Raw genomic sequence first — 57,671 nt, 5'->3', positions numbered from 1 at the left:
GTCCAATGCCTAAAACTGCTACAGTGTCACCCATTTGAATATCAGCTAATTCTGCACCATGAACACCGGTAGTCATCATGTCTGTCATCATTAAGGCAGCTTCATATGAAATTCCATCTGGAAGTAACGCCAGGTTCATATCTGCATGATTTACATGGAAATATTCCCCGAAAACTCCGTCTTTTATATTAGTAAATTGATAACCCGCAAGCATTCCACCACTGTGTGGATGAAGGTTTTTCTGAATCTCCATGGTATTCCAGTCTGGTGTAATTGCAGGTACAATAACCTTGTCGCCAGGTTTAAAATCTCTTACATCTTTACCAACTTCAACAATTTCTCCAACAGCTTCATGACCAAGGATTACATTGTATCTTTCACCAACGCCGCCTTCCCAAACAGTATGAACATCTGATGTGCAAGGTGCTAAAGCTAGCGGTGTTATAATTGCATCTAATGGACCGCATTGGGGCCTTTGTTTTTCTATCCATCCAGCATCTCCAATTCTCTTCATTGCAAAACCCTTCATAACTAGCGATTCCTTTTTCATTGCTACTACATTCATGTAAATACCTCCTTGTATGCTATGTTTAGCAAACCTAAACTTTTAAAATTTTTTATGCTTGCTGTATAAGGGTTTAAAGTTTTCCTTGTGCTTTACTATAGTGTTGATTTTAATATTTACATCTCTTGATGGGTGTTTTTTACTTAGGATAAGGTTCCTGTCAACAGCTGGGTTAGTCATTGGATTAGTCATTTTTATACCCTCCTTTAGATTTCTTTTTGTGAAACATTTAACTTTAAAACACTTAACTAGTTGTGAAATATTTAACTAGCAAAAACCGTGCCACAAAAAAATTGCTATGATAGGTTTGGTTTTATTTGAGTTGTTTTAAAAATCAATCAGAAAAAGTTCAATTTATTGAACATGACGTCCAAAAAAATGGACGTTCTTTGTTTGCTGCCAATTAAAGAGATGCATTTCGAAAAGCCATTCAAATTATTTGAGCTCATGTGCACCAGGATTCCTGGTGATTTTTTATTTTATTATTTATTATTATTGTATTTATAACCTTTTGGCACGGGACTTGCTTATTAGTAGGCTAACAACTCTATTTGGAGCCGTCTGTCGTGGACCAATGAGTTTGTTAATACTCTACTTATATAAGGGGAACATGCCCCCTATTTTTTTTGTCCAATTTTAGCTAAAAATTTACCTTTACATGGAACTTTTAACAGACTAATGCGTCTAATATATTTGGAGGTTTTTCTTGCTTGTATTAAGGAACTTACCTATAATATTAGATGTGAGAGATAAAACCTGAGGGAACTAGGAACTAGATAGAAGGATATATGTTCTAGATATAGTAATATAGGCAGGAAGAGGATAAAAAATGACTCTACAAAGGGAAGCCTCGCTAGGAACAAAAATTGCTAAAGCTGCCGGTATTGTTTTACTAATGAACCTTCTAAGTCGAGTATTGGGATTTGTTCGGGATGCAGTTATTGCAAGGGAATTTGGTGCTAGTGGGGCTACAGATGCATATTTAGTTGCTTACACCCTGCCCTATGCTTTACAGGCTGTATTAGGCATGGCTTTTATATCTGTAATAGTGCCAATTATTACGGCATATCTTATAAAAGAAGATAGATCTGAGGCCTGGAGGGCTACAAGCATACTGTTTAACTGGACGGTTGTTATCCTCATGGGAATAACAATACTTGGGATAATCCTTGCCCCCTGGTTAATTAAATTGTTGGCTCCTGGCTTTTCCCAGGAAACATTTGACTTGACAGTTAGTCTTACAAGAATTATTTTTCCTTCTATTATATTTATGGGAGCAGGGATGCTCATAACGGGTGTTTTAAATGCAAGTGGGGTGTTTGGCATACCTGCCTTTGCTCCAGCCCTTGCAAACATAATAGTTATAGTATCTGTGCTAATCTTCGCTGGACAGTACAGGGTCCATGGACTAGCAGTAGGAACCCTGGCTGCTTTTATAGGCTTTCTGATTATACAGCTTCCATATTTAAAAAAATTAGGCTTTGAGTGGAAATGGGACTGGGACAAAGCCCATCCGGCAGTAAAAAAAGCTGGAGCTACTATTTTTCCCATAACTTTAGCAATAGCAATTAATCAGATATATCTTGCTGTGAACAGAATATTTGCATCTGGCTTGGAACCAGGAAGCATCACCGCCCTTGACTTTGCTTATAGATTAATGGCCCTGCCCCTGGGCATATTTGTTGCTGCAATAGCTACAGCTATATTTCCAGCCTTTTCACAGTATGCAGCAAACAATGACAAAGAAGGGCTGGCAAAATCACTTGTGACGGGTATGGCGTTGGTTTCTCTTGTAGCCATTCCTTCTGCTGCAGGCTTGATGGTTATTAGAGAGCCTTTAATTCAAATTGTATTTGAGCGAGGGGCCTTTGATGCTTATGCTACTGAAAGAACAGCTATTGCATTGTGGTACTTTTCCCTAGGACTTTGGGCCGTTGGTGCCAATACAGTTGTCACCAGGGCTTATTATGCGCTAAACATGGTTAAGGTTCCATTAATATTGGGACTGTTTTGTGCCATGCTAAACGTATTATTTAGTATAGCTTTGCTTCCAGCTTTTGGCCATGGAGGACTTGCACTAGCTAACTCTTTATCTGCTGTTATTAATATAATTCTCCTGCTGGTTGTTTTTCGTAACTATTTACCTAGTATGGATTTTGCCCAGTTGATTATACCCCTGGCAAAGGCTACTGCTGCTGCAGCTGTAATGGCTGTTATCTTAACAGCTGCAATGCCTTACACAAGGGAAGCTTTAAATATTACTGGCTTTTTTGGTCTAGTAATACAGCTTGCTATCATGGTTGGGATGGGATGTATAATTTACACAGTCATGCTTTTTGTCTTTAAAACCAAAGAACTAGACCTGATTAGAAGGATGCTCAAGAGGGCATAAATACCATGTGAGTTTAAGATTACAAGAAGGAATGGAAAAAAATTTGTAGAATCCTAAAAGGAAGTGATGTTATGCTTGATATTAAAGAAATACAAGAAATAATTCCCCATCGTTACCCCTTTTTGCTTGTGGACAGAATTATAGAGTTAGAAGAGGGCAAGAGGGCTGTTGGAATTAAAAATGTTTCAGTAAATGAGGCCCATTTTCAGGGACATTTCCCAAATCATCCTGTAATGCCAGGCGTACTTATAATAGAAGCTTTAGCACAGGTGGGGGCTGTTGCTGTTCTGAAACTGCCACAATATGCAGGCAAAATAGCATTTTTTGCAGGTATAGACAAGGTTCGTTTTAGAAAACAGGTGGTTCCTGGTGACCAGCTGCGTCTAGAAGTGGAGCTTGTGAAAATAAAGGGCCCTGTTGGCAAAGGTGTTGGAAAAGCCTATGTGGGAGAAGAACTAGCTGCCGAGGGAGAACTAACCTTTATGATTGGTTCTTAAAGCAGAAAGCAGAAAATGTCAAAAATATTGATTGAAAAAATTAACAATTTTTAGTACACTATTAGTATTGCGTAAGCAACATAGTGGGGGAGGAAGAACGAATGTATCAGGTGTTATTGCCTGTTGTTATAGCTTTTTTGGTGGCATTTATCTCAACACCAATTGTAATTAGACTGGCTAGAAAATGGGGTGCCATGGATGCACCCTGTGATAGAAAGGTACACACATGTTCAATGCCAAGGATGGGTGGGCTGGCAATATATGCAGGTTTTATGGCAGCGGTCCTTATGACCCAAACTATAGATGGCAAGCTTGTTGGAATTTTACTTGGTTGTACAATAATTGTTTTGCTTGGTATTGTAGATGATATAAAGGGCTTATCACCAAAGGTTAAGCTGGCGGGTCAAACCCTGGCGGCCCTGGTGGTTGTATTGTTTGGGGTTAAGGTTAGTATTCTTACAAATCCCTTTGCAGAAGTTCTTTTTTTAGAAAATTTCAAGCTGGCAATTCCCTTTACAGTCCTCTGGATTGTTGGGGTTACAAATGCTGTTAATTTGATTGATGGCCTGGACGGCTTAGCTGCAGGGACCTCTGGTATTGCTGCAGTTACTATTGGCGTGGTGGCGTTGTTAGAAGGACATTTTGCTGCAGCTGTCCTTGCAATAATTCTTGCTGGTTCTGTTTTTGGGTTTTTGCCCTTTAACTTTAACCCAGCCAAAATATTTATGGGTGATACAGGGTCCATGTTTTTAGGCTTTACTCTTTCAGTTCTGGCAGTGGTTGGATTAACCAAGAGTGCAACTATAATCTCCGTTTTCATACCAGTTGTAATTTTAGGGATTCCCATATTTGATACCATGTATGCTATCATAAGAAGGTTCTTAAATGGAACACCGATTTTTCAAGCAGATAAGGAACATCTGCACCACCAATTGCTAAACATGGGATTAACGCATAAACAAACAGTTTTAATAATTTACGTAGTCAATCTTTGCTTGGGAAGTAGTGCTGTGCTCATGTCATTAATGGCGCCTCCTCAGGCAGTTGTTATACTTATTGGATTAACAGTTATAATGCTTTTAGGAATGAATCATCTTAGCTTCGCTGCCTTTTCAAGAAGACAAAAGGCAAAGCATTTTGGGGGCTAAAGGGGGACGGGCATAAATATATTGTCCATATATGATGTGGTCCTGTTTGAGTTGAGTATTGAAATACTATACATGTATTACTAAACCTTTTATATATTGGAGGACAAGCCTGTGAGATTTTTTAAGCTTTGGGTTGGAATTGCCATGGTAGCTGCCCTGGTTTTAGGTATCACTTTAGGAAACTTTGTAGTTGCAGGGGGCTTTATGCCTGGATCATCACAAGACCCCCTTGTTAGTGAAAGCTACATAGTTCAAACAGTAGAAGAAAAGACTGCAGCGTTAGAATTTCAAATTTTTGAGCTGGAAAAGCAAATTACAAGTTTAACCAGTACTGTTGCAGCTCTGGAAGCTCAGCTTGGAAGGACAAGCACCGGCTCCTCATCAGCAAGCCAATCAGGTCAATCTAATCAAACAAAACAAACTAACCAGTCAAATCAAACAAGCCCAACAAATCAAACCAGCCAATCAAGTCAGACAGGAAGCCCCTCAACGGGCACTTCAAATACTAACCAGAATAATAACAGCTCAGGCACTACTCCAAGCAGCGGCACTGCCAGGGTGATGGAAGTTGCTGCAGCGGCTGGTGTAAATGTTCGCAGCGGTCCTAGTACCAGCTTTGCTATCATAGCGAGCCTGGGAAATGGCACCAAGGTTAGTGTTGTTTCTGAATCATCCGGCTGGTATGAAATAATTATTGAAGGTAATAAAACAGGTTGGGTCCATGGTGATTTTGTTAAATAAGCACCTGGTTTAATTTCCAGGTGCTTTTTTTGCATTGATTTGCATTGAAGTGCATTGAAACGCATTGCCTTGAGCCAAGTGTAAGAAGCCCATTTTTTGGCTGATAGGGGGGTTTTACAAAAGCTTTATTGGGGCCTATAATAGTAGTAGGGAATGTGAATGTTTTAACAATCAATTTGCATAAAATAAAATAATTTATTTGTTTTACATTATTAAATCTAAATTTTGGGGGTGATTTAAATGCCAGGTATTATTAAAAGGTCTTTGCGCTCAGAAAGGGAGAGGCTTATGAGGACTATAGAGGAAGCCCAGGGATATTCAGTACCGAACTATACCTCGCTTTTTGAGTATGCTGCAACTGTCAAATCAAAAGAACAGCTTAAGAAAATAAAAATTACTTAAATATTTCATTCCTAATTTTGGCTGCGGCTTCCTGCTGCAGTCATTTTTCTTTACACTATCACAAAAATTTAATTAAAAAAAATTTTAGGCAGGAATTTTTTGTTAATTGAAGAAAAAGTTATAATAAATAAGTCCTAACTTGATAAACTATATAGTGTAGTATTTTGAGTGTCTTTTTCACAATTTAAGGAGGTTTTACAATGAACACAATTAAATTCGGTACGGATGGCTGGAGAGCCATTATGGCAAGGGAATTTACTTTTGACAACCTTAGGCTGGTTGTACAGGCAGTAGCAAATTACATAAGTGAAACTGGTAAAAATGGTAAACTGGTTATTGGCTATGATCAAAGGTTTTTATCTGACAAGTTTGCATTAGAAGCAGCCGAGGTATTAGCGGGCAATGACATACCGGTTTTACTGATAGACAAACCCGCCCCTACCCCAACTACAGCATATGCAATAAAAAAATATGGCGCAATCGGGGCATTAATGATTACTGCCAGCCATAATCCGCCAGAATATAACGGCATTAAATTTATCCCTGAATATGCAGGTCCCGCTACTCCTGAAATTACCGATAGTATAGAAAGGCACCTTAATACATTAACCCTTGATATGGTTAGGATTAAACCCATAAAAACTGCAGATTCTGAAGGACTGATAGAATACATTAGTCCTCTGGATGACTATTTAAATCACCTGTACAGCTTAATAAATTGGGAATATATTAACAAAACACCTGTAAAGGTAGTAGTTGATTCTATGTTTGGTGCCGGAACGGGTTATTTAGATAATTTTCTATGTGACAGTCATTGTCACGTGAATCCCATTCATGGCTGCAGAGATCCCCTTTTTGGCGGAGGTATGCCAGAACCCATGGGTTCAAGCCTTAATGAGCTAGTTCATAAGGTTAAGGAGACAGGTTCTATTCTTGGATTGGCATTAGATGGAGATGCTGATAGGTTTGGGGCCATTGATAGAGATGGAACCTACTTCAGTCCAAATCAAATACTAGCCCTTCTATTACACCATTTAATTGAAAATAGAGGCTGGCTGGGCCCTGTTGCAAGAACTGTGGCCACAACCCACCTCTTAGATAGGATATGTGAACATTACGGCCAGGACATATATGAAACTCCAGTAGGCTTTAAATATATTGGGAAGATCCTTTTAGAGAAGGACTGCATCCTGGGTGGTGAAGAAAGCGGTGGTTTAAGCATTAGGGGGCATATACCAGAAAAGGATGGAATTCTAGCCTGTCTGTTAATAATTGAAATGGTAGCACAGTCCGGCAAATCCCTTGGGGAGCTTATGGAGGACTTATACCAAAAATATGGCAAACTCGTAAGTGAGCGCCTGGATATTGAAGTTCCAGCCGAAAACATGCCTGGCATGTTAGCTGCAGTCAGGGATTATTCACCTGCCAAGATAAATGGTCAGTTAGTTGTGGAAAAACTAACAGTTGATGGGATAAAGCTAAAGATGGCAAATGGATCCTGGATGCTTATACGCCCTTCTGGTACAGAGCCCTTATTTAGGCTTTATGCAGAGGCAGAGAGTGAGGATGAATTAAGGAAAATACAACAATTTGTTCGGGAGGATCTAGATTTTTAAGCAGGATAGTTTTAACACGTATGGCTGCACAGCTGCGAAGAGAAGCCTTTTGTATTGGTGAAATACAAAAGGCTTCTCTTATAAGATCTATCAGGAAGTATAAGTTTCACTTGATATACGCCTTTAGTTCCTCGTCAGACATTTCTCTATAGCAGCGAGCACATATTTCACCATTTTGTGTACAAACAGGTGCCAGTTCTAAATCATCCTGGAGCTTTAAAGAAGCCCCACAGCGAATACATTCATCGGCCGGCATATAGCATCATCCTTTCAAATAAAAATCTCAATTACAGTAATTCCATATTTTTAAAACAAATATACAGGAAAACTCAGAATAAACTGTGTAACCTTTCCCTCTATAGCTGCATATGATAACAGTGTAGGGGGAGGTGACAGTAGTGGGAATATATATTTTCTTGGTTGTTATTATAGGGTTGCTTTCTTTTATTTCAACCCTATACATAAAAAATGCCACCTTGAGGGAATATGAATCCACCCTTGTGCTAAGGACTTACAATTGTGCAGAAATCTGTGAAGGGGTATTAAGAGATGTGGTGAATATTATGAAAAGGCAGGCTGCTCATGAATTAATTGTGTTAGATAAGGGATCTGATGACGGAACCTATGAAATCTTAAAAAAATTAGCAGCTAAGTATACTTTCCCAGTGCTGCAGATAAATGATGAGCAGGAGCCCAAAGAAATCATAGAGATGTACAGTGAGGCGTTGGGTGCGTCAGGGGGCTATCAGCTGCTGGTTATGGATAAAGATACAGAATATTTTACTGCCAGGAGCCAGATTAATAGAATATGACATGTATCTACATATAATACTAGATTTCACTGAAGGAAAGGTAGTATTGAGTAAAGAAATATATGCCAGGGGGGATTATCATGGGAATGCGGTACATGCTCTATATAGCCTGGAATAAAGATAAATACATAGTTAACCTGTCGCATGACCCGGTGTTAGACCTGAACTTTCATATGGATGTTTGGGGCTGTCAGCAATTGTGGATTCTTACTCCTCCCCTGCTTCTTGGACAAGCCTATTTTATTTTAAATTCTGCTGCTGTCCACGAAGAAATAAAAGGCACTAAATTCAGCGGAAGAGATTCATCAATTAAAGGCATTGCCAGATACCTGGCAGGAAAGATACCCTTCACATTATCTCATGGAAACCAGTTAAAGGAAAAATATGATTTGGTGCAGCATTGGCTTGTCAGGTTAGGTCTAGGTGAGCTTGATGAACCACAACTAATAACATGCTCTAATGCCCATGTGAACAGGGTTAAGATACTGGAGAAAAGGCAGGAAGCCAATGCAATACTGCCATGCCTTGAAGGAAGGTATGTTTTAGCTGATGAAGCTGAGGCCCTGCTTAATTACAGTAAGATCAACATTGAAAACCCCCTGGAAGATTTGCTCCAGATTTTGTCTCTGCAGCATAAAGCAGAGGTTTTTCCAGGTGTAGGGCAGGGGAAAAAGAGGCAGTTAAAATGCTTTCGGTGCGGCAGCAGCGAGAATCTCAAACAGTCTTATTGTTTAGAGTGTGGTTCAAATGATTGCTGGTATTGCGAAGACTGTATTTCCATGGGAGAATCAAGAGAATGTATGCAATTATATGGTTTTCCCCACTACAGCAAACCCATTCCCAAGCAGGTTGAAATACACTTTGACTTTGAACTTACTCCGGCCCAAAAGGATGCAGCAGTTAATGTGTGGAAATTCGCCAAGAGCAGTGAATTGAATAAATGTCTGGTTTGGGCAGCTTGTGGAGCAGGAAAAACAGAGGTTTCTTTTCCATGTATTGCAGATGCATTAAAAAGGGGCTGCAAGGTATTATTTGCAGTGCCAAGAAAAGACACCATAATAGATATTGAAAAAAGAGTAAGAAAGTGCTTTAGTGGGGTAGAAATAGCAGCATTGTATGGGGGAAGTGGCGAAAGGTTTAAAAGGGCGGATTTGATTTTAGCCACAACTCATCAGGTATTAAGGTTTTATGAAGCATTTCATTTGGTTATTTTAGATGAGGTAGATGCCTTTCCATATCATGGCAGCACCATGCTGTATAATGCTTTAAACCGTGCCTTACATCCCAGAGGGAAAATCATCTATATGACTGCAACACCACCGCCATATCTGCTGAAAATGGACAGAAGCACCATTGAAATTGTCACAATACCTGCCAGACATCATGGTTACCCCCTGCCTGTGCCTGAAATTATTATAGACAAGTCCCTTCAGTTAAAAGATAATGATCTGGTTATTCCAGAAAAGGTGTTGGGTTTCCTTCATGAAAGTATAGAAGGAGAATTTTCCCAGGTGCTTATCTTTGTACCTACAATTTTTTTGTCTGAAAGGGTTGGGGAAATACTTAAAAAAGCCTTCGAACTCCCCCCTTTTAATAACTTTGGGGGAAATTGGGTTGATTATACCCATTCTCAGGATCCTGAAAGGGACAAAAAACGAGAGGGCTTTCTAAAGGGTGAGTTCCCTGTTCTGGTTACAACAACCCTTATGGAAAGAGGTATTAATGTACCAAAGGTAAATGTCATTGTATTATTTGCAGAAAATCAATATATTTTTGATACGGCAACCCTGGTACAAATGGCAGGCAGGGCAGGTCGAATGACAGATAATCCGTCAGGCAAGGTGTGGTTTATTGGTTCCCAGACAACTCCCTTTATGAAGCAGGCCATATCCTGGATTAAAAGCATTAATAAGGAGGCAGCGGATAAAGGTTATTTGAAAAGACTGCCTAATACAGGGAGGCTGAGAGTAAAGAATGTTAAATGAGCTAACAAAGAGTTTAAAACATATTATCTATACAAAAGAAAATAAGTGCTGCTTTTGTAATAATTCCCTTACCTTATATGAAAATATTTTTTGCAATAAATGCTTATATGGGATAAGCTCATGGAATAATAATTATATTACCTGTAAAATATGCGGCAAGTTCATTAAGGGCCAAATAATATGTAATGACTGTGGGAAATCAAGGCCGCCTTTTATAATGGCAAAAGCTGTTGGTGCTTATGAAGGGATAATAAAGGAGACACTTCAAAGGTTTAAATATCAGGGGTTACAAAGCCTGGCTGGACCAATGGGGAGACTTATGGCCCTGGAGGCTTTAAAGTATAAGGAGTTTATGCAGTGCAGCTTGATTACCTTTGTCCCTTTAAGCACCGAGCGATTAAGAGAAAGGGGATATAATCAATCACAGCTGTTAGCTCACGAATTAAGTCGTTATATTAGGCTTCCTGTTGGAGATCTTTTGAAAAAGACTATTGATACCGAGCCAATGGCTAAGCTGACAAAAGAGGAGCGGCTTAAAAACCTTGCCCATGTCTTTAGAGCCAAAAAACAGGTAAACCTCCAGAGGGTAATCCTTGTAGATGATGTTTATACTACCGGCAGCACTGTATCATTATGTTGTCGTGAATTACTGAAAGGAGGCATAAAAGAGGTTTATGTGCTAACATTTGCAACAGGTTGTGACATTATGTAATAAATATGCATACTTTCAGACCTGTGCAAAGGACATTTTTTCTTTTTCCCCAGCCAGAACCATTGGAGTATAGGTTATTAACAACTTTATCCACATTATCCACAGGTTAATTAACCATATTCGTCCATTAACAATAAAGTTCGACATGGATTGCTAATGATTGCAAGGATTTAAGGAAATTGTAGAAATATATTCATGAGCGCTAATGTATATTTATACATAGAAATCAAAAGCCTCTGAACCAAGTCTTCTTTATCGACAATTACTGCCAGATAAAGGCATATTATTGAAGAAAGTATGGAAAAATAGTTTAAAAGAAGGATTTTTTTACCTGAGAATTGAATATATAAAAAAAGAAATGAAAGGAGCGGATGTTATGAATATTAATGTCAGGGGCAAAAATGTTCAGGTTACTCCAGCTTTAAAGGATCACGTTGATAGAAGAATTGGAAAGTTGGGGCGATTTTTTGACACCGATCAGGAAGCCCAAGTAACACTTACAGTAGAAAAAGATAGACATAAGGTTGAGGTTACCATGCCGCTCAATGGATATCTCCTAAGGGGTGAAGAAGAAACTGGAGATATGTACGCATCCATCGATATGGTTATTGACAAGTTAGAAAAACAAGTAGAAAAATACAAAACCCGTGTTTCTCGAAAGATAAGAGATGCCAGTATTAGAGAAATGCCGCCATTAAGTGAGATAGCTGAAGAAGAAGAACCCCAGCTGGTTAGAACTAAAAGATTTGCTCTAAAGCCCATGCCAGTTGAAGAAGCGATTATGCAGATGAATTTGATAGGACACAGTTTTTTCGTTTTTTCAAATGCTGATACAGAGGAAGTAAATGTGGTCTACAAAAGAAAAGACGGAAACTATGGTTTGATAGAACCTGAATTTTAAAGCTTCGGAGAGGGGAAACCCTCTCTTTCTAATTATTGGCACCATTGCCTTGAACATAAGTTGAAATAAATGGAATTGAATGATAAACTATTAGAATACAGTAAACCTTTGAGGGGTGCATATATATATGTTGGGTTTCATAAAAAATCTTTTGGATGATAATAGTAAGCAAATAAAGAAAATGCAGAAAACTGTAGACATAATTAACCATTTAGAAACAGACATTAAAAAGCTTGGTGACTCTGAGCTTAGAAGCAAGACGGAAGAATTTAAGTCCAGAATTGATAATGGTGAAGGCCTGGATACCATACTTCCTGAAGCCTTTGCAGTAGTCAGAGAAGCCTCCTGGCGCGTCTTGAAAATGAGACATTTTGATGTTCAGCTAATGGGCGGCATTGTGCTGCACCAGGGTAAAATCTCTGAAATGAAAACCGGTGAAGGTAAAACACTAGTAGCTACCCTGCCGGCATACCTTAATGCCCTTACTGATAAAGGTGTCCATGTTGTTACAGTCAATGATTACCTGGCCAGGCGTGATAGTGAGTGGATGGGTGAGGTATATAAATTCCTTGGGTTAAGTGTTGGATTAATAGTACATGGGTTAGATGCTCAACAGCGAAGAGCTGCATATAACTCTGATATAACCTATGGTACTAATAATGAATTTGGTTTTGACTACCTTAGAGATAACATGGCCATTAGTATAGACCACCTTGTGCAGAGAGAACTTAATTACGCAATTGTTGACGAGGTTGATAGTATTCTAATTGATGAGGCCAGAACCCCCCTTATTATATCAGGGCAGGCTGATAAGCCAACCCAGCTTTACTATACAATTGCAAGGCTTATTCCGAGGCTTAAGAAGACCGAGGATTATATAGTAGATGAAAAGGCCAGGGTTGTAACCCTTACTGAGGAGGGTACGGAGCGTGTAGAGCAAATGCTGGGGATAGAAAACCTTGCTGATAATATGGAGGTTAGTCACCATGTAAACCAGGGCCTGAGAGCCCATGCCCTCATGAAAAGAGACAGGGATTATGTTGTCAAGGAAGGTCAGGTTGTTATTGTAGATGAATTTACAGGCCGCCTTATGTTTGGAAGAAGGTATAGTGAAGGACTGCATCAGGCAATTGAGGCAAAGGAAGGGGTTAAAATAGAAAACGAATCCCAGACCCTGGCATCTATTACCTTCCAGAACTATTTCAGGATGTACAACAAGCTTGCAGGCATGACAGGTACTGCGGCAACTGAAGAGCCGGAATTTGTAAAGATATACAAGTTGAGCGTGGTTGAAATTCCAACTAACAAACCCATGATTCGTGAAGATAATTCTGACAAGATTTACAGAACCGAAATGGGTAAGTTTGAAGCTGTTGTTGAGGAAATTGTTGAGAGAAATGCCAAGGGACAGCCTGTCCTGGTGGGTACCATATCCATTGAAAAATCAGAGCTAATATCCCAAATGCTTTCTAGAAAAGGAGTTGCCCATGAGGTTTTAAATGCCAAGCATCATGAGAGAGAGGCAGAAATAATAGCCAATGCAGGGCAGAAAAAGGCTGTTACCATAGCTACCAATATGGCCGGCAGGGGTACTGACATTGTACTGGGTGATGGTGTAAAGGACCTTGGAGGTCTTCATATTATAGGTACGGAAAGACACGAGAGCCGCAGAATTGACAACCAGCTCAGAGGTAGAGCTGGTCGTCAGGGAGACCCAGGTTCAAGCAGGTTCTATGTATCCATGGAAGATGATTTAATGAGACTCTTTGGTTCTGACAGCCTGGGCGGCATCATGGATAAATTAGGCATGGATGACAGCACACCCATTGATCACCCACTAATTTCAAAATCCATAGAGAATGCCCAGAAAAAGGTGGAGAGCAGAAACTTTGATATTCGTAAACACGTGCTGGAATATGATGATGTGTTAAATCACCAGAGAGAAGTCATCTACTCTGAAAGATTAAAGGCTCTTAAGGGGGAAAAGGTTCACGAGACAATCCTTGGCATGATTGAAAGTGTAGTGGATAAAACAATAGACATGTACGCTGCCGGCAGTCCCTATCCTGAGGAATGGGATCTAAAGAGCCTAATTGACTACTCTGAGCAGCTGTTCCTTGTAAACAACAAGCTGACTGCTGAAGAACTTGCCAGGCTGGAAAAGGATGAATTAAGAGAGATGTTCCAAGAGCTGGCCCTTGAAAACTATAAAAAGAGAGAAGAAGAAATTGGCCCGGAATTGTTTAAGGATATTGAGAAGTATGTGCTGTTAAAGGTGGTGGATCAGAAATGGATGGATCACCTGGATTCAATGGACCAGCTGAGGCAGGGAATAGGCTTGAGGGCCTATGGCCAGCAGGATCCCCTTGTGGCCTATAGAAAAGAAGGGCACTTCATGTTCACACAAATGGTTGATAGTATTGAAGATGATGTGGTGCGCTACATTTACAGAATAAACGTGGTCAAGCAATCTGAACAGCCCAGGCAGGTTTCAGAGAATAAATACGCTGAGGATACAGTTCAAAAGCCTGTAAGAGTTGAAAAAAAGATTAGCAGAAATGATCCATGCCCATGCGGCAGCGGCAAAAAGTACAAAAAGTGCTGCGGACAGTAAAGGCGGGAGTCGGAAGTCGGAAGTCGGAAGTCGGAAAATATAAAGTTGGAAAGTTGGAAAACTTCAAAACAGGGGGTTAATTTATGCTAGCAGAGATAAGATGGAGAATGAATAAGGTGGTAAAGGATTTTGATGAATTGAGGGCTTCTCTTTGACCTGGAAAGTAAAAGAATATCTGTCCAAAAGCTTGAAGCAATGATTAACCAGCCGGGCTTTTGGGATGATCAGCAAAAAGCCCAGGAAATCATGAAGCAGTTAAATGGACTTAAAGCTAAGATACACCAGATTCAGGAGATGGAGACATACCTTGAAGAAGTGGAGATAATGTGCCAGCTTAGTGAAGAGGAGAATGATACCGATCTCTTAAAAGAAATAGAAGCTAAGCTTGTTAGCATTGAAGATGAGGTAGAAAAGCTGCAAATAGAGGTTTTATTAAGTGAGCCTTACGATAAGAATAATGCAATTATATCACTTCACCCAGGAGCTGGGGGTACTGAATCCCAGGATTGGGCTGAGATGCTCTATAGAATGTATATGCGTTGGGCAGAGAAAAAGGGCTTTGTTATTGAGGTGCTGGATTTTCTTCCTGGCGATGAAGCAGGTATAAAAAGTGTCACATTTAGTGTGGCTGGGGATAATGCTTATGGTTATCTCAAATCTGAAAAAGGGGTTCACCGCCTGGTAAGAATATCTCCCTTTGATGCTTCCGGCAGAAGGCATACTTCCTTTGCTTCGGTGGATGTGATTCCTGAGGTTTCAGATGAGGAGGAACTAAAGATAGATCCTGTTGAATTAAAGGTTGACACCTATCGAGCAGGGGGCGCCGGCGGACAACATGTAAATAAAACAGATTCGGCAGTTAGGATAACCCATCTGCCTACCGGCATTGTTGTGCAGTGTCAAAATGAAAGGTCCCAACATGCAAACAGGCTGGCGGCTATGAAGATTCTAACTGCAAAGCTGTTTGAATTAAAGCAAAGGCAAAAGGAAGAGGAACTGGTAAAAATAAGAGGAGAACAGCAGGATATAGGCTGGGGCAGTCAAATCCGGTCATATGTGTTCCACCCCTATAGTATGATAAAGGATCATAGAACCGATGTTGAGGTTGGCAATGTAGAAAAGGTTATGAATGGAGATTTAGATATTTTCATATCTGCCTACCTTCATGGTCTGGGGAGCCAAAAATAGACTGCTAACCTAAAGTAACGAATGGGGGAGTCGTTAATGAAGAGGTTGTTTTCTATCATCCTTATTTTAGGACTGCTCATGGCACTTGCCCAGATGATTTTGCCAGGCAAATTAGCAGCAGCCATGGAAAAGGCTCTTCAAGAGCAGTGGGAAATGCAGGATGTCCAGGTGAAAATATATGCATTTCCAGCCATAAAAATATTAACAGGCAGAATAGACAGGGCAGAAATCTTTGTGGGGTCGGCAGTTTTTGGCATGGTTCCTGTAAATGACCTTTATATAGAGTTAAAGGAAGTAAGAATTGATGTAGTAAGTGCACTGCAAAGGGATATTAATTATGAAATGCAGAGGGCTGGTACTGTTAAATTTAAAATAACAGAACAGGGACTGAATGACTATCTTAAGGATAACCCCATAAGTGGGCTTGGTAATGTAACAATAGAATTAAGTGAAGACATCTCAACTGTTAAAAGCCAGGTAACTGTGTTGGGCAGTAAAGTAGACCTTGCCCTCCTAGGAAGGTTTACCCTTAAAAATGGCAGCCTTGCTTTTTTGCCTGAGGATTTTAGGATAGATAAGCATTCCCTGGGTGACTTGTTTAGGGATAGATTTAAAGCTGGAACGAACCTTGAAATAACAATAGGAACCCTGCCCTATGATACTGAGCTCCACAGCCTGGAAACAGGGGAAAATATTATTACCTTTTACGGGACTATTGGCTCTCGCACAGCCCGACCATAAGATGTCTAGAGCAAAGAGAGGATATATTATTAAATGTTGATCAGAAGAAGGTACAAGCATTTAAAAAGATACAGACAGGTGGCTAATATTCTAGCCAGGCATGGATTTGGATATCTGTTGGATAGGCTCAATCTAACAGATATTTTGCCATACCATCAACGACTCAAGCAGGATTCTGATGAACACAAGGATGCAGAAAAAACCAGGGGAGAGAGGTTGAGGCAGGCCCTTACGGAATTAGGAACAACCTTCATCAAATTTGGGCAAATATTAAGCACAAGATCTGATCTCCTGCCAAAGGATATTATCATAGAACTGCAAAAACTCCAGGACAGAATACCTCCCATATCCTTTGAAAGGGTCAGGGAACAAGTGGAAGGGGAGCTTGGAGCACCTCTTGAAGAGATTTTTGAATGCTTCCATGAGGAACCAATAGCAGGAGCTTCAATTGGACAAGTTCATAGGGCGTGCTTGAAGGATGGCAAGGAATGCGTGGTCAAGGTCAGGCGGCCTGAGGTAGAGGCTGTTGTTCAGGTTGATTTGGAAATATTGTTTGATCTTGCCAGGCTTGCTGAGAGTCGCTCTGCCCTTAGCAGACACTATCATCTTGTTGAAATTGTAGAGGAATTTGCCTGGGGGCTTAAACGGGAGCTAGATTATTCAGTTGAGGGTCGTAATGCCGAACGATTATGGAATAACTTTGCCCAGGATGAAGACATAAAGGTGCCAAAGGTATACTGGGATTACAGCAGCACTCAGGTGCTGACACTAGAATATGTAGAGGGCACCAAGCTGAGTAATCTCCAGGAGCTTGACAACAAAGGTTATGACAAAAGAATTATAGCTGAGAAGCTCTCAAGGGCTGTCTTGAAGCAGGTATTACTTGATGGATTTTTCCATGCAGATCCTCACCCAGGAAATATTTTTGTCCAGAAGGGTAATAAGATTTGTTTTATGGATTTTGGTTTAATGGGCTACCTCTCTGAGGAAAGAAAGAAGCAGGTTATCAAGCTTGTGTTAGCCCTGGTGAGAAAAGACAGCAATAAAATAGTAAAGGCCATTCTGGAAATGGGCGTTGTCAGTAAAACCACAGATATAGATAAGCTGAAAAGGGACATGGACATGCTGATAAGCCTGTACTATACTGTGCCTCTCAGCAAAATTAACATTGGAGAGGTAATTGGAGAGGTTTTAGAACTGGCCTTTGCCCACAGGGTAAAAATTCCTACAGAAATGACCTTAATGGCAAAAACGCTTATTGTCTTAGAAGGGGTTCTTAAAGACCTGGAGCCAACAATCAGTATCATTGAGATTGCTGAACCCTTTGCAGCAAAGCTAATAGCACACAAGTATGATCCCAGAAACCTCACCAGAGAGCTATCCAATAGCTTCCAGGAATATTTTGAACTTGTGTCTGGCATGCCCCAAAAGGCTGATCGCTTACTGGATAAGGCCCTGGGGGACGATATGTCTTTTAAGCTGCAAATCCAAAACCTCAATGTAATCTTTGCATATCTAGATAAAATAGCAAATAAATTATCCTTTAGTATAGTACTATTATCCTTTAGTCTTGTCATGGCAGGTCTTATCATAGCTTCCTCCATTGGCAGGGGCGGTAGTGATTTTTTCTGGCAGATTCCCGTTTTAGAAATAGCTTTTGTTTCCTCTTTTATTTTATTTACCTGGTTAATAGTCTCAATTATCCGGTCGGGAAGATTTTGATATTAGTAATTCTTATGTAAGCATGGGATAAATATATCCTGCCTTACAGATAATAAGGTCAAAAGCACATAAAAGGGTGATTGACCTTGAGGTATGAAATCAACAATAATTGTATTGCCTGCGGCAGCTGTGCTGTTGTTTGCGGGCATAATGCCATTGATACAGGTTATAGCCACAGCCAAATAAAAGATATTTCAGGAAAGCAGGAGTTTGGCGACCCTTTTATAATCAACAATAACTGCACAGGATGTGGAGCATGTCTAGCAGTTTGCTGGCCTGGTGCAATTGAAGAAGTAAGGGTAAATCAAATCACATGAAAAAACATAGTTAATATTGTTAATTTAGCAATACTATAGTACTAATACTATACATAGGGGGGACATGTACATATGTGGGTGAAGGTAGCCGAGGAAAGCTTGCTACAGGAAAAGGTGCCCTATCGGGTGAAGGTGGAGGACAAACCAATTATAGTTATTAAGATGGGAGAAGAGCTTTATGCTTTATTAAATTTATGCCCCCATCTTGGTTGTGCGATGCATAAGGGGGAATTGGAGGGATATTTAATTAAATGTCCCTGTCATGATTGGCTGTTTGATATTAGAACGGGGGAATTTACCGCTGCTCCGGAAATTAGACTTCCTATTTATGAGACTAAGGTAGAACAAGGAATAGTATATATTAATATAAAGGGAGAGTGAAAAAATGAAGGTGTTTTTATATGCTCTAAGTACCTGCTTTTACTGTCAAAGAACAAAAAAGTGGTTTAAGGAAAATAATGTGGATTTTGACTTTGTTGATGTGGACCTGCAGGAGGGAGAAGAAAAACAAAAGCTGGTTGATGAAGTCCTGGCCCTAACAGGAGATGCCAAGTTTCCTGTGGTGAAAATAGGTGACAAGCATGTGGTTGGCTATAATGAAGAGAAATTTAAAGAGCTTTTATCTTAAAGGGGTATTAACATGAGCACAAGCAACAGGAAAGAAAAATTTCGCAAGTGGTACGGGGAAGTAGTTGATAAGCTGGGATACAGGTTTTCCAAGGATGAAGAGCTGGTGGAATTCCTTCTTGAACAGGAGGTTCAAATTGAAAAAAAATATGGAAGTCCCTACTGCCCATGTCAGGCAATAGTAGGGGACAGGGAAAGGGACATGAAGATTGTTTGTCCCTGTATTCCCTTTCATAGAGAACAGTTTGATAAAATGAGGCGCTGCTGGTGCGGACTGTTCATTCACAAGGATGTTCCAGAGCGTGAAGAGAGCAGCCTGCAGCAAATTCCATAGACAAAAGCTTTTAGCAGTTAAGGACCATGTTAAATAGTTAAATCAACTATTTAACATGGTCCTTTATTTCACCGCTACCTGCCTTATGAACAACAATTTCTCACCTTTTGTAATTTATGTTAAGGTTGGTGGAATAATAAGGTCATAATATGTCTAAGAGAGGGTTATTATGTCTTCTAAATGGGTACGTTTCGTGATAGAATATCTTGGGATATTTGTAGGAGTAGTATTAACAGCCCTTGCCCTGGTATTATTCCTGGTGCCAAACAAGATTGCTGCCGGAGGAGTTAGCGGCCTGGCAACAGTTGTTTTTCATACCCTTGGCTTTCCTGTTGGTCTGACCATGCTGACAATTAATATTCCCTTGTTTATTTTTAGCGTTAAGGAGCTAGGTGTAAGGTTTGGAATAAAGACCTTATTCGGAACCTTAACCATGGCCATGGTGATAGATTATCTAGAACCAGTTGTCACACCTTTAACTACAGACCCCTTCCTGGCCGCCCTTTATGGAGGTATTCTTGCCGGAATTGGAATTGGTATAGTTTTTAAATTTGGAGGCACCACTGGAGGCACAGACCTGGGTGCCCAGCTGTTAAAAAGATTTACCGGCATGAGCTCTGGTCAGGGGCTTTTGATAATTGATGCTTTTGTCATTACCACAGCGGCAATTTTTTTTAATGTGGAATTGGCCCTTTTTGCCCTTATATCACTCTTTGCCACTGCCAAGTTTATTGATTTAGTTCAGGAGGGTTTTCATTATGCCAGGGCTGCCATTATTATCTCTAACACGCCAGATAAGGTAACCAGGGGTATTTTTGATAATCTAAATAGAGGAGTAACGATTCTGAAGGGACAAGGGGCTTACAGCGGCAGGGAAAGGGATGTTCTCCTTGTTGTAATCAGTCAAGCCGAGGTGACAAGGCTGAAGGTACTGGTACATGACATAGACCATGATGCATTTATAATCATAACTCACGTCCATGAAGCCCTTGGTGAAGGCTTTAAAAGCCTCTCCAACCAGGGGGACGGTTCTTCTGGCTAGTGGCTAGCAGTCAATGAACAGTATTATAGATGCGCAGCCACATCAGTTGCAAAACTTCCTCTGGCTTTTTTAGACAAGTCAGGTGCATCTTTATTTATAAATAATAACCAGGAGGTAGTATGCAGATGGATATTAATGAAAAAAAGTATTTAGAAGAAAAGGCAAACAGGATCAGGCAGCATATTATTAATATGATAGGAGAAGCAGGTTCAGGTCATCCAGGCGGCTCTCTATCGGCTGCAGATATTCTAACGGTTTTATATTATAAGAAGCTGAAGGTGGACCCTGCTGATCCTAAAAACCCATCTAGAGACAGGTTTATTCTTTCCAAGGGACATGCTGCACCAGTGCTTTATGCTGCTCTAGCAGAAAAAGGCTTCTTTCCAATTGAAGAGTTAATGACCTTAAGGAAGATTAACAGCAATCTGCAGGGACATCCCCATATGAAAACTGTTCCTGGAGTAGAGATGTCAACAGGTTCCCTGGGGCAGGGCTTTTCGATAGCAGTTGGACTGGCCCTGGGAGCCGCCATGGATCAGGCTGATTATAGGGTTTATGCCATGGTGGGAGATGGGGAGATACAGGAGGGTATTGTTTGGGAGGCGGCAATGCTGGCGTCACATTACAAATTGGATAACCTTACTGCTGTCCTGGATTATAATGGTCTCCAGATTGACGGAAAAATTGAAGATGTTATGTCGCCAGAGCCGCTGGCTGACAAGTGGAGAGCTTTTGGCTGGAATGTATTGGAGATTGACGGGCATAATCTGGAGGAAATTGACAAGGCTTTTGATGAAGCTGCTTCGTTTAAAGGGCAGCCTACCATGATAATTGCCAGGACCGTCAAGGGCAAGGGTGTGTCATATATGGAGGATTGTGCAGATTGGCATGGGAAAGCATGTAATATAGATGAGAGAAATAAGGCTCTTGCTGAACTAGCCGGCAGCTAAGCATGCAGCTGCCATTTAATAATTTGCCACAGGGAGGATTTTATATGCAAAAAATAGCCACTAGGGATGCCTATGGAAAAACACTAGTTAAGCTGGGAAAAAAGTATGACAATATTGTCGTTTTAGATGCAGATCTTTCCAAATCTACAAAGACTGCTGTTTTTAAAGAAGAGTTTCCAGATAGATTTGTTAATGTGGGAATAGCAGAGCAAAATCTTGCATGTGTAGCCGGTGGGCTAGCACTGGCAGGCAAGGTTCCCTTTGCAAGCAGCTTTGCAATGTTTGCTACAGGTAGAGCCTTTGAAATGATAAGGAACTCAATATGTTATCCAGAGCTCAATGTAAAAATTGCTGCGACCCATGCGGGAATTACAGTGGGTGAGGATGGTGCTTCCCATCAAGCAAATGAAGATGTTGCTATTATGAGGGCTATTCCCAATATGACTGTCTTGGTGCCTGCTGATGCTGTGGAAACTGAACAAATTATAGAAGCTGCTTATCATTATCATGGGCCGGTATACATACGTCTTGGAAGATCAGGGGTTCCCGTATTATATGATGAAAGCTATACCTATAAAATAGGTAAGGCCAGTAAACTAAGAGAAGGTAAGGATGCTTCAATAATTGCCATGGGAATAATGGTGAGCAAGGCCTTGGAGGCTGCAGAAAAGCTGGCAGAAGAAGGTGTTCAGGCTTCTGTATACAATATGTCAACAATAAAGCCTATAGATGCGGCTGCCATTGAGGAGGCAGCCCAATCAGGCTGTGTTGTAACTGCTGAAGAACATAATATCATTGGAGGCCTTGGAAGTGCAGTTGCAGAGGTGCTGGGGGAAAGATGTCCGGTTCCTTTAGAAAGGGTAGGAATCATGGATACCTTTGGAGAGTCAGGAAAGCCAGATGAGCTGCTGAAAAAGTATGGCCTTACTTCAGAGGATATTGCCAGCGCAGTTATAAGGGCACTGGACAGAAAAACATCCTGCCATAAAAGATAAAAGAAAAGCCAAAGAAACCATAGTGTATAGTACAGCGTACATCAAACAGTAAAAATTGCCAGATGAAACAAGGAAAGCTGCCTACGATTTATTAGCAGCTTTTTTTAATTGCATCACAAATATACTCTTCTCATAGTATTGGCAAATTGGGACAAATCTTTAAGCTGTTTTTGAAGAACCGCATAGACAATTTCCGGCTGGATTTTAATATAGTCATGGACAATTACATTGCGAAATTGGGCCATTTTCATCATCCGCTGACCAAAATCTTTATCAAAAATACCCTCTTCAATTAAAACCTGGAACGTATCCTGATTACTTTTAGGCTCCCTGTATCCTTCATAAGATATTATATGATTAGCTATATCCAGGCAAGCCTCAATAGCTATGTGCAAAGTCCTTTCCACATAGCGCCTCACCACTTTATCTGATAAAAACGTTTCCCAATTCAGCTCCTTCCTGGCAGTTTCTAAATCAGTGTAATATTCTGACAGGGAGGACAACTTTCGAATTATTATTTCCCTTTCGATCATATATTAAAGGCCCCTTTCCAAGCGTTTTAAGGCATGGTTATGATATAGATCATAAAATGGTTTCCTGTCAAAATAGGATTTGCGCCGTGTAACTTCAAATGAAACCCTGTAATGGATGTCTTTATCAAGGATAATTTCTTTATTTAACATGACCTGATGTACAAAGTATAAGTCAGCTTCACTTAAATCTACAATATCAACTTTTTTATTTAATACGTTTTCCAGATCTATGGCAAACTCTAATTTCTTTTCAAACCGCTCCTGTAATGAAATTTTATCTGAAAATAACAACGCTAAATCAACATCACTATTTTTATTGTTTTTGCCTTTTACAATGGAACCAAAAAGATATACTGTTAAAACCTCTTTAACGGGTGTGAAATAATCATTAATTTTGGCAGTTATAGTTTCTTTTTCCATCCTTAATCACTTCCAGTTTAATTTTTCTTAGCTACTTTCTTTCCATTTATTTTTTCAGTAAGGTTTTTACTTAACTTAACATGATTATACTTTAATTGCCTTTTTTTAGCAATGAATCTAAATGTTTAAATAGGAATGTTACAATTTCTTACAAACCTTTTTCTACCTGAAGGAATTAAGGTTTTTTTGTCGAAATAGGCTAGATATATGGTAAAAAAATAGCAAATTATTACGAATCATAAAATAGACGCACTAGGAGTGGTAACATTGATACAGTTTTGTAGTGTGACCAAGGTATATGATAATGGCACCACCGCCCTTAACAATATTAACTTGAAGGTAGAAAAGGGAGACTTCCTATTTCTTGTAGGACCAAGCGGGGCAGGCAAGTCCACTTTATTGAGCCTTTTATTTAGAGAAGAGATACCTTCTAAAGGACAAATATTTATCGCAGGAAAAAATATTGTGAGAATAAAAAGACGTGAGCTTCCCTATGTGCGCAGAAACATGGGAATTGTTTTCCAGGATTTTAGATTGCTTCCAGATAGAACGGTTTTTGAAAATGTAGCCTTTACTTTGGAAGTTCTTCAATACAGCAAAAGAGATATTATGAGATTGGTCCCACCTGTACTTGAACAGGTAGGTATTTCACATAGAGCTAAAAACTTTCCAAGACAGCTTTCTGGGGGAGAGCAGCAGCGAACTGCAATTGCCAGAGCTATCATTAACAATCCTCCAATTCTTGTGGCAGATGAGCCAACGGGCAACCTTGATCCTAAAACTTCCATAGAAATAATGAAAATACTGGAAGATATAAACTATCGTGGTACAACCATGCTTGTTGCTACCCATGATAAGGATATAGTGAATTCCATGCATAAAAGAGTTGTAGCTCTTGAGAATGGTAAGCTGGCTAGAGATGAAAGAGAAGGGAGCTACGCCTAATGAGACCCAGGACAATAATTTACTTCTTTAAGCAGGCCGGAAAGTCCCTGTTTCGACATGGGTGGATGGGTGCAGCTTCGGTTTTAACAACGGCTATAGCCCTGCTTATATTTGGTGTTTTTGCTTTAGTAATGATGAATATTAATCTGATCTCCGGTCATGTTGAGTCAACTCTGGAGATTGTTGTTTGGCTTGAAAGTGACGCAGATAAGGAAACTGCAGAAAATGTGGGTACTTATTTGCAAAATCTCAGTCAAGTAACCCAGGTGAGATACGTTCCCAAGGAGGAGGGCCTGGAACAATTAAGCAGGGAGTTTGGTGGAAGTTATGACCTTCTCTGGACTCTTGGAGGGGAAAATCCATTGCCGGACTTTTACGTAGTCAAGGTTAGCAACCCTGAGCTTGTAAAGGCAGTAGCCCAGAGGATTGCCGGTCTTCCCCCTGTGGAAAAGGTAGATTATGGACAGGATTATCTGGACAAGGTTCTATCACTGCTATACTGGGTAAGAATGGTAGGTCTGGGATTGACCTCCCTATTAGCTGCTGCGGCAATTTTCTTAATTGGTAATACTGTTAGGCTCACTGTTTATGCCCGATCCAATGAGATTACAATTATGAAATATATAGGTGCTACGAACTGGTTTGTGCGCTGGCCCTTTTTGCTCGAGGGCATGTTTTTGGGTGCAATAGGTGCAGGTATTGCAGCAGCTTCAGTATATTTTGGTTACAATGTTTTGGTGGAGCATATTACCCCTGCTATAAGCTTTATACCCTTAATCCAGGACAAGGAACTGCTGCTAAATATAGCAGGATTGCTGGTGATTATTGGAACCCTCCTTGGAGGCATGGCGAGCTATTTGTCCCTGGGAAGATATCTGCGATTTTAAATATCAAACTACTAAAGCATTACAATAACATTACCACGTGGGTAATGTACTTATAGATTAATTACACACTTAAACTATTACAGAAAGAGGGGTGAAGAATTGAAAAAAATTGTAGCAGCTGTATTAATTGTTCTATTTGTGGTAGCTTCTCTTGGCACTGCCTCTGCGGACGAGCTTGATCAGCTTAGGAAAGAGCAGGATGTCATTCAAAGGCAGATGGAAGAAGAAAGAAGATCCCTGCAGTCAGCACAGAGACAGTTTAACTCCCTGTCAGATCAGGTTAGGCACCTGGAAAATGAGCTTTCCAAGGTGGAAAGAGAACTTGCTACCTTAAATAGAAATGTTAAAAATGCAGAGGATCTAGTCAAAGAGGCAGAAGCAGAATTAATTGAAATTGAAAATGAACTCCAGGAAAGGGTAGATTTATTTAAGGAACGCCTCAGGCAAATCTACCAAAGGGGTGACGTCAATTTCTTTGAGGTTTTAACCCAATCAAGCAGCATAACTGATTTTTTAGTTAGATTTGAGCTGCTTAAAAAAATAGCAGAGCAAGATATGAACATGGTGGAGGAAATTGATAGACAGCGTTTAATTGCCGAGGAAAAAAAGGAAGAGCTTGAAAAGAAAAGAGACCATGTGGTTCTACTGAAAAAACAAAGCGAAGCCAAGCTTGCACAACTAGAAACCCAGAAAAAAGAGCAGCAGGACTTTTTAGCACAGGTTCGCCAGGAAAAGTCAGTTATTGAAAGGGCCCTGGCTGAGCTTGAGGAGGACTCAAATAAGCTGGCTGCAGAAATACGTAGAATCCAATTGAGCCGCAGCAGAAGTGGGTTAAGTGCTCCAACAGGTAAATTTGCCTGGCCGACTCCTGGTTATAACAGGATTACCTCAGATTATGGCATGAGGGTGCATCCAATACTAAGAACCCAGAGAATGCATACAGGTATTGATATTTCGGCACCAATGGGAAGCCCTGCAGTAGCAGGTGAGGTTGGTGAGGTAATCTATACAGGTTGGTTTGGGGGCTATGGCTGGACAGTGGTTGTTGACCATGGAGGCGGAGTATCATCAATGTATCCACACCTTTCCAGAATCACTGTTAAGGAGGGTGACATAGTTGCCAGAGGCCAGGAGGTTGGTAAAATCGGAACTAGCGGCTTAAGTACAGGACCCCACATGCATTTTGAGGTTAGAGAAAATGGCGATCCCGTCAACCCATGGCCTTACTTGAGATAAACAATAATTTTCATTACATATTTCCATGTGAATATGTGTAAAAATACTATATAGACTAAAGCAGTATCTTAGCTTACAATTAGGATGCTGCTTTCTTATTATGTATAATATTTATCCCTTATCAACATACCATAGAATATGGTACTCTATAGATGTTTTAGAAAGTCAGTTTACTTTTGAAACTATTATACAAGGCGGTGGGAATATGAGTAATTCAGTTGCAAAAAAAATAATGTATGGTGTACTAATATTTTTAATAGTTATTTCAGTATTGATATCCACTAGTGTTGTATATCTCCTAGCTACTAATCACGGCAACCTGGGACAGGTAATTACAGTATTTACCTTGATAAAATCCCAGTCAATACAAGATATTAGCACTAGAGAGTTGATTGAGGGAAGTGTAAGTGGAATGGTTGAGGCCCTTAAGGACCCTTATTCGGTTTACCTGGATAAAACCACCTATGACACCCTCCAGGAGAGAATGCGTGGAACTTATGGTGGTGTAGGATTATTAATTACAAAGGATGCTGAGGGAAGGCTGGTTGTTGTATCTCCCTTTCGAGGAACTCCAGCCCATAGGGCAGGGGTGGCAGCAGGAGATTTCATAACAAAAATAAATGATGAAAATACAGCTGACATGGAACTGGAAACTGCTGCTTCCCTGATGCAGGGTGAGCCAGGAACAGAGGTAACAATCACCATTTATAGAGAAGGCCGTGACCCTAGAGATGTAACCATTATTAGAGAAATTATTACTATACCTTCTGTTGATGGTGAAATACTTGCTGAAGAGCCCGATATAGCTTATATCAACCTATCAATGTTTAATGAAAACACAGGTGAGGAGCTCCAGAGACACATGGATGAGCTAAGGGCAGAAGGATTTAAAGCCCTTATCCTAGATATGCGAAACAATCCTGGAGGCAGCCTCCATGCTGCCATAGAGGTAGCTGATCAATTTATACCTGAAGGACCTGTAGTTCATATAGTCAGCAAATTCAAAACTAATACATTTGAGGCAAAGGGCCCTGCCATTGATGTACCGGTAGTTGTCCTTGTTAATTCCGGCAGTGCAAGTGCTTCTGAGATTGTGGCAGGTGCCATACAGGATACAGGTGTGGGAATACTAGTAGGTGAAAAAACCTTTGGCAAGGGACTTGTCCAGAGTCTGTTTCCAATAGGTGACGGAGCTGCATTAAAGCTGACTACTGCCAGGTATCTTACTCCAGGAGAAAGGGACATCAATGAAAAGGGAATAGAGCCAGACATTGAAATTATTTTAACCCCAGAGGAAACCTTTGAAGCATTACAGGATGCCCCAGACCCAGCTAATGATCCCCAGCTGCAAAAGGCTATTGAAATAATAAAGACAAAAATCAATTAAACTAATGTGATAAAGAACAGGACAAAAAACAGGACTAGGAACGAAGATAATAGAACAGAACTAAAGACTATAGAATAAAATATTAAAACATTGAAAGCTTAAATCAGGTTCTGCAGTTCTATCTGATTTAAGCTTTCGGCAAAAGTTGGTGATAGAATAGTGGAATTTTCTTTTATTGTTGACTTAATACCCATGATTTTAAAATCCTTTGGGTTTTTAATGCTTTCTCCATTTTTTTGGGTCATTGTATTCTTAATAGCCATGCAGTATCGGCGTATTGCAGGGCATAAGGAAAGATTATTTGGAGTAAAGGATGAGACTGTGTGGCAGCAGGTAACAGTTGCCATTATATATGGCGTACTAGGGGGAGTTATTGGTGCCTTGTTAATGATACTAGGAGGCATAACAATTACCAATATAGGTATAGGGTATTTATGGGCGGTGGCTATCTTACTGCTCCTGATAAGTCCAAGATTCTTGTGCTTTTCCTATGCAGGCAGCATCATATCCTTAAGCTACTTGTTGTTTGGGTGGCCTCAAATTGAGGTGGCCCACTTAATGGGTCTAGTGGCCATATTACATTTAGTGGAGAGCTTCTTAATAGTAGCCAATGGTCATTTAGGTGCAATGCCTGTTTATACGAAAAATCATAAGGGGGAGACAGTGGGAGCTTTTACTCTGCAAAAATTCTGGCCCATACCCATTGTTGCCCTTATGGTTGTTACAGGGGTGCCTGCTGGTGAAACTGTACCAATGCCAGACTGGTGGCCCCTTATCAAATCCTTTGAGCCTATTAATCCTGAAAAAAGCTATTATGCCATGCTGCCTGTAATCGCTGCTCTTGGATATGGTGACATTGCCATGACAATGAATCCCCAGCAGAAAAGCTATCACACTGCGGCACTTTTATCTGTGTATAGCATTATTTTATTTATACTTGCAATTATTGCCTCCCACTATGCTTACCTGGCAGTACTGCCGGCTTTATTTGGTGCCCTGGGCCACGAGCTGACCATTTACCTGGGCAAAAGAAACCAAATGCAGGGGAAGCCCCTGTATGTAGCGTCGCAGATTGGGGTCAGGCTGCTGGATGTTGTCAAAGGCTCACCGGCCATGAAAATGGGCATCCGCAGTGGTGATATTATTTTGTCCATTAATAATATGAGGATTGATAACAGATACCACCTGGCAGCCCTGCTGCAAACCATCTATAATTTTGTCGAGATTGAATATGTTAAAAGTACCGATAATAGAATATATCGTGAGACCCTTTGGATCAAACCCGGGAAATCTCTTGGTATTATTCCGGTACCTGAGCCTACAGATAGTGCTCAAGTCACACTTTCTGCCAAGGGTATGTTGGCAAGATTTATTCAAAATATTGTTAAGAAGTTCAATAAGGGAGATAAACCTGGCTGGTAGGAGAGGTGAGGCACTAGAAAGCAACATAAGTAAGGGGGAGAGACTTATGGATAATGCAAGTGGAAGAAATGTCCCAATTTTTGCTGAGGCTATTACTGCAGATGGTTTTATTTCCTATACTGATTCAGTTTTGTCTGGACTTCGAAAAATTTATATACTTTCAGGTGGAACCTATGAAATAAAATCTGATTACCTCAAGAAAACAGCAGCGTATTTGAATAATATGGGAGTTCCCGTTGAATATATCATGTGCGGCATGGATCATAAAAAGGTGGATGGAATTATTATTGCGGCCATTAAGACTGCTGTAATTGATGGAACATACCCCCATAGGTATGTCTCAAAGTATCCAGGAGTGGTTGAACAAACAATCAACCTGGAGGAATGCTGGGATAAAGAGGTACTAGATGAGTGCAGAGAAGAAATAGTACAGCTGACAAATAATATGATGACTGCCATGGAAAAAGGTATTCGCTACCTTAAAACGGCAAGAGAAATTCACAATCATTGGGAAAAGCTTTATGCTGCTGGATTAAAACCTGATAAAGCTGATGAAAAGGCTGAGAAGGTTTTAGATGCAATCTTTAAGGAGGCCAGTCCAAGGATCCGTCATCTTTTTGCAAGCAGCATAAGCTTTGAAGGCTCTGTTAATTTTATTAATGAAATTACTGCTGCGTGTACCAAAAGATTTATTTTAAAAGGACAGCCGGGAACCGGTAAAGCCACTCTAATTGAAAAGGTAGTTAAAGAAGCTAATAGAAGAAATTATGATGTGGATATTTATCATTGTGCCCTTGATCCAAACAAGTTTGACATGGTGGTTATACCACAATTGAAGGTGGCAGTAATTCATGGCACACCACCACACCTGGTGGAGCCCACAAGAATTGGTGACGTGGTGGTTGATATGCTGGAGTGTATTGCTCATGAGGTTGTTGTTGGTTCTTCTGAAAAGGCGGGACGCCTTGAGGAGGAGTTTGAGTTAACCCAGGATCAAGCAGTGCGCACCTTTAGAGATGTAAAGGCATTCCTTGACAAGCTTCATGGGGTATATGCAAAAGCCACTAATAGCTCCAAGATGTATGAAATACTAGAAGGCTTACAGAAAAGTCTTGAAGAGGAAATAGAGAAATACAATAGTAACAACAGCCTATAAAACATAAACCACCCCTGTTCACTGTGAACTACGGGTGGTTTTTATATTTTAATTAGAGAGTACTTCAATTCTAACCTCACCTAGACCATGGGGCCGTAAACCAATGGCTTCTGCTGCAGCCCTTGAAAGATCAATGATTCTGTCTTGAACATATGGCCCCCTGTCATTGATCCGAACCTGTATACTTTTACCAGTATCCATAAAGGTAACATTAACCAGCGTACCAAAGGGAAGGGTCCTGTGGGCAGCAGTAAATTCATGCTGATTAAAAACCTCCCCACTTGATGTCCTTCTGCCATGGAATTTGCCTCCATACCATGATGCAATACCGTTAACTGAGTAGAGGATATCACTATCATCATTACCATTCCCGGGAATGGAGATTTGAATAGTTTTGGTTGCATTATCCCAATTTACAGCATACCCTAGGGCTTCACCAATAAATCTTAAGGGAACAAAGGTAGATCCGTTAATTAATCTTGCCGGCACATCTACAAGCTTTTCCTCGCCATCTATGACAGCAGTATAGCCTTCAATTGAAATATGTATTTTACTGTCATCTATATAACAAATAACAGTATTTGTTCCACTATCCCAGTGGACATTTGCTCCAAAAGCCTCAAACAAAGGTCTCATGGGAACAAGCTTGCGTCCCTCAACATTTACAGGACTGGGATCAAACATATATCCCTCCCCATCAATTACAACTATCGTATCCTGTCCTACAGACCAAGCAGGAACAAAAATCAACACTAATACTAAAAAGATATTCGAAAGGATTCTTTTCACACTATACCTCCCAGTAAAAATAAGGTTATTATATTTTATCTTTTTTTAATTGACATTGCAACCTTTTATGCATATACTAATACAACCAGGGGGACGGTTCTCTTGGCTAAAGCTGCAAACTTTAGCCAAGAGAACCGTCCCCCTGGCTAAAAAGAGGTGACATGGGCTTGCAAAAAACAGTATTAAGGCTGAGCGGGTTAGATTGTTTGGATTGTGCACGAAAATTGGAAAAGGCTATTTCAGAATACCCGGGAGTATTATTTGCCCAATTGAATTTTAATGTGGGAAAGGTTGTTATAGAGCATAAGGTTAGTGAGCATGAATTAATCAAGTTAATCAAAAGTATGGGGTACGGTGTCGTGCCACAGAAAAATAATGACAGTAAAACAGCAGCCAGCAGGTGGTACGAGGATAATCGTCTAATCCTAACAATTGTGTCAGGTATTTTTTTCTTATTTGCAGTAGTAGTTCAATTTGCTTTGAAGCTGGAGGCACTCAGCATTTATTTATTTTCTGCAGCAATTATTTTGGGTGGTTTTTATATATTTAGAAATGCTCTTAACTCCCTGAAGTCTTTTAACCTGGATATGAATGTGCTCATGACTATAGCTGTTTTTGGTGCAGCAGCAATAGGCGAATGGGTTGAGGGTGCAGCAGTAGTGCTCTTATTTTCCATAGGAAACACTTTACAGAGCAGAACCTTAGAAAAAACAAGAGGATCCATAAGTCAGTTGATGGAGTTAGCTCCTGAGCAGGCAGTAATAATTGAAGATGGCAGAGAGAAGACTGTACCAGTTGCAGAGATTGAGCCAGGCCATGTGGTCATTGTAAGGCCAGGGGATAAAATTCCCGTGGATGGTACCATTATTAAGGGCAGCACTTCCATTGATCAATCTCCAATAACAGGTGAATCCCTTCCAGTGGAAAAGAGTGTTGGATATCAGGTTTTTGCTGGAACCATCAATATAGACGGGTATTTGGAAATAAGAACGGAAAAAAGATCAAGGGAAAGCACCCTTGCAAGAATTATTCATCTTGTTGAGGAGGCTCAAAATGAAAAGGCACCTGTCCAACAGCTTGTTGATAGATTTGCCAATTATTATACCCCTGTAGTAATAATGGGAGCTGTGCTGTTAACTATTATACCCACATGGATCCTGGGGCTTCCCTTTGAGCAGTGGTTCTATTCGAGCTTAGTGCTTTTAGTAATTGCCTGCCCATGTGCCCTGGTAATCTCTACTCCAGTATCTCTGGTGGCTGCAATTGGTAATGCAGCCCGCAATGGTATTCTCATTAAAGGGGGAAGTTATTTAGAGCTAGCAGGCACATTAAAAGCCGTTGCTTTTGACAAGACAGGAACCCTTACAAAAGGTTGTCCCAGGGTAAAAAGTATTCACATTCTATCAGGCAATCTGGAGGAGCATTTATTAACCACTGCTGCATCATTAGAAAAAATGACCAAACATCCCCTTGCTCAAGCTCTGGTTAGGGAAGCAGAAAATAGAGGTCTTGAACTCCATGGGGTAAGTAATTTTAAACAGCATACAGGCAAGGGTATTTCTGGGGATATAGGGGCCAACACCTATTATGCCGGCAGCATGAAGCTGTTTAAAGAGATAATGGACCAGGACAAATATTTAGAGTATAGTAGAATAATAGAGGATAAGGTAAAAGAAAAATCCATTGTTATTATTGGCAGCTCAACCCATATTGAAGGAATAATAACCTTTGAGGACAGTATTAGAGAAGAGGCCAGGGATACTGTAAGGCAGCTAAAGGAATTGGGACTAAACAAGGTTGTCATGTTAACTGGAGATAATGAACAGGCTGCTCAGAAGGCTGCCCATGACATGGGAATAGACTATGAGGCTGACCTTCTTCCCCAGGAAAAGCTTGATTATATTAGAAAAATGAAAGCCCTGGGCAAGGTTGCCATGGTGGGAGACGGTGTAAATGATGCTCCGGCCCTGGCTGCTGCTGATATTGGGATAGCCATGGGAACCATTGGTACGGATACAGCAATTGAAACAGCAGATATTGCACTAATGGCAGATGATATCAGCAGGGTTCCCTATGTTGTAAAGCTCAGCAAGAGGACTGTCAGGGTCATTAAGGAAAACATTATCTTTTCCCTGGCAATTAAGGCGGTTTTTATAGCCCTTGCCCTTACAGGTAATGCAACCCTTTGGATGGCCATCTTTGCTGATACGGGAGCTGCACTTTTAGTAATAATAAATGGTATGCGCCTCATGAAAAATTAGATATAACTAATTAGGACACTAGAGAAGGAGGTGGGTATAGGCATGAGACCCTTCAAGGTTGTTTCAGAATATACTCCAAAGGGAGACCAGCCAAGGGCTATTGAGGAGCTGGTAGATGGTATCCAAAAAAACATCAAGCATCAAATACTTCTTGGTGCAACAGGTACCGGGAAAACCTATACAATGGCCAAGGTTATAGAAAGAATCAAGAAGCCAACCCTGGTTATGGCCCATAATAAAATACTGGCTGCCCAGCTGTGCAGTGAATTTAAGGAATTTTTTCCTGAGAACAGTGTTGAATATTTTGTCAGCTATTATGACTATTATCAGCCTGAGGCATATATTCCTCATACGGACACTTATATTGAAAAAGACAGCTCTTTAAATGATGAAATAGATAAAATGCGCCACTCAGCCACAAGTGCCCTTTTTGAGAGAGATGACGTTATTATTGTGGCCAGTGTCTCATGTATTTATGGATTAGGTTCCCCAATTGACTACAAAAACCTGGTTCTTTCACTGCGTGAGGGCGCAGAATATGATAGAGATAAAATCTTAAGAAAACTAGTGGATATCCAATATGATAGAAATGATTATGATTTCCACAGGGGCAGCTTTAGGGTCCGTGGTGATGTCATTGAGATATTTCCAGCTTCCTTTACAGATAAAGCTATTAGAGTAGAGCTGTTTGGAGATGAAATTGAGCGAATTCTTGAAATAGATACCCTGACAGGAGAAGTTCTTTCTCAAAGAAGCCATATATCAATATTTCCTGCCAGTCACTATGTTACAGAAGGGGACAAGCTCAAGGAAGCAATTAAGAGAATAGAGGCAGAGCTTGAACATAGGCTCAAGGAGCTAAGGGATAGCAATAAACTGGTGGAGGCACAAAGGCTGGAGCAGAGAACCAGATATGACCTGGAAATGCTGCAGGAAATAGGCTTTTGCTCAGGGATTGAAAATTATTCAAGACATCTTATCGGGAAGGCACCAGGAGAGCCGCCCTTTACATTAATTGACTACTTTCCAAAGGACTTTCTCCTGGTGATAGATGAATCCCATGTTTCTGTTCCCCAAATAGGCGGCATGTATGAAGGAGATTACTCCCGTAAGAAAACCCTTGTTGAGCACGGATTCAGGCTGCCCTCGGCTTTAGACAATAGGCCTTTACGGTTTGCTGAATTTGAAGAAAAAATTAACCAGGTGGTTTATGTATCAGCAACACCAGGGCCTTATGAGCTAAAACACACCCAGCAGACTGTGGAACAAATAATCAGGCCTACTGGACTGGTGGACCCAGTTATTTCAGTACGACCAATTAAAGGCCAGATGGATGATTTATTTGCCGAAATCAAGAAAAGGATAAGGAAAAACCAGAGAGTTCTTGTTACCACCCTGACAAAAAGAATGGCTGAAGACCTAACAGATTACTTTAAGGAATTGGGTGTCAAGGTCAGGTATATGCACTCAGATATTGATACAATTGAAAGGATGGAAATTATCAGGGACCTCCGTCTTGGAGAGTTTGACGTCCTGGTAGGCATAAACCTGTTAAGAGAAGGCCTGGACTTGCCTGAGGTGTCTTTAGTTGCAATTTTAGACGCAGACAAGGAAGGTTTTTTAAGGTCAGACAGGTCATTAATCCAAACAATAGGCAGGGCTGCACGCAATATAGATGGTGAGGTTATTATGTATGCAGACAAAATTACTGGTTCAATGCAAAGGGCCATAGATGAAACAGAAAGAAGAAGGAACATACAAATGGATTTTAACAGAAAACATAATATAACACCTGAAACAGTAAGAAAAGAGATAAGAAAGGTATTAGAGGTTTCAAGGGTAGCAGAAGATAAGGCCCAATATCTGACCAAACAGAAAATTAACAAAATGGCAAAACATGAAATAAAGGATTTAATACAGCAAATGGAGAAAGAAATGAAGGATGCTGCTTCAAGGCTGGACTTTGAAAGGGCAGCTCAATTAAGGGACATTATCTTTGATCTGCAGCAGCAACTCTAACAAGATAAAACAGGACAAAGGGACTTCCTCTGTTTTGTTTGCTAGTCCCAGCTAATTAAAGGAGGTATATTACATAATGAAAGCCGTATTTACACTTACATCTTCAGAATCAAAAAGACTGTTGGCAAAAGCAGTTGCTCTTCTTCCTGAGGTACAAAACGCCATGCAAAATGGCATGATAATTATAGGGGGAGGAACAACCAATGCCTTTGTCCTGGAGGAATTAACAGGAGAAAAGGTGGATAAGGTCAGGTATACAGCCGGAGTAATTACAAGGGGAAGACAATGTGTAACACCTGAAAAGGAGCGTATTGCTCCTGTGGTTCTCGTAAAGGGAGAAAAAAGCCCCATGAGCTGGGCAGAAGCAGTTGAAAAAATGGAAGCAGGGGATGTTTTCATAAAGGGCGGCAATGCAATTGACAATGCTGGAGTTGTAGGAGTACTCCTTGCTAATCCTGTAGGAGGCACAATTGGGAAGGCATTACCCATTATAGTTGCAAGGGGAAGCCATTTAATTATGCCGGTTGGGCTGGAAAAGATGATTCCTGATGTGAATCTGGCTGCTAATGTTTCCGGAATTAAAACCTTTGACAAGGCTATCGGCATGCGAGTTGGCCTGATGCCTGTGACCTATGGCCTGCCACTTACTGAAATAGAAGCCCTGGAAATCCTGGCAGATATTGATGCATACTGTATTTCAGCTGGGGGTGTTGGCGGATCAGAAGGGTCAGTTGTAATGGTGGTTGAAGGGGAAGATCAGGAAGTTGAGAAAATCATGGAGCTTGTTAAAGGCATAAAAGGTGAGCCTCCAGTAGGAGCCTTGAAGCAGAAATGTTCAGAATGCGGCGCCCAGTGCTCCATTATGGAAAAGTAAAATTACGGAAATATCCGGGATACAGGGACACACCTCAATTTTCAGGGCAAGGCAGGAATAAAGGTGTGTCCCCATACTTTTGCAAGGAGTGACCCATGCATTAAGCTATGTCTACGTATATTGTTAGGCTATTTTTTTTGACTGTATATATTTGAAAGAAGGGGTAGCATTGAATCAGCTTAGGAAGAATCTTGGATTATTTGATAGTGTGGCTTTAGCAATAGGATCTATTATAGGGTCGGGATTACTGCTTTTACCTGGACTTGTTTATTCAATATCTGGTGCAGATTCCATAATTGCCTGGATTTTAATGGGTTTGTTTACAATCCCCTTTATCTTGATTTTTGCCGATTTGACAGTTAAATTTCCTGCTGCAGATGGAGTTGCTGGTTTTGTGAATAACGCCTTTGGCAAAACCCTTGCCCAGGGGGCAACCTATCTAGTCATTGGAAGCGTTCCTGTTGGCATTCCAACCCTTGCACTAATAGGCGCAAACTACCTGGCATATTCCTTTAGTCTTTCTTATACCACTACCCTGCTGGCAGGCTTTTTTATTGTCCTTTTTACTGTAGGGCTAAACTGGAATGGTTCAAGGTTTAGCAGCAGTGTTCAAAACCTTTCAGTTGTAAGTCTGGTTATTCTTCTATTTGCAGTGGTCGTCATTGGCCTGCCAAAGGCAGCTGCCAATCCTGGTGCATATGAGTTCCAATTTGGAATCTTTGGAATATGGGAGGCAATGGCACTAATCTTTTGGGCTTTTCTTGGATGGGAAAATATGTCCTTTATAGCTGAGGAGTTTAAGAATCCCGCAAGGGATTTTCCAAAGAGCATGTTCATCAGCTTTGTGATAATCATGATCCTCTATCTTGGAATCAGTGTTAATGCAGTGGGGCTTCTAAACCAATCTGCTCCTGAAACTGTTCAGGCACCTATTGCAGAAATGTTTAGAGTTTCAGTAGGCTCAGGCCTTGAGGTGTGGATTGGACTGGTAAGCTTTTTAATTATAATAATTAATGGAAATGCATGGGTCTGGGGAACCTCACGATTAATATTTGCAGGCGGAAGGTCAGGAAGTTTGCCTGTATTCTTTGGGAAAATAAATAATTCCAGGGGTGTTCCTAGATATTCACTTGCCTTTATTCTTGCTGCAGGGGGAATAACAATACTACTCATAGGAGTAATGAACATACCCCTGGCCTTTTTTGTGAAAATTGTCAGTCAGAACTTCTTAATGCTTTATTTATTAAGCATACTGGCCTACATAAAAATAAATACTTCAGTTAACAAGAGAATTATTGGAGTCTTTTCTTTAATTCTTTGCTCTTTCTTTCTCTTGATTTTTGGCTGGGGACTAATTTACTCTTTTGTTCTATTGGCAGTTCCTTATATCAGGAGTGTTATAAGTAAAGGTCTAGGCTCGGCTTAAAGGCTGGCCCGTGTCACATTATAAGGCTAGCTTTTGTCTTTTAAATAATCCCTATTGTCTTTGGCATTAACCTCTGGTTCATCAGGTAGTATTTGTTCACTTAACTCCTGTCTATCATCTAATTCCTGCTGAACATCTTCGTCTACCATCTTTCGAAGAACAGGGGCATTAGTTCTATTCATCCAAAGCCATAAGCCTGTGCTAAATATGAGTATTAAAGCAATAAATGTAAGGAAATAAATCATATTAAAACTCCCTTTAACAAAACTTTTATAAATCTATTATTTAAAAAACCATTGAAAAATATTCAAAGGGCTGTTCACAAACATTTGTTAAACAGCCCTTAAGTATTTACATATTCATATTATTATTGATTTTGATTTTCCCTACAGTTTCGTTAATAAAACAATATCCTTAAATCTTAAACCTATTGACAGCCTCCTGAAGCTTCTTGGATAGTTCAGCTAACTGTACAGCAGCAGAGGACACCTCTTCAACGCTTGCCGTTTGCTCCTGGGTAGTAGCTGACACCTCTTCCAGGCCTGCAGAATTTTCCTGGGTAATTGCGGATATGTTATTAACTGATTCAATCATATGGTTGCTGTCAGTATTTATTTTAGCTGCAATGGATTCGACTTCCTTTATATAATAGACAAGGTTATTAACTTCATTGAAAATGTCATTAAACTGTTTTCCAGATTCATTAGCTATCTGAGAGCCTTCTGTTACTTCCTGGGTGCTTTCCTGCATTGATGAAACAGCTGAATCAGTTTCTTGATGAATCTTTTGTACAATGGCTCCAATTTCTCCGGCAGCATCATTGGATTGTTCGGCAAGCTTGCGTACTTCTTCGGCAACCACAGCGAAGCCCCTGCCCTGATCCCCTGCCCTTGCAGCTTCAATTGCTGCATTTAAAGCAAGCAAATTTGTTTGTTCAGCTATAGCAGTAATAATTGCCACAAAGCTGCTGATCTGTTTTGAATGCTCCTTGAGCTCTGTCACTGAACTAGCTGATGAATTTACACGAGCACTTATTGCCTGCATTTGAGAAATCATTTCTTCCATGATTTCTTTTCCACTTTGGGCCTTGGTAATCACCTTTTCTGTGCCTTCAGCCATCTGCCTGGATTTATCATTAACCAGGGCAATGCTTTCAGCTGTCTTGTTAATAAAATCAACAGCCTCATTCACAAGGTTTTGCTGTTCCTGAGAGCCTTGAGCCAACTCTGATACAGTAACGGCAACCTGTGAAGCTGATTGGCTTGTTTCCTCTGCATTTGAAGCTAGTTGAGAACTGCTTGTGTCAACCTGTTCGGCAATTTCCAAAACTTTTTTTACCAGACCTCTAAGATTGTCCTGCATATTTTTAAATGCTGCCATGAATTTTGCAACTTCTCCCTTGCCCTTATGCTGGCTGAATTCTGCTGTCAAATCCCCATTGGCAATCTGGTTGCTGAGAGCAATCATATTTTTTATAGGCTTGTTAATTGATGAGTAGAGTATTACGGAAATTATAGATACTAATATAATAACTATTCCCAGACCCTTGAGAGAGTAACTGGTTGTTTCTGCAATGACTCCCTGTATTGCCATGCTGCTAAAGGCATACACTGACTGACTTTGGGAATTTAAATTATTAATGGTAATGTTTAAATCCCTCATAATTTGCCTGGCTGATTCTATAGCATAAACCATGGTAAAATCATTGCCCTCGTGATATGCAGGCAGCAAGCTGTTTTCAAAAAGATTTGCCATATTATTGAAGATGGTTCCAATTGTTTCAAGTTGAGATACTTGTTCAGGATCTACCCGGCTTTTTAAAGCGTTGAGGGTAGAATTAAACTTCATTTGTGCATTTCTAAAGTTTCTTTCCGCATCTAAATTATTAAATACATAGAGCTCTGCAAAACATTCATAGGCTTCCTTGTTGGCGACAGCCAGGTCAGTTGCATACCTGGAGATTAGGGTTTTTTGATTGAGTTCCTCCAGGTTAGTTTCAATTTTCTGGAGCTGGTTATAGTTAAAAGTTGATGAGGCCACGAAGATTAATACAATAAATAATAACGATACTATCAATTTTGCTTTAATTGACATTCGTGAGCCAGTTTGTTTGTTTTGTTTTTTCTTGTTGTCTTTGTTCAATTTGCTTACTCCTTTCTAACTGTACCTTTTTATCTAACATCCTCACCAACCTTTCTCTATCCTCCTCATAAAATGTAGTTATTGTAGACTTTGTAGATACATTTATTCATTTTATTTTTTTAACTAAAACCAATTCGCCATAATTTGCTAAAATCCTGCATTTTTTAGCAGCATTTGGCATAATTATCATGTATTAATATTTGCTGGTTGATAAATATGTTAACTTGGGCTTATATTGCCTCGCCAAGGAACAAGTGTTATAATTTTTATGTGTAAATAATAATAATTACTAATTACACTCAGATAAGGATAAAAAGGGAAATTGGCGGTGTAAATCATGGCAAAGGAAAAACTAATTGTAAAAGGTGCAAGGGTTCATAACTTGAAAAATATAGATGTGGAGATACCAAGAGATAAGCTGGTGGTAATTACAGGACTAAGCGGGTCGGGTAAGTCATCCCTGGCCTTTGACACTATCTATGCAGAGGGACAGAGGCGTTATGTTGAGTCTCTTTCGGCCTATGCCAGGCAGTTTCTGGGGCAGATGGATAAACCAGATGTAGATTATATAGAAGGGTTGTCTCCTGCTATTTCCATAGATCAAAAGACCACCAGCAGGAATCCACGAAGCACGGTGGGAACTGTTACGGAGATCTATGACTATTTAAGGCTGCTATTTGCCAGGGTGGGGAGGGTTCACTGCCCTGAATGCGGGAAACCGATATCTCAACAGACAGTGAGCCAGATGGTTGATCAGCTTATGCTTTTGACAGAAAAAACAAAAATCCAGGTTCTAGCACCTCTCGTAAGGGGCCGTAAGGGAGAGCATCTTAAGCTCCTTGAAGAAGTACGTAAAAATGGCTTTGCCAGGGTGAGGGTAAATGGCGAGATTTTTAACCTGGCTGATGATCAGATTACCCTGGATAAGAATAAAAAGCATACCATTGACGTGGTGGTAGATAGAATTGTCATTAAGGAAGGAATTGAAGCTCGTTTGGCAGAGTCACTAGAAATCTCCTTAAAGCTTGCTGAAGGGATAGTAAAGGTTGATGTAATTGATGGTGAGGAATTGACTTTTAGTGAACAGTTTGCCTGTATGGATTGTGGAATTAGTTTTGAAGAGGTAAATCCAAGGACATTTTCCTTTAACAGCCCCTATGGGGCCTGCCAGGCCTGCAGCGGACTGGGCTTTAAAAATGAGGTTGACCCAGACCTAATAGTACCAGATACGAGGAAATCAATTGCCCAAGGTGCCATAATACCCTGGAGCAAATCAACAAGTAACTATTATCCGCAAATGCTTGAAAGTGTAGCCGAGCATTTTGATTTTTCTATTCATATACCCTTTGAGGAGCTAACCCAGGAGCAAAGGGATATTGTATTATACGGGGACAGAGGCACCAGAATCAAGTTTAAATACAAGAATCGCTTTGGCACCCACAAGACCTATTACTCTGCCTTTGAAGGTGTTATTCCGAATCTGGAGAGAAGGTATAAGGAATCACAGTCAGACTGGGTTAGGACAGAGATTGAGGAATACATGAGTACCAGCCACTGCCCCGCCTGCAGGGGGTCAAGGCTTAGAAAAGAATCCCTATCAGTTTTAATAAAGGATAAGAATATATATGAATTCACCCAGCTGTCAGTTGCAGAAGCACTGAAATTCTTAAAGTCTGTAGACTTTACTGAAAGGGAGAGAATCATTGCCCAGCAGGTTATCAAGGAGATTCAGGAACGCCTTTCCTTTATGGTCAATGTAGGTCTGGATTATCTTACTCTGGATAGGGCAGCAGGTACTTTATCAGGGGGTGAAGCCCAGAGGATTAGACTTGCAACTCAGATAGGATCAAGTCTGGTTGGAGTTTTATACATACTTGATGAGCCAAGTATTGGCCTGCATCAAAAGGATAATCAGAGACTGCTGAAGACCCTTAAGCATTTACGGGATATAGGCAATACATTAATTGTTGTAGAGCACGATGAGGATACCATTCGTGAGGCTGACTATATCTTGGATATTGGCCCCGGGGCAGGTGCTCATGGCGGAAGAATAGTAGCTGCAGGTACCATTGATAACATCATGGCCTGTGAGGAATCCATTACAGGTCAGTATTTAAATGGAGTTAAGCAGATTTATATACCCCCTGTTAGACGGGTAGGCAATGGAAAGCGCATTATTATCAAGGGTGCTGAAGAGAATAACCTAAAGAAAATAGATGTGGAAATACCCCTGGGATTATTTACCTGTGTAACAGGTGTATCCGGTAGTGGTAAAAGTACATTGATCAATGAAATACTATATAAAAAACTGGTGAGCTCCCTTCATAATGCCAAGGCCAAGCCTGGAAAGCATAAAGAAATTTCAGGCATTAAACACCTGGATAAGGTAATTGATATTGACCAGTCTCCAATAGGGAGAACTCCACGCTCAAACCCTGCTACCTATACTGGAGTATTTGATGGAATAAGGGATATCTTTTCCCAGACCTCTGATGCCCGGGCAAGGGGTTACAAACCTGGCCGTTTTAGCTTTAACGTGAAGGGTGGACGGTGTGAAGCCTGTAAGGGTGATGGGATAATAAAAATAGAAATGCACTTTCTTCCAGATGTGTACGTTCCCTGTGAGGTTTGCAAGGGGCAAAGATACAACAGAGAGACCCTGGAAATCAAGTTCAAGGGAAAAACCATTTCAGATGTACTGGCAATGACTGTAGATGAAGCAGCGGATTTTTTTGCAAATCTGCCAAAAATCTACCGCAAGCTGAAAACGATGCAGGATGTAGGACTGGGCTATATTCGCCTGGGTCAGCCTGCAACCACCCTGTCAGGAGGCGAGGCCCAAAGGGTAAAGCTGGCAACTGAGCTGAGCAGACGCAGCAATGGCAAGACAATGTATATTCTAGATGAACCTACAACAGGTCTTCATATTGCAGATATTGACAAGCTTTTAAATGTACTTCAAAAGCTAACTGACAATGGAGATACCGTTTTAGTTATTGAGCATAACCTTGACGTTATCAAGACTGCAGATTATATAATTGATTTAGGGCCTGACGGAGGAGACAAGGGTGGTCTGGTTGTGGCTACAGGCACTCCAGAGGAGGTTGCCCAGGCACCTGCTTCCTATACAGGTCAATTTTTGAAAAAGGTTTTGGAGGTTTACAATGACGGACATAGAGGACAAGCTGAAGCGGTTACCGGATAAGCCTGGAGTATATTTAATGCTGTCAGAAGAAGAAAAGATTATCTATGTTGGCAAGGCTTCCTCCCTGAGGAGTCGTGTACGAAGCTACTTCAGGGATGGTAATGCTTCGGTCAAGGTTTCGGCCCTGGTGCGCCATATCAAGGATATAGACTATATTGTTACTGACACAGAGGTAGAGGCGCTAATACTTGAGTGCAATTTAATAAAGAAACACAGACCCAAATACAATGTTTTTTTAAAGGATGATAAAACCTATCCATATATAAAGATTACCCTGGACGAGGCCTATCCAAGGATTGTTACCACCCGCAGGGTAAAAAAGGATGGGGCAAAGTACTATGGCCCCTATACCAGTGCTGGCTCTCTCCATGAAACAATCAGGCTTTTACGAAGGCTTTTCCCCATACGTACATGTAAAAGCTTTGAAAAACAGCAGAGGGCCTGCTTAAACTATCATATTAAAAGATGTTTGGCCCCCTGTGCGGGAAATGTTTCGGCTGCCGATTACAAGGATATGATAAATGAGATTATGAATTTTTTAGAGGGAAAGCAGGAAAGGCTAATCAAAAACCTTCAAGAAAAAATGCTCAAGGCTGCGGAGAACCTCCAATATGAAAAGGCAGGTGAGCTGCGGGACCAGATCAAGGCTGTAGAGAAGGTTCTTGAGAAGCAAAAGATTGTTAATGCAGCTGAGGAGGATCAGGATGTGATAGCCTTTGCCAGGGGAAGCAATGAGGTATGTGTTCAGGTTTTCTTTATTCGCAACGGCAAGGTTGTGGGCAGAGAGCATTTTTTCCTGGATGGTACAGATAGTCTCAGCAGGAGTGAAGTAATGACCATCTTTGTCAAGCAGTATTACAGCAGGGTAGCAGATATTCCTAGAAAAATACTGCTTCAGGAGCCCATTGAGGATAAGGATGTAATAGAACAGTGGCTGAAGGAAAAGGCCAGTATTAGGGTTGTAGTTCAGGTTCCGCAGATGGGTGAAAAGCTAAAGCTTTTGGAAATGGTTGGCAGAAATGCCCTGCTGCTTTTAGAGGAAGCCCAGCTTTCCAGACAAAAGAAGAAGCTTGCCGATGGGGAAGCCATTTTACAATTAAAGGAATATCTAAAGCTTACAACCCTGCCAATTAGGATTGAGTGCTATGATATTTCAAATATCCAGGGTACAAGTACTGTAGGCTCCATGGTGGTCTTTGAAAAGGGCAAGCCCTTAACTGATGAATACAGAAGGTTTAAAATTAATACTGTTGAAGGAGCAAATGATTATGCATCTCTCCAGGAAATGCTTTATCGCAGATTTAAAAGGGGAGCTGGGGCCGCTGCTCTTCCTGACCTGGTTTTAATAGATGGAGGAAAGGGCCAGTTAAGTGCTGCCAGGGATGTTATGAAGCTATTGGGCTTTGCCAGCATACCTGCCTTTGGCATTGCAAAAAAAGAGGAGCTTTTATTTACTGAAAATGAACAGGAGCCAATAAGGCTTCCGGAAAACTCTGAGGCCTTATATCTGCTGCAAAGGATCAGAGACGAAGCCCACCGCTTTGCCATTACGTACCACAGGCAGTTGAGAAGCAAGGACAGCTTTCGCTCGCTTTTAGATGAGATTCCCGGCATAGGTCCCAAGAGAAAAAAGGCCCTTCTAAACAGATTTGGCTCCCTGGAAAATATAAGGATGGCAAGCCTCCAGGAGCTGGAGCAGGTAGAAGGCATGAATAAAAAGTCAGCCATGCAGGTATATGACTATCTGTGCAGGTGAAGTCAGACGTCGGAAGTCAGAAGTCAGAAGTCAGACGTCGGAAGTCGGAAGTCAGAAGTCAGAAGTCAGACGTCGGAAGTCAGAAGTAGATTTTAGAACTTCGTATGACTTAAACGAACTAACAAATTATCTTTGGAGGGTGCAAAATTAACAAAGGGTGCCTGTGTCTTAAAAGAAAATTCATTATCAAAATCCATGTACAAGAAATCATCAGTGCTTTCCAGTCTTAAGGTTTTTGTTTTAAATGAAAAATGAGTCTGGGGTGTGGCAATTGTGATGGATAAAGGCTGGTCAAAGCTGTAGCCAAGATCCTTTTCAAAATAGGATACATTTAGCTCCTTAAAGGTTTCCTCCAATAGATTTTTATAATACACGGTAAAATCCCCTTTCCTCTAATTTAAACTATTTTACCACATAATTCCTGCCTTTATTATAGAATCCTTCCCATGGCTTGTCAAAGCATATGCCAAAAAACCTGTTCTCTTAAGGGTCAGCTAAAATTGTCCGGCATACCTGGGCAAATATCTTACATAATTTAGAAGGAAAGTCTCTATGATATATAGAAGATAAACGTAAAATATGCCTTGGAGGAAACATATGGAATTCAAACTAATAGCAATTGACCTGGATGGTACTCTCTTGAATAATGACCTGGAAATCTCGCCAAGGGCGGCAGCGGCAATAAAAACAGCGGAAAGCAGGGGAGTGAAGGTAACCCTTTGTACAGGCAGGATGTATGCATCAGCCTATCCCTATGCCCAGAAGCTGGGAATAAATATACCCTTAATCACCTATAATGGGGCCCTGGTAAAGAACTCCTTTGATGGTGAAGTGCTATATGAAAAAAATCTTCCATTAGAAGAGGCCCGGCATGTGGTGAAAATCTGTAGGGAATTTGACTGCCAGCTTAATGTGTACTTTGATGACAAGCTCTATGTGGAAAAGAGTGACTATTGGGCAAAGAAATACGCCGGTAGAGTAAATGTACCTCTGCATGAGGTTGATGACCTGTTGAAGTTCTTAAAATTTTCACCTATAAAGCTGTTAGCCATGGGTCAAGAGGAAGTTTTGCATACCATTAGAGAACAGCTTTCCGACAGGGGATTATATATTACCCGTTCCCAACCTCATTTTTTGGAAATACTAAATCCAGAAGCTACAAAGGGTAAGGGGTTAGCTGCAGTTGTTAAAAGGTTAGCCATTGACAGAAAAAATGTTATGGCTATTGGCGATAATGAAAATGACATAGAAATGTTTAAATATGCAGGCTATGCTGTGGTCATGGCAAATGCTGATGACCATGTAAAAGCACATGCTGATTATGTGACAAAAAACAATAATGATGATGGAGTTGCTGAAGCTATAGAAAAGCTGGTTCTTGTCTAGTGCCCATCAGCTATGCTTTGCATACTCACCTCTCTAAAGCAATTCAAATAAATAAAGATAAATATGAGGTTGTGTTAATAAGTTATGATAAGAGGTGGTTTTAAGTGAAATTTGAAGCTGACCTGCATGTCCATTCTGTAGCAAGCGGCCACGCTTATAGTACCATTGCTGATAATGTCCAGGCTGCTGCAAAAAAGGGATTAAAGCTAATTGCAATAACTGATCATGGCCCCAAAATGCCAGGTGCACCTCATTTGTATTATTTTTATAATATTAGGGTTTTGCCAAAAAACTATCTAGGTGTGGAAATATTAAAAGGTGTAGAGGCTAATATTATAGATAAGCAAGGCAATATTGACATTCCAGAAGAGGTTGCAAATAAGCTGGATATTGTTCTTGCCGGCTTTCATACCTACTGCTCTCCTTCTGGCACAGTTGTTGAAAATACCAGGGCCATGATAAATGCCATTAATAATCCGTTAATAGATATGATAGTTCATCCCGGAAATCCTGAATTTAAGGTTGATCCCACTGAAATAGTTCTGGCCTGCAAGGAAAGTGGAATGCTTTTAGAAATTAACAACAGCTCTTTAGGCACCTCCCGGGCAGGCAGCTACTGCAACTGCCTGGCTATTGCTGAAAAAGCAGCAGAGCATGGGATAAAGGTAGCTGTTGGTAGTGATGCCCATTGGGCTGAGCAGGTAGGTGATTTTACATCAGCAGTTGAGCTTGTGTCAAAGGTGGGACTGGGGGAGAACCAGATTATCAACAGATCAGTTCATGAGATTCACTTGTATTTGCATTCAAGAGGCAGGAAGTAACCTGTATCCTGCAGCACAAGACTTGCAACTTTGAACCATGAGCAAGGTCATAAAAAACATGAAAGGGAGTAACTAGATGGCGAAATTTACTGGCGATTACCATACCCACTCAAACTATAGTGATGGCAGGGCCACCATTGATGAAATGATAGCTGCAGCAAAAAGTAAAGGGTTAAGGGAAATAGCAATTACTGACCATGGCCCTGGAAATATTGCCGGCGGATTAAAAAGTTTGGAAAAACTCCTGGAAGCAGCTCGCAAAATAAGGGACATAAATGAAAGCCTGGAGGATTTTAAGGTTTTAAGCGGAGTAGAGGCAAATATTCTTGGCGAAGCAGGGGAGATTGATGTGCCTCCTGAAATTTATGAAAGGTTAGACCTGCTGATAATTGGTCTTCACCCCTTTGTGTATGCAAACTCACTGGCCAATTACTGGAACCTGGTCCTAAAAAACCAGGCCAGGCAGTTTTTAAAGGTAGGTAATAGTCAGGTGACTAATTTCAATACCAAGACCCTGGTCGAAGCCTGTGTCAAGCATAAGCCCTTTGCCATCAGTCATCCCGGACTGGGCATGCCCATTGATATTAGTGAGGTTGCAAGGGCTTGTGCGCGAAATGATGTGGCATATGAGATAAACTGCGGTCACCTGTATCAAACACCTGAGGAATTAAAGGTTGCAGCCCTGAAGGGGGTAGAATTTGTTATTAATAGCGATGCCCACTTTACAGAAACTGTGGGTAATTTAGAGCCTGGCCTTGAAATAGCAATGAAGGCAGGTATAGACAAGGGGCAGATCAAAAATCTTTTAAATTAGGTGAAAAAAATGAAGTTAGATAAGCTGCAATTAATAATTGTTACTGGATTATCTGGAGCTGGGAAAACACAAGCCATTCGTTGTTTGGAGGACCTCAGTTTTTTTTGTATTGACAACCTACCTCCATCTTTAGTTCCAAAGCTTTTAGAGGAATTAGAAAAGGCTGAAAGTATTGATAAGGTAGCTTTAGTCATGGATATCAGGGGAGGAAAGTTTTTTGACAGCCTGGATAAGGCATTGGCCTGCTTGGATAAAAGGGGTCTAAAATACAGAACCCTTTTTCTTGACGCTTCCAATGAAGTATTAATAAGGAGATTTAAGGAAACCAGGAGAGCACATCCCTTATCACCTGTAGACATAATGGAGGGTATTATTCAAGAACGAAAAATACTTGCCCATCTTAAGAGCAGAGCAGAGATTATTTTGGACACCTCTGATATGTCCACAAACCAGTTAAAGGGGCAGATATCTAATATATTTAGTGGTGAAATGGATAAGCTGCCGGTAACGGTAATGTCCTTCGGTTTTAAATATGGCATACCAATGGATGCCGACCTTGTAGTTGATGTTAGATTTATCCCAAACCCTCATTATGACATGGGATTGCGCCCCTTATCCGGACATGATGAGAAGGTAAAGGAATATGTAATAAAAAATGAAGTGACCCAGGAATTTCTGCAAAAATACTGCAGTCTTCTTCATTTTCTTATACCTCATTATAAAAAAGAAGGAAAAAGTCAGCTGGTTATAGCCATTGGCTGTACTGGAGGCAGGCATAGATCAGTGGCAATTGCTAATCACCTTTCATTATGCTTTAATGATTTTGATTGCAGGGTAATCACTAAACATAGAGATCTTGATAAGGGTTCAGGAGGTATTTAATGGGTTGGTTTAAAACAAATTTTAAATGGTTATATCCTGGCTTAAGGGTCAAGCGTTGGCTGCTTCTTGCCTTGATTGGAGTGATATTATCCTCATGGGGCCTGGCCTTAATACTTGAAGCAAAATGGTGGACCTTTTTATTCTTCATTGGCAGGTTCTTGGAAGAACAATATATTTCCTACAGTTCAGTTATGATTGCAGGTGTATTCTTTATTATACTTGGCTTATTTATGATCTCCTTTTCACTTAAAAAGGGTGCCAAGTCCATATTAAATGTTATTATTCCATATAACGAGACTCGTCTGGTAGAGGTAATCTATGAAAAAAGGCAGTTAAAAAGAGGGCCCAAGATAGTAGTCATTGGTGGGGGAACTGGATTGTCAGTCCTGCTCAGGGGCTTAAAACACTATACAAGCAACATTACAGCCATTGTTACTGTAACAGATGATGGGGGCTGCTCTGGAAAGCTAAGGGGAGAGCTTGGCATATTACCGCCAGGGGACCTAAGAAACAACCTGATGGCCCTGGCAGACGGTGACAGCCTTCTGGAGGATTTGTTCAACTATCGTTTTTCCAGGGGGAAGGGTTTAGAAGGACGTAACCTGGGCAACCTGCTCCTGGCAGCCATGACAGATCTTACTGGTGATATGAACAAGTCACTTCAAGAATTAAGTAAGGTTTTGGCAGTGAGAGGTACTGTCCTACCGTCTACATTAAGTAATGTTATTTTAAAGGCCCAAATGGATGATGGTTCGGATGTTCTAGGTGAAACAGAAATAGTCAAGCATCCAGGTAAAATTGTACGAATTCAGCTTGTCCCGGAGGATTGTGAGCCTGTTGGGGAGACCCTAAAGGCTATTCAAGAGGCAGACGCTGTTATTATAGGGCCGGGGAGCCTCTATACCAGCATAATTCCCAATCTATTAATCAAAGGGATTGCAGATGCTGTAAGTAAAAGCAGCTCCCAGGTGTATTATGTATGTAATGTAATGACACAGCCAGGGGAAACAGATTATTTTACAGCAGCTGAGCATGTAAAAGCAATAAAGGCTAATGTCCCACAGCTAAGAATTGATAAGGTAATAGTAAATACAGGCAGTATTCCCAAAAGCCACGCAGAGAGGTATAGATTAAAGGGGGCCTATCCGGTAATATTAGACGAAAGAGTTTTTAGGCAGCTGGGTGTAAAAATACATAAGGCTGACCTTGTAAATCTTTCGGATTTAGTAAGGCATGATTCAGATAAGCTGGCAAGGGTCATCATGAAGGAAATCCTCAAGGATATACCAGCTACGGAAAGGCTAAAGATTTTAGATCTGCTTTTTGGCGAAAGGTATAAGGATTTGATTGGTTGACTTTTGCAGGGGCTATAGCAATGTCTAGGGGGAGTAGGGATGTCTTTTACAAAACAGGTCAAAGATGAAATGGCACGTATAGATGATGGCGAAAAATGCTGCCAGCTTGCTGAGCTAAAAAGCTTGATTATGATGTCTGGAAACGTTCATATTGATGCTGATTATCACTTATCATTGACATTGGAAACGGAAAATCCGGCAATTGCCAGAAGGGCATATAGGCTGGCCAAGAACCTGTTTAATCTCCAACATGAGGTATCTGTTAAAAGAAGAGCCAGATTGAAAAAGAGCACTCTTTATGTGGTTAGGCTCCTGCCTCAGATAGGAACAAAAAAAGCTTTTAAAACCCTGGGCATAGAATTAACACCAAAGGGATATGAGATTAAGTGGGATTCAGATATTTTCAAGAAAAGGTGCTGTCACAGATCATATTTACGGGGAGTATTTTTAGGCAGCGGATCAGTAAGCAACCCTGAGCAAAAGACATATCATCTGGAGATTGTTGTTAAGGATCCAACCCATTACAAAATAATATGTGAGTTAATGCGAAACTTTGGTCTTAATCCAAAAAGCCTTATGAAACGGAATAAGTATATGATATATTTAAAGGAAAGTGAACAAATAGTGGACTTCTTAAATATTATTGGAGCCCATGCTGCCCTTTTATCCTTTGAGGGTGTACGGGTAAAAAAAGAGGTGAGAAACAGGGTAAATAGAATTGTAAATTGTGAAACGGCTAATCTTAATAAAACCGTTGATGCTGCCATTAAGCAGGTGGAGGCTATAAGACTTTTAGAAAAAAACCCTGGGCTTGAAAAGCTTCCTGTCGGCCTTGAAAAGATTGCCCGACTAAGACTAGAAAATCCCGACCTGAGCTTAAAGGAGCTTGGGGAGCTCATGAACCCTGTGATAAGCAAATCAGGTGTAAATCACAGGATGAGGAGATTACAAAAGATGGCCGATAAGGTTTCCGGAAAAAAACATAGAAAGTAAAGCTTTAAAGTGAGGACTAAAGATGCATGAAGTAAGATTCATAATGAAACTTGCCCTTCCGGCGATATTTGAAATGATATTACATATGATGGTTGGTCTTGTTGACATTGCAATGGTAGGAAGACTAGGTGCTGATTCTCTAACGGCAGTAGGGTTAGGGGGTCAATTCATCTATACTACTATTTTTTTATTTGCAGCAGTTGGAATTGGAGCAGGGGCAATAATTGCACGGGCAATTGGTGCCCAAAACTTTCAAGAAGCAAGCAGAATCTCTGGACAAGCCCTATCCCTGGCAGCACTTTTGGGAGTAATAATAGGGGTATTTACCTGGTTCCTTGCTCCTGCTATATTTAACATCTTTGCTCCCAATGAGGTTGTTCATACCCTTGGAGTAGAATATTTACGTATTTTATCTCTATCCAGTGTCTTTTTATTGGTGCTGCTTATTGGAGAATCAGCCTGCCGCAGTGCAGGATATACAAAAATTCCTTTAAAGGTTGCCATGATAGGCAACACCATAAATATCGTCTTAAATTATGTTTTAATATTTGGCAAGCTGGGATTTCCAGCCCTGGGTGTCAAGGGTGCTGCAATTGGTACATTAGTTAGCTTTACTATCTCCTGTATTATTATTTTGTTTGTATTGACTAGTGGTAGAATACCAATAAAGATCACCAGAAAACATCTATTTCCAATACGGTGGATAGATTTTAAAAGGATTATTAAGCTCACATTGCCTGCCGGTGGAGAAGAGCTAGTCAGGGCAGGAAGCCAGATTACAGGTGTATATTTAATTATTGGATTGGGTTCAGTACCCTATGCTGCACATCAAGTAGGAATATCCATTGAATCCATTTCCTTCATGCCCGGATATGGCTTTGCTATTGTTGCCGCTGCCCTTGTGGGTCAGAGTCTTGGTTCCAAGGATCCGGGCAGGGCCCATAGGCTGGCATTTAAAACAATGTATCTTGCCGTGGCAACCATGACTGCTGCTGCCTGTGTTTTTTTCTTTTTCAGCGAGCCTCTAGTTCGCATCTTTACCACAGATGAAAGTATAATTCCCCTTGCGTCAGCAGTTGTTAAGATTGCTGCCTTTGCCCAAACTGCCATCGCAATTGAAATGATTATGGCCGGGGCTTTGCGCGGAGCAGGAGATACCAGGTTCCCCTTCTATTTATCCATAATAGGGAACTGGTTTATTCGTATTCCCCTATTTTATGCTGCACTGCGTATTTATGATTTGGGACTGGATGCTGTATGGTGGATCACAGTTTTTCAATGGATTGTCATAGCCGTGCTGGCACTTTGGAGATTTAAACTGGGAAGGTGGAAAAATATACAAGTTTAGAGATTGTTTTGCAGGAATAATTGGATAATTGTAGAAATATATAATTGAGTAAAAACTAGCGAGGTAAATCTAGTGTCAGGATATATAAAAAAGGTCAGCTGCTTTATTCAAAATGAACTTAACCTTTCAGATGAAAGAAGAGAGGTTATAGCTTATGGTATGGAAACCCTTGTGTCTACCTTGTTGGGTTTGTTTGGAATAGTTTTGTTTGGCTATCTATTTGACCTTCTAGTGCCGGCATTAATTATTTCGTTAACTGCATTGGCAACCAGGGTCTATACCGGAGGTGCTCACTGCAGCTCAATGGGAAGGTGTACAATAGCTACTATCATTATTTTCATGGTCCTGGCTTATATTAGTACAAGCCTTCTTAAACCCTCTCTTATATTAATTGCAGGCGGATATATAACTTCAATTATATTTATTGTAAGATACGCACCTGCAGAGGTAAAAGAAAAACCCCTGTCTGAAACCCACAAAAAAGAATTAAAAAAGGGTGCCCACAGGTTAGGTATAATAATTGGGTTGTTAACTATACTAATATATTTCTTGGTTAAAGAGGAAATTGTCCTTCATATAATAGGTGGTTTCCTATGGCAGACCTTCACAATTACACCACTTGGCTTTACAATCATCAGATATTTTGATGATTTTTTAAAACTCTTTATGAAAGGAGATGAAAAGCATGAAAAAACTTAGATTTTTAGCCTTAACAGGAGCGGCATACATTTTAACAATGCTTGCTTTTGTAAGTGCTGCTGGTGCATGCTTCGGGTGGAATTATCAGCCTGAAATGCCAAAAAGCTTAAGGAAGTAGTAACTTAAGGGGTGGGAAACCGCCTCTTTTTACTGAAATGAAAAACCTCCAATTTGAGCTGCACTAAAACTTTAATTAATACACTTGAACTAACAGGTGCAGGATTAGTGCAAAAATTGTCGAAATATAATAGCTGACTTGAAATTAGGAGGTTAAGAAATTGATTGAGTTGCCATTATTATTAGTAATTTTTCATGGAATACCTGAATCTGCTGCACTAGTTTTTGTAACATTAGCTGTTTTAAAAGCAAATTTTAGTTGGAAAAATGTTTTATTATTGGGAGCTTTACTTGCGGCTGCGGCTTTTTTTGTTAGGTTATTACCAGTAGCCTTTGGAATTCATACAGTTCTACTTATTCTTATGCTGTCGGTAATTGTATTATATTTTACAAAATATGATATCATCAAGGTAGTGACTGCTGTTCTAATTGCTGCTGTACTTCTCCTAGTATTTGAATTCATAAGCTTCAGCTTTATTATGTTTCTTTTTGATATAAGGTTAGAAGAAATTGCTGGTAATACATTATTAAGAATAGTCATGGGTGCCCCATCTACGCTACTACTGTTCTTAACAGGATTTACAATCCAATACTTTAGAGGAAAAAATAAAAATTATTAGGAAGATATCCTATGAATATCTTAAGTTTTGAATACAAGAGAAAAGAAAAAATAAATCAATATCTTGTAATGTTTCAAATAGCATTTCATTTTATTGTTATTATTTGGTATCTGCAATTTAAATCTGCAGACTTTGCGAGTATGGATTCTTTTCATGCATTAATGGTGTTAAGTTTCCTGGGGCTGCTTACTCTGGTTTTTTTGGGTAGAATTAAGCCAGATGCCAGTAAAAAAGTTTTGTTAACTGAGATATTTATAGTAACTGTATATATTTTAACAGTACTTTTTTTGGTTTATTTAATTAATTCCTTTGTCACTAGAACTCTTTTTTTTGTGCCCATGGTTATAGTAATTATAAAGCATGGGAAAAAAATTGGTTTAATAATAACTGCCATTGTAATATTAGCATTTTTTATCTTAGAGCTTTTTCTGGGAGCAATTCCATATAATATAGAAGACTTGCTAATTTTTTCTTCCATATCACTCCTTATAATCTGGTTAATAGGAAATTTATTGGAAACAGAAGAGAAAATGAGAAGGAGTTTAATTGAAATTGCCCATAGGGATAAATGTATTCTAGAAAACAATGATGCTGGAATCATCTATATAGACAATGAGAGTATAGTCCGAATTTTTAACGCTGCTGCTGAAAAGCTGTTAGATATGAGTAAAGATGATGTTTTGGAAAAGACCATAGACTGTGTTAAAGAGAGCTATCTTACTGATATTTACTGCAGGTCCGACGGCGACAGCCTAAATCACGAGAGCATTTTCATTAAAGATTATAATTTAATTAACATTTCTTTAATATATGATGATAAGGAAGAATATTTAGGCAAATTAATAATGATCAAAGATCTTAGTCAAACTAACATCCTGCATACATTAAAGCAAAAGGTTGATTTTATAACTGAGTCTATTAACATGCCCCTTATTACAATTGATGCATCAGGCAGGGTAACCTTTTTAAATAATGAGGCATGTGAATTCTTTGCTATTAATAAGAGCAAGGCACTTTTAAGACACTACAAAAATACATTTTGTTGTAATTTTTCTGATTACATTGAAAAAACATTAAAGCTTCCTGAGAATGTTCTAAATGATGAAATTACACTTACCTGCAATGTTGAAAAAACCCCCAGGGAAGTGCTCATATCTGTAGGGATTACTAAGGATATCCAAAAGAATATTCAGGGTGTAACATTTCTAATTAATGATGTGACAGAGCTGAGACACAGGGATAGGCAGTTCATGCAGGCTGATAAGCTGGCAGCTTTAGGTGAAGTAGCCGCCGGAGTGGCTCATGAAATTAGAAATCCTCTAACCACAATTAAAGGTGTTGCCCAGCTGCTTCTGAGAAGAGTCGATCCAGGAAACATAGATGATACCTTAAGGTTAATAGTGGAAGAAAGCGATAGAGCGAATTCAATTATAAGTGATTTTCTGGCCTTTGCAAGACCATCTGAGCCTGTGTTCAGTCCAAAACCCTTAAGACAGGTTTTTAACGAAATATATCATCTAATTGAAGCTCACTGTCTTTTAAATAAAACCAAACTGGTGCTGCAGCATGTAGACAGCCAAAACCCCACAGTTAACTGGGACGATAAGCAAATCAAGCAGGTTTTTTTAAATCTAACCTTAAATTCGTTAAAGGCCATGGCAGAGGTTCCTTCTAAGCGTATAGAAATGTCAATTTCTCAAAAGAAAGACGCTATAATAGTGAATTTCAAAGATAATGGTATTGGCATTGAAGAAGACATAATTAAGGATATCTTTAATCCCTTTTTTACAACAAATCATGATGGAACTGGTCTTGGTCTTAGCATCAGCTATAAAATTATTGAGCGCCACAAGGGTAAGGTGTCCATTGAAAGTAAAAAAGATGAGGGAACAACATTTGTTGTTGAATTGCCCATAAATCCTAATTAATACAATAATAACCAACAAGAATCTTCTTGTTCACCTAGTATTAATCGTAGGTTGGTGAATAAATATAACCAAGGGAAATGAGAAGGAAATATGTAATTTACCTAGAATATATAAAATAAGACATTGACAATGTAATTGAGAAATTCCCAAGTCTAAATGTCTTTTTAAGGAGTGGGTTTTATGCAAATGGGCTTTGAACTTAACTTACAACAAACCCAAAAGTTAATAATGACTCCAGAACTGCGACAGGCTATAACTGTATTGCAGCTCTCCTCTCTTGAGTTAGCAGAATTTGTACAGGAACAAATTTTAGAGAATCCAGCCCTGGAAATAGAAACTGCCGAAGATAGCACAGAGGAAACTGTTGCTGCTGCAAAGGAAGAAAAAGAAGACAATGAGGCATTTGACGTTGACTGGCATGAATACTTTCAAGACCGGGATATTGGGTATGTGAAACAACCTCGTGAGGAAGCTAAAGAGGTAAATTATGATAATTTTTTGACAAAGGCACCAACCCTGGAAGAATATTTATTAAACCAATTGAAGCTCTCCTGTTGTAATGCAAGAGAGAAGGAAATTGCCCAATTTATTATTGGCAACCTGGACAGGAATGGATACTTATGCATTTCACTAAAAGAAATTGGGGAAATGTATTCTTATCCCATGTCCCAGGTAGAGGCTGTATTAAAACTGGTTCAGTCCTTTGATCCTCCAGGTGTGGCTGCAAGAGATTTGGTAGAGTGCCTATTGCTGCAAATAAGTGAAAAGGAACTTGAGCTTAACTCCTTGTTAACCTCGGTAATAAAGTATCATTTAGAAGATGTAGCCGGTGGAAGGCTGTTGAAAATAGCTAAAAGCCTTGATATTACACCGGAAGAGGTACAGCAGTTAGTAGATTATATTAAAACCCTTGACCCCAAGCCTGGTCGCTGGTTCGCTGACTCAGAGCAAACCACGTATATTGTTCCTGATGTGGTTGTGGAAAAGGTGGAAGGTGAATACATTGTAATTGTCAATGATGTATATACGCCACGATTGGGGATCAATCCAGTTTATAGAAGGTTACTATCAGCAGATACAGTTGATGTTAATGCCAAGAAATTTATAGAAGGAAAATTAAACTCGGCTGCGTGGATAATAAAGAGCATTGAGCAAAGAAGACTTACCTTATATAGGGTGGTTAACTGTATAGTAGAGTTCCAAAAGAGCTTCCTTGAAAAGGGAGTAAAGCACTTAAAGCCTTTAAATTTAAAACAGATAGCTGAACAGTTAGAGATCCATGAGTCAACAGTTAGTCGGGCAACAAATAATAAATATATTCAGACACCTCAAGGTGTTTTCCCATTAAAATTCTTTTTTGCCAGTGGTGTTGATAACTATTCTGGGAGTGGTGTTTCCTCTGAAAGTATTAAAAAGATGCTGAAGGAATTCGTGTCTAATGAGAATAGTGCTAAACCCTATACAGACCAGCAGTTAACAAATATGCTGAAGGCACAGGGAATAAAAATTTCCAGAAGAACTGTAGCCAAGTACAGGTGTGAGCTTGGCATGGCATCTACAAGCAGGAGAAAAAGATACTAGCTTATATGAGGAGATATTTGCTGTATACTGAATACTTATAATTGATAATATTTACCTTAGTAATTAATAGTGCTATAATTGGGCAAGAAGTAAGAAGTATTGTATTAACAAGCATTTTATGAGGTAAGGAAACATTAAATCATGCAGCACGGGGTAATAAAGGAGGGTTAGAATGGCAAGAGAGCTAAAACATATTAAAACTATTTTAAAATCACAGCTTCAAAAAACCCAGGAAAGTGGTGGGTGTGGAGAATGTCAGGTTTCATGTCAGTCAGCTTGTAAAACTTCTTGTACTGTAGGAAACCAACTTTGTGAAAAGAACTGACCATTAAACTCGGGCAACCCCCGGGTTTTTGAGTATTTAGACT

55 protein-coding genes (1 of these 55 running past the window's edge) are annotated in these 57,671 nt (G+C 40.1%); 46 read left to right on the top strand and 9 right to left on the bottom strand.

Annotation, left to right across the window (positions count from 1 at the left end):
* Together K364_RS0110935 and K364_RS26695 are read right to left on the bottom strand one after the other, a co-directional pair.
* On the bottom strand, positions 1 to 529 hold the 5' portion of the coding sequence (locus K364_RS0110935; RefSeq protein WP_028308061.1) for an NAD(P)-dependent alcohol dehydrogenase. 527 nt of this gene lie to the left of the window's left edge; only the first 529 of its 1,056 coding nucleotides appear in the window; its start codon is at positions 527 to 529; its stop codon lies beyond the left edge, outside the window.
* 78 nt (positions 530 to 607) lie between these two features.
* Positions 608 to 757 carry a hypothetical protein gene (locus tag K364_RS26695; protein ID WP_156946450.1) on the bottom strand — a complete coding sequence of 50 codons (150 nt, stop codon included), beginning with the start codon at positions 755 to 757 and terminating at the stop codon, positions 608 to 610.
* A 637-nt stretch (positions 758 to 1,394) separates the two neighbouring features.
* On the opposite strand from K364_RS26695, the gene murJ reads away from it, so the two are divergent.
* The 6 genes from murJ (at position 1,395) to K364_RS0110900 (ending at position 7,361) form a co-directional block, all read left to right on the top strand.
* On the top strand, positions 1,395 to 2,957 hold the full coding sequence (gene murJ, locus K364_RS23705) for a murein biosynthesis integral membrane protein MurJ (protein ID WP_051533971.1): 1,563 nt from the start codon (positions 1,395 to 1,397) through the stop codon (positions 2,955 to 2,957).
* Positions 2,958 to 3,028: 71 nt separating this feature from the next.
* Positions 3,029 to 3,454: a 3-hydroxyacyl-ACP dehydratase FabZ gene (gene fabZ / locus K364_RS0110920; RefSeq protein ID WP_028308060.1), complete on the top strand. Its 426-nt coding sequence runs from the start codon at positions 3,029 to 3,031 to the stop codon at positions 3,452 to 3,454.
* A 101-nt stretch (positions 3,455 to 3,555) separates the two neighbouring features.
* A complete protein-coding gene (locus K364_RS23700) occupies positions 3,556 to 4,602 on the top strand; it encodes a glycosyltransferase family 4 protein (RefSeq protein WP_084295735.1) in 1,047 nt (348 codons plus the stop codon).
* Between the two features lie 111 nt (positions 4,603 to 4,713).
* Entirely contained in the window at positions 4,714 to 5,343 is a 630-nt protein-coding gene (locus K364_RS0110910; protein WP_028308059.1) for an SH3 domain-containing protein, read from the top strand.
* Between the two features lie 240 nt (positions 5,344 to 5,583).
* Positions 5,584 to 5,745 (top strand): hypothetical protein, encoded by a 162-nt coding sequence (locus K364_RS26690; protein WP_156946449.1) that lies wholly within the window; start codon positions 5,584 to 5,586, stop codon positions 5,743 to 5,745.
* Between the two features lie 200 nt (positions 5,746 to 5,945).
* The gene (locus K364_RS0110900; protein WP_028308058.1) at positions 5,946 to 7,361 is read left to right on the top strand and encodes a phosphoglucomutase/phosphomannomutase family protein; all 1,416 of its coding nucleotides are present in this window, start codon (positions 5,946 to 5,948) and stop codon (positions 7,359 to 7,361) included.
* Between the two features lie 106 nt (positions 7,362 to 7,467).
* Here the strand turns inward: K364_RS0110900 and K364_RS26685 are convergent, their stop codons facing one another.
* Complete coding sequence (locus K364_RS26685) at positions 7,468 to 7,617, bottom strand: hypothetical protein (RefSeq protein WP_156946448.1); 150 nt, start codon at positions 7,615 to 7,617, stop codon at positions 7,468 to 7,470.
* Positions 7,618 to 7,759: 142 nt separating this feature from the next.
* Between K364_RS26685 and K364_RS0110890 the strand changes: the two genes are divergently transcribed.
* The 15 genes from K364_RS0110890 (at position 7,760) to K364_RS0110820 (ending at position 22,301) form a co-directional block, all read left to right on the top strand.
* The gene (locus tag K364_RS0110890; protein ID WP_028308057.1) at positions 7,760 to 8,173 is read left to right on the top strand and encodes a glycosyltransferase; all 414 of its coding nucleotides are present in this window, start codon (positions 7,760 to 7,762) and stop codon (positions 8,171 to 8,173) included.
* Positions 8,174 to 8,253: 80 nt separating this feature from the next.
* Positions 8,254 to 10,158 (top strand): DEAD/DEAH box helicase, encoded by a 1,905-nt coding sequence (locus tag K364_RS23695; protein ID WP_051533970.1) that lies wholly within the window; start codon positions 8,254 to 8,256, stop codon positions 10,156 to 10,158.
* Positions 10,148 to 10,870: a ComF family protein gene (locus tag K364_RS23690; protein ID WP_051533969.1), complete on the top strand. Its 723-nt coding sequence runs from the start codon at positions 10,148 to 10,150 to the stop codon at positions 10,868 to 10,870. The genes K364_RS23695 and K364_RS23690 overlap by 11 nt, the downstream gene beginning before the upstream one ends.
* 376 nt (positions 10,871 to 11,246) lie before the next feature.
* Positions 11,247 to 11,771: a ribosome hibernation-promoting factor, HPF/YfiA family gene (gene hpf / locus K364_RS0110875; RefSeq protein ID WP_028308056.1), complete on the top strand. Its 525-nt coding sequence runs from the start codon at positions 11,247 to 11,249 to the stop codon at positions 11,769 to 11,771.
* A gap of 127 nt (positions 11,772 to 11,898) precedes the next feature.
* Complete coding sequence (secA, locus tag K364_RS0110870; RefSeq protein WP_156946447.1) at positions 11,899 to 14,385, top strand: preprotein translocase subunit SecA; 2,487 nt, start codon at positions 11,899 to 11,901, stop codon at positions 14,383 to 14,385.
* A gap of 83 nt (positions 14,386 to 14,468) precedes the next feature.
* A protein-coding gene (prfB, locus tag K364_RS0110865; protein WP_156946446.1) for a peptide chain release factor 2 occupies positions 14,469 to 15,573 on the top strand; the annotation gives its coding sequence in 2 pieces (ribosomal slippage) (positions 14,469 to 14,537 and positions 14,539 to 15,573; 1,104 coding nt in all).
* A gap of 36 nt (positions 15,574 to 15,609) precedes the next feature.
* Positions 15,610 to 16,314 (top strand): LmeA family phospholipid-binding protein, encoded by a 705-nt coding sequence (locus tag K364_RS0110860; RefSeq protein ID WP_028308053.1) that lies wholly within the window; start codon positions 15,610 to 15,612, stop codon positions 16,312 to 16,314.
* 33 nt (positions 16,315 to 16,347) lie between these two features.
* On the top strand, positions 16,348 to 18,036 hold the full coding sequence (gene ubiB, locus K364_RS0110855; RefSeq protein ID WP_051533968.1) for a 2-polyprenylphenol 6-hydroxylase: 1,689 nt from the start codon (positions 16,348 to 16,350) through the stop codon (positions 18,034 to 18,036).
* 86 nt (positions 18,037 to 18,122) lie between these two features.
* Positions 18,123 to 18,353 (top strand): 4Fe-4S dicluster domain-containing protein, encoded by a 231-nt coding sequence (locus tag K364_RS0110850; RefSeq protein WP_028308051.1) that lies wholly within the window; start codon positions 18,123 to 18,125, stop codon positions 18,351 to 18,353.
* Positions 18,354 to 18,425: 72 nt separating this feature from the next.
* A complete protein-coding gene (locus K364_RS0110845) occupies positions 18,426 to 18,734 on the top strand; it encodes a Rieske (2Fe-2S) protein (protein WP_028308050.1) in 309 nt (102 codons plus the stop codon).
* 4 nt (positions 18,735 to 18,738) lie between these two features.
* Positions 18,739 to 18,981, top strand: coding sequence for a glutaredoxin family protein (locus tag K364_RS0110840; protein ID WP_028308049.1), 243 nt, complete (start codon positions 18,739 to 18,741; stop codon positions 18,979 to 18,981).
* Positions 18,982 to 18,993: 12 nt separating this feature from the next.
* Positions 18,994 to 19,314 (top strand): ferredoxin-thioredoxin reductase catalytic domain-containing protein, encoded by a 321-nt coding sequence (locus K364_RS0110835; protein ID WP_035268556.1) that lies wholly within the window; start codon positions 18,994 to 18,996, stop codon positions 19,312 to 19,314.
* Positions 19,315 to 19,483: 169 nt separating this feature from the next.
* Positions 19,484 to 20,356 carry a YitT family protein gene (locus tag K364_RS0110830; RefSeq protein WP_028308047.1) on the top strand — a complete coding sequence of 291 codons (873 nt, stop codon included), beginning with the start codon at positions 19,484 to 19,486 and terminating at the stop codon, positions 20,354 to 20,356.
* Positions 20,357 to 20,481: 125 nt separating this feature from the next.
* Positions 20,482 to 21,306 (top strand): transketolase, encoded by an 825-nt coding sequence (locus K364_RS0110825; RefSeq protein WP_277995566.1) that lies wholly within the window; start codon positions 20,482 to 20,484, stop codon positions 21,304 to 21,306.
* Positions 21,307 to 21,350: 44 nt separating this feature from the next.
* The gene (locus K364_RS0110820) at positions 21,351 to 22,301 is read left to right on the top strand and encodes a transketolase family protein (protein ID WP_028308045.1); all 951 of its coding nucleotides are present in this window, start codon (positions 21,351 to 21,353) and stop codon (positions 22,299 to 22,301) included.
* A gap of 113 nt (positions 22,302 to 22,414) precedes the next feature.
* Here K364_RS0110820 and hepT read toward each other — a convergent pair whose 3' ends face one another.
* Complete coding sequence (gene hepT / locus K364_RS0110815) at positions 22,415 to 22,834, bottom strand: type VII toxin-antitoxin system HepT family RNase toxin (protein ID WP_028308044.1); 420 nt, start codon at positions 22,832 to 22,834, stop codon at positions 22,415 to 22,417.
* Between the two features lie 3 nt (positions 22,835 to 22,837).
* A complete protein-coding gene (gene mntA, locus K364_RS0110810; RefSeq protein ID WP_028308043.1) occupies positions 22,838 to 23,254 on the bottom strand; it encodes a type VII toxin-antitoxin system MntA family adenylyltransferase antitoxin in 417 nt (138 codons plus the stop codon).
* Positions 23,255 to 23,521: 267 nt separating this feature from the next.
* Here mntA and ftsE point away from each other — a divergent pair, with 267 nt between their 5' ends.
* The 6 genes from ftsE to K364_RS23680 all read left to right on the top strand — a co-directional run bounded on the left by ftsE (position 23,522) and on the right by K364_RS23680 (position 30,287).
* Entirely contained in the window at positions 23,522 to 24,199 is a 678-nt protein-coding gene (ftsE, locus tag K364_RS0110805; RefSeq protein ID WP_028308042.1) for a cell division ATP-binding protein FtsE, read from the top strand.
* A complete protein-coding gene (gene ftsX / locus K364_RS0110800; RefSeq protein ID WP_028308041.1) occupies positions 24,199 to 25,086 on the top strand; it encodes a permease-like cell division protein FtsX in 888 nt (295 codons plus the stop codon). The genes ftsE and ftsX overlap by 1 nt, the downstream gene beginning before the upstream one ends.
* Before the next feature lie 99 nt (positions 25,087 to 25,185).
* A complete protein-coding gene (locus K364_RS0110795) occupies positions 25,186 to 26,322 on the top strand; it encodes a murein hydrolase activator EnvC family protein (RefSeq protein WP_028308040.1) in 1,137 nt (378 codons plus the stop codon).
* Between the two features lie 205 nt (positions 26,323 to 26,527).
* Positions 26,528 to 27,709, top strand: a complete 1,182-nt coding sequence (locus tag K364_RS0110790) for a S41 family peptidase (protein WP_207640844.1) — start codon at positions 26,528 to 26,530, stop codon at positions 27,707 to 27,709.
* A gap of 159 nt (positions 27,710 to 27,868) precedes the next feature.
* Positions 27,869 to 29,131 carry a PDZ domain-containing protein gene (locus K364_RS23685; protein WP_051533967.1) on the top strand — a complete coding sequence of 421 codons (1,263 nt, stop codon included), beginning with the start codon at positions 27,869 to 27,871 and terminating at the stop codon, positions 29,129 to 29,131.
* A gap of 46 nt (positions 29,132 to 29,177) precedes the next feature.
* Entirely contained in the window at positions 29,178 to 30,287 is a 1,110-nt protein-coding gene (locus tag K364_RS23680) for a hypothetical protein (protein WP_051533966.1), read from the top strand.
* Between the two features lie 48 nt (positions 30,288 to 30,335).
* Here K364_RS23680 and K364_RS25610 read toward each other — a convergent pair whose 3' ends face one another.
* Complete coding sequence (locus K364_RS25610) at positions 30,336 to 31,076, bottom strand: septal ring lytic transglycosylase RlpA family protein (RefSeq protein WP_051533965.1); 741 nt, start codon at positions 31,074 to 31,076, stop codon at positions 30,336 to 30,338.
* Between the two features lie 167 nt (positions 31,077 to 31,243).
* Here K364_RS25610 and K364_RS23675 point away from each other — a divergent pair, with 167 nt between their 5' ends.
* The 4 genes from K364_RS23675 to K364_RS0110755 all read left to right on the top strand — a co-directional run bounded on the left by K364_RS23675 (position 31,244) and on the right by K364_RS0110755 (position 37,656).
* Positions 31,244 to 33,337 carry a heavy metal translocating P-type ATPase gene (locus K364_RS23675; protein WP_169734754.1) on the top strand — a complete coding sequence of 698 codons (2,094 nt, stop codon included), beginning with the start codon at positions 31,244 to 31,246 and terminating at the stop codon, positions 33,335 to 33,337.
* Positions 33,338 to 33,379: 42 nt separating this feature from the next.
* Complete coding sequence (gene uvrB / locus K364_RS0110765) at positions 33,380 to 35,356, top strand: excinuclease ABC subunit UvrB (RefSeq protein WP_028308037.1); 1,977 nt, start codon at positions 33,380 to 33,382, stop codon at positions 35,354 to 35,356.
* Positions 35,357 to 35,432: 76 nt separating this feature from the next.
* On the top strand, positions 35,433 to 36,230 hold the full coding sequence (locus K364_RS0110760) for a hypothetical protein (protein WP_028308036.1): 798 nt from the start codon (positions 35,433 to 35,435) through the stop codon (positions 36,228 to 36,230).
* 169 nt (positions 36,231 to 36,399) lie between these two features.
* A complete protein-coding gene (locus K364_RS0110755; protein ID WP_028308035.1) occupies positions 36,400 to 37,656 on the top strand; it encodes an APC family permease in 1,257 nt (418 codons plus the stop codon).
* 26 nt (positions 37,657 to 37,682) lie between these two features.
* Here the strand turns inward: K364_RS0110755 and K364_RS0110750 are convergent, their stop codons facing one another.
* The gene (locus tag K364_RS0110750; RefSeq protein WP_028308034.1) at positions 37,683 to 37,901 is read right to left on the bottom strand and encodes a hypothetical protein; all 219 of its coding nucleotides are present in this window, start codon (positions 37,899 to 37,901) and stop codon (positions 37,683 to 37,685) included.
* Positions 37,902 to 38,070: 169 nt separating this feature from the next.
* A complete protein-coding gene (locus tag K364_RS0110745; protein WP_028308033.1) occupies positions 38,071 to 39,798 on the bottom strand; it encodes a methyl-accepting chemotaxis protein in 1,728 nt (575 codons plus the stop codon).
* 337 nt (positions 39,799 to 40,135) lie between these two features.
* Between K364_RS0110745 and uvrA the strand changes: the two genes are divergently transcribed.
* Together uvrA and uvrC are read left to right on the top strand one after the other, a co-directional pair.
* Positions 40,136 to 43,003, top strand: a complete 2,868-nt coding sequence (gene uvrA, locus K364_RS0110740; protein WP_028308032.1) for an excinuclease ABC subunit UvrA — start codon at positions 40,136 to 40,138, stop codon at positions 43,001 to 43,003.
* On the top strand, positions 42,963 to 44,759 hold the full coding sequence (gene uvrC, locus K364_RS0110735; RefSeq protein WP_028308031.1) for an excinuclease ABC subunit UvrC: 1,797 nt from the start codon (positions 42,963 to 42,965) through the stop codon (positions 44,757 to 44,759). Before uvrA ends, uvrC begins: the two co-directional genes overlap by 41 nt.
* A gap of 92 nt (positions 44,760 to 44,851) precedes the next feature.
* On the opposite strand, the gene K364_RS0110730 is transcribed toward uvrC, so the two are convergent.
* Positions 44,852 to 45,133, bottom strand: a complete 282-nt coding sequence (locus tag K364_RS0110730; RefSeq protein WP_028308030.1) for a hypothetical protein — start codon at positions 45,131 to 45,133, stop codon at positions 44,852 to 44,854.
* A gap of 223 nt (positions 45,134 to 45,356) precedes the next feature.
* On the opposite strand from K364_RS0110730, the gene K364_RS0110725 reads away from it, so the two are divergent.
* The 13 genes from K364_RS0110725 to scfA all read left to right on the top strand — a co-directional run bounded on the left by K364_RS0110725 (position 45,357) and on the right by scfA (position 57,628).
* The gene (locus K364_RS0110725) at positions 45,357 to 46,145 is read left to right on the top strand and encodes a Cof-type HAD-IIB family hydrolase (RefSeq protein WP_051533963.1); all 789 of its coding nucleotides are present in this window, start codon (positions 45,357 to 45,359) and stop codon (positions 46,143 to 46,145) included.
* A gap of 104 nt (positions 46,146 to 46,249) precedes the next feature.
* On the top strand, positions 46,250 to 46,966 hold the full coding sequence (locus K364_RS0110720) for a phosphatase (RefSeq protein WP_028308028.1): 717 nt from the start codon (positions 46,250 to 46,252) through the stop codon (positions 46,964 to 46,966).
* A 76-nt stretch (positions 46,967 to 47,042) separates the two neighbouring features.
* Positions 47,043 to 47,780 (top strand): PHP domain-containing protein, encoded by a 738-nt coding sequence (locus tag K364_RS23670; protein ID WP_051533962.1) that lies wholly within the window; start codon positions 47,043 to 47,045, stop codon positions 47,778 to 47,780.
* Between the two features lie 9 nt (positions 47,781 to 47,789).
* Complete coding sequence (gene rapZ, locus K364_RS0110710; RefSeq protein ID WP_156946445.1) at positions 47,790 to 48,662, top strand: RNase adapter RapZ; 873 nt, start codon at positions 47,790 to 47,792, stop codon at positions 48,660 to 48,662.
* Positions 48,662 to 50,017, top strand: a complete 1,356-nt coding sequence (gene yvcK, locus K364_RS0110705; RefSeq protein ID WP_028308026.1) for a uridine diphosphate-N-acetylglucosamine-binding protein YvcK — start codon at positions 48,662 to 48,664, stop codon at positions 50,015 to 50,017. Before rapZ ends, yvcK begins: the two co-directional genes overlap by 1 nt.
* Positions 50,018 to 50,056: 39 nt before the next feature.
* Entirely contained in the window at positions 50,057 to 51,010 is a 954-nt protein-coding gene (whiA, locus tag K364_RS0110700) for a DNA-binding protein WhiA (RefSeq protein ID WP_028308025.1), read from the top strand.
* A gap of 22 nt (positions 51,011 to 51,032) precedes the next feature.
* Positions 51,033 to 52,358 (top strand): MATE family efflux transporter, encoded by a 1,326-nt coding sequence (locus tag K364_RS0110695; RefSeq protein WP_028308024.1) that lies wholly within the window; start codon positions 51,033 to 51,035, stop codon positions 52,356 to 52,358.
* A gap of 72 nt (positions 52,359 to 52,430) precedes the next feature.
* A complete protein-coding gene (locus K364_RS0110690) occupies positions 52,431 to 53,057 on the top strand; it encodes an accessory gene regulator ArgB-like protein (RefSeq protein WP_028308023.1) in 627 nt (208 codons plus the stop codon).
* Complete coding sequence (locus K364_RS26230; protein WP_156946444.1) at positions 53,044 to 53,175, top strand: cyclic lactone autoinducer peptide; 132 nt, start codon at positions 53,044 to 53,046, stop codon at positions 53,173 to 53,175. The genes K364_RS0110690 and K364_RS26230 overlap by 14 nt, the downstream gene beginning before the upstream one ends.
* A 160-nt stretch (positions 53,176 to 53,335) precedes the next feature.
* The gene (locus tag K364_RS0110680) at positions 53,336 to 53,794 is read left to right on the top strand and encodes a hypothetical protein (protein WP_028308022.1); all 459 of its coding nucleotides are present in this window, start codon (positions 53,336 to 53,338) and stop codon (positions 53,792 to 53,794) included.
* 11 nt (positions 53,795 to 53,805) lie between these two features.
* Positions 53,806 to 55,722: an ATP-binding protein gene (locus K364_RS25605; RefSeq protein ID WP_051533961.1), complete on the top strand. Its 1,917-nt coding sequence runs from the start codon at positions 53,806 to 53,808 to the stop codon at positions 55,720 to 55,722.
* 180 nt (positions 55,723 to 55,902) lie between these two features.
* Positions 55,903 to 57,303, top strand: coding sequence for an RNA polymerase factor sigma-54 (gene rpoN / locus K364_RS0110670; protein WP_028308021.1), 1,401 nt, complete (start codon positions 55,903 to 55,905; stop codon positions 57,301 to 57,303).
* Positions 57,304 to 57,475: 172 nt separating this feature from the next.
* On the top strand, positions 57,476 to 57,628 hold the full coding sequence (gene scfA, locus K364_RS26225; protein WP_084295719.1) for a six-cysteine ranthipeptide SCIFF: 153 nt from the start codon (positions 57,476 to 57,478) through the stop codon (positions 57,626 to 57,628).
* Positions 57,629 to 57,671 lie beyond the last annotated feature (43 nt).

It is taken from the genome of Desulfitibacter alkalitolerans DSM 16504 (assembly GCF_000620305.1).
GTDB classification, from domain to species: domain Bacteria; phylum Bacillota; class DSM-16504; order Desulfitibacterales; family Desulfitibacteraceae; genus Desulfitibacter; species Desulfitibacter alkalitolerans.
The sequence above is the reverse complement of the archived record's forward strand: the minus strand, read 5'-3'. Positions and strand labels throughout refer to the sequence as shown.

Bases quoted from the DNA above. Each gene is read 5' to 3' on its own strand.
- K364_RS26695 (WP_156946450.1), bottom strand. From the start codon at position 757: ATGACTAATCCAATGACTAACCCAGCTGTTGACAGGAACCTTATCCTA.
- murJ (WP_051533971.1), top strand. From the start codon at position 1,395: ATGACTCTACAAAGGGAAGCCTCGCTAGGAACAAAAATTGCTAAAGCT.
- fabZ (WP_028308060.1), top strand. From the start codon at position 3,029: ATGCTTGATATTAAAGAAATACAAGAAATAATTCCCCATCGTTACCCC.
- K364_RS23700 (WP_084295735.1), top strand. From the start codon at position 3,556: ATGTATCAGGTGTTATTGCCTGTTGTTATAGCTTTTTTGGTGGCATTT.
- K364_RS26690 (WP_156946449.1), top strand. From the start codon at position 5,584: ATGCCAGGTATTATTAAAAGGTCTTTGCGCTCAGAAAGGGAGAGGCTT.
- K364_RS0110900 (WP_028308058.1), top strand. From the start codon at position 5,946: ATGAACACAATTAAATTCGGTACGGATGGCTGGAGAGCCATTATGGCA.
- K364_RS26685 (WP_156946448.1), bottom strand. From the start codon at position 7,617: ATGCCGGCCGATGAATGTATTCGCTGTGGGGCTTCTTTAAAGCTCCAG.
- K364_RS23695 (WP_051533970.1), top strand. From the start codon at position 8,254: ATGGGAATGCGGTACATGCTCTATATAGCCTGGAATAAAGATAAATAC.
- K364_RS23690 (WP_051533969.1), top strand. From the start codon at position 10,148: ATGTTAAATGAGCTAACAAAGAGTTTAAAACATATTATCTATACAAAA.
- hpf (WP_028308056.1), top strand. From the start codon at position 11,247: ATGAATATTAATGTCAGGGGCAAAAATGTTCAGGTTACTCCAGCTTTA.
- secA (WP_156946447.1), top strand. From the start codon at position 11,899: ATGTTGGGTTTCATAAAAAATCTTTTGGATGATAATAGTAAGCAAATA.
- K364_RS0110860 (WP_028308053.1), top strand. From the start codon at position 15,610: ATGAAGAGGTTGTTTTCTATCATCCTTATTTTAGGACTGCTCATGGCA.
- ubiB (WP_051533968.1), top strand. From the start codon at position 16,348: ATGTTGATCAGAAGAAGGTACAAGCATTTAAAAAGATACAGACAGGTG.
- K364_RS0110845 (WP_028308050.1), top strand. From the start codon at position 18,426: ATGTGGGTGAAGGTAGCCGAGGAAAGCTTGCTACAGGAAAAGGTGCCC.
- K364_RS0110840 (WP_028308049.1), top strand. From the start codon at position 18,739: ATGAAGGTGTTTTTATATGCTCTAAGTACCTGCTTTTACTGTCAAAGA.
- K364_RS0110835 (WP_035268556.1), top strand. From the start codon at position 18,994: ATGAGCACAAGCAACAGGAAAGAAAAATTTCGCAAGTGGTACGGGGAA.
- K364_RS0110830 (WP_028308047.1), top strand. From the start codon at position 19,484: ATGTCTTCTAAATGGGTACGTTTCGTGATAGAATATCTTGGGATATTT.
- K364_RS0110825 (WP_277995566.1), top strand. From the start codon at position 20,482: ATGGATATTAATGAAAAAAAGTATTTAGAAGAAAAGGCAAACAGGATC.
- K364_RS0110820 (WP_028308045.1), top strand. From the start codon at position 21,351: ATGCAAAAAATAGCCACTAGGGATGCCTATGGAAAAACACTAGTTAAG.
- hepT (WP_028308044.1), bottom strand. From the start codon at position 22,834: ATGATCGAAAGGGAAATAATAATTCGAAAGTTGTCCTCCCTGTCAGAA.
- mntA (WP_028308043.1), bottom strand. From the start codon at position 23,254: ATGGAAAAAGAAACTATAACTGCCAAAATTAATGATTATTTCACACCC.
- ftsX (WP_028308041.1), top strand. From the start codon at position 24,199: ATGAGACCCAGGACAATAATTTACTTCTTTAAGCAGGCCGGAAAGTCC.
- K364_RS0110790 (WP_207640844.1), top strand. From the start codon at position 26,528: ATGAGTAATTCAGTTGCAAAAAAAATAATGTATGGTGTACTAATATTT.
- K364_RS23680 (WP_051533966.1), top strand. From the start codon at position 29,178: ATGGATAATGCAAGTGGAAGAAATGTCCCAATTTTTGCTGAGGCTATT.
- uvrB (WP_028308037.1), top strand. From the start codon at position 33,380: ATGAGACCCTTCAAGGTTGTTTCAGAATATACTCCAAAGGGAGACCAG.
- K364_RS0110760 (WP_028308036.1), top strand. From the start codon at position 35,433: ATGAAAGCCGTATTTACACTTACATCTTCAGAATCAAAAAGACTGTTG.
- K364_RS0110750 (WP_028308034.1), bottom strand. From the start codon at position 37,901: ATGATTTATTTCCTTACATTTATTGCTTTAATACTCATATTTAGCACA.
- uvrA (WP_028308032.1), top strand. From the start codon at position 40,136: ATGGCAAAGGAAAAACTAATTGTAAAAGGTGCAAGGGTTCATAACTTG.
- uvrC (WP_028308031.1), top strand. From the start codon at position 42,963: ATGACGGACATAGAGGACAAGCTGAAGCGGTTACCGGATAAGCCTGGA.
- K364_RS0110725 (WP_051533963.1), top strand. From the start codon at position 45,357: ATGGAATTCAAACTAATAGCAATTGACCTGGATGGTACTCTCTTGAAT.
- K364_RS23670 (WP_051533962.1), top strand. From the start codon at position 47,043: ATGGCGAAATTTACTGGCGATTACCATACCCACTCAAACTATAGTGAT.
- rapZ (WP_156946445.1), top strand. From the start codon at position 47,790: ATGAAGTTAGATAAGCTGCAATTAATAATTGTTACTGGATTATCTGGA.
- yvcK (WP_028308026.1), top strand. From the start codon at position 48,662: ATGGGTTGGTTTAAAACAAATTTTAAATGGTTATATCCTGGCTTAAGG.
- whiA (WP_028308025.1), top strand. From the start codon at position 50,057: ATGTCTTTTACAAAACAGGTCAAAGATGAAATGGCACGTATAGATGAT.
- K364_RS0110695 (WP_028308024.1), top strand. From the start codon at position 51,033: ATGCATGAAGTAAGATTCATAATGAAACTTGCCCTTCCGGCGATATTT.
- K364_RS26230 (WP_156946444.1), top strand. From the start codon at position 53,044: ATGAAAAAACTTAGATTTTTAGCCTTAACAGGAGCGGCATACATTTTA.
- K364_RS25605 (WP_051533961.1), top strand. From the start codon at position 53,806: ATGAATATCTTAAGTTTTGAATACAAGAGAAAAGAAAAAATAAATCAA.
- rpoN (WP_028308021.1), top strand. From the start codon at position 55,903: ATGCAAATGGGCTTTGAACTTAACTTACAACAAACCCAAAAGTTAATA.
- scfA (WP_084295719.1), top strand. From the start codon at position 57,476: ATGGCAAGAGAGCTAAAACATATTAAAACTATTTTAAAATCACAGCTT.